Source organism: Streptomyces sp. NPDC029139, from assembly GCF_055564335.1.
The window spans coordinates 204,416-262,086 of the sequence record NZ_JBVHWN010000005.1 but is presented as its reverse complement, the minus strand read 5'-3'; the positions used below and the strand labels follow the sequence as shown (position 1 = coordinate 262,086).

The 57,671-nt window shown below is 71.7% G+C and carries 44 protein-coding genes and 1 pseudogene; 28 read left to right on the top strand and 17 right to left on the bottom strand.

Annotated elements, in window-relative coordinates; translation table 11 throughout:
* Window positions 1-431 precede the first annotated feature (431 nt).
* From ACZ4VW_RS15100 to ACZ4VW_RS15090, 3 genes are all read left to right on the top strand, one after another.
* Window positions 432-2,114: a thiamine pyrophosphate-binding protein gene (locus tag ACZ4VW_RS15100; RefSeq protein ID WP_467962257.1), complete on the top strand. Its 1,683-nt coding sequence runs from the start codon at window positions 432-434 to the stop codon at window positions 2,112-2,114.
* Window positions 2,115-2,358: 244 nt separating this feature from the next.
* Window positions 2,359-6,093: an ABC transporter ATP-binding protein gene (locus tag ACZ4VW_RS15095; protein WP_467962255.1), complete on the top strand. Its 3,735-nt coding sequence runs from the start codon at window positions 2,359-2,361 to the stop codon at window positions 6,091-6,093.
* Between the two features lie 49 nt (window positions 6,094-6,142).
* On the top strand, window positions 6,143-6,514 hold the full coding sequence (locus ACZ4VW_RS15090; protein ID WP_467962253.1) for a hypothetical protein: 372 nt from the start codon (window positions 6,143-6,145) through the stop codon (window positions 6,512-6,514).
* 51 nt (window positions 6,515-6,565) lie between these two features.
* On the opposite strand, the gene ACZ4VW_RS15085 is transcribed toward ACZ4VW_RS15090, so the two are convergent.
* Window positions 6,566-9,214 carry a DUF6185 family protein gene (locus tag ACZ4VW_RS15085; protein WP_467962251.1) on the bottom strand — a complete coding sequence of 883 codons (2,649 nt, stop codon included), beginning with the start codon at window positions 9,212-9,214 and terminating at the stop codon, window positions 6,566-6,568.
* Window positions 9,215-9,300: 86 nt separating this feature from the next.
* Between ACZ4VW_RS15085 and ACZ4VW_RS15080 the strand changes: the two genes are divergently transcribed.
* A complete protein-coding gene (locus ACZ4VW_RS15080; RefSeq protein ID WP_467962249.1) occupies window positions 9,301-9,726 on the top strand; it encodes a hypothetical protein in 426 nt (141 codons plus the stop codon).
* 162 nt (window positions 9,727-9,888) lie between these two features.
* Window positions 9,889-11,343 carry an aminopeptidase gene (locus tag ACZ4VW_RS15075; protein ID WP_467962247.1) on the top strand — a complete coding sequence of 485 codons (1,455 nt, stop codon included), beginning with the start codon at window positions 9,889-9,891 and terminating at the stop codon, window positions 11,341-11,343.
* Between the two features lie 72 nt (window positions 11,344-11,415).
* On the opposite strand, the gene ACZ4VW_RS15070 is transcribed toward ACZ4VW_RS15075, so the two are convergent.
* A complete protein-coding gene (locus tag ACZ4VW_RS15070; RefSeq protein WP_467962245.1) occupies window positions 11,416-13,251 on the bottom strand; it encodes a glycoside hydrolase family 3 protein in 1,836 nt (611 codons plus the stop codon).
* A 188-nt stretch (window positions 13,252-13,439) separates the two neighbouring features.
* Complete coding sequence (locus tag ACZ4VW_RS15065; protein ID WP_467962243.1) at window positions 13,440-14,354, bottom strand: LysR family transcriptional regulator; 915 nt, start codon at window positions 14,352-14,354, stop codon at window positions 13,440-13,442.
* A 96-nt stretch (window positions 14,355-14,450) separates the two neighbouring features.
* On the opposite strand from ACZ4VW_RS15065, the gene ACZ4VW_RS15060 reads away from it, so the two are divergent.
* Both ACZ4VW_RS15060 and ACZ4VW_RS15055 read left to right on the top strand, forming a co-directional pair.
* Window positions 14,451-15,446 (top strand): EamA family transporter, encoded by a 996-nt coding sequence (locus tag ACZ4VW_RS15060; protein WP_467962241.1) that lies wholly within the window; start codon window positions 14,451-14,453, stop codon window positions 15,444-15,446.
* Window positions 15,447-15,457: 11 nt separating this feature from the next.
* Window positions 15,458-15,670 (top strand): annotated as a pseudogene (locus ACZ4VW_RS15055) (AAA family ATPase); the annotation flags it as partial.
* Window positions 15,671-16,028: 358 nt separating this feature from the next.
* Here the strand turns inward: ACZ4VW_RS15055 and ACZ4VW_RS15050 are convergent.
* On the bottom strand, window positions 16,029-17,075 hold the full coding sequence (locus ACZ4VW_RS15050) for a LacI family DNA-binding transcriptional regulator (RefSeq protein ID WP_467962240.1): 1,047 nt from the start codon (window positions 17,073-17,075) through the stop codon (window positions 16,029-16,031).
* Window positions 17,076-17,195: 120 nt separating this feature from the next.
* On the opposite strand from ACZ4VW_RS15050, the gene ACZ4VW_RS15045 reads away from it, so the two are divergent.
* Genes ACZ4VW_RS15045 through ACZ4VW_RS15035 form a run of 3 tightly spaced genes read left to right on the top strand, consistent with a single transcriptional unit; the run spans window position 17,196 to window position 20,319 of the window.
* Window positions 17,196-18,347 carry a Gfo/Idh/MocA family protein gene (locus ACZ4VW_RS15045; protein ID WP_467962238.1) on the top strand — a complete coding sequence of 384 codons (1,152 nt, stop codon included), beginning with the start codon at window positions 17,196-17,198 and terminating at the stop codon, window positions 18,345-18,347.
* Complete coding sequence (locus tag ACZ4VW_RS15040) at window positions 18,344-19,495, top strand: dihydrodipicolinate synthase family protein (RefSeq protein WP_467962236.1); 1,152 nt, start codon at window positions 18,344-18,346, stop codon at window positions 19,493-19,495. Before ACZ4VW_RS15045 ends, ACZ4VW_RS15040 begins: the two co-directional genes overlap by 4 nt.
* Before the next feature lie 35 nt (window positions 19,496-19,530).
* Window positions 19,531-20,319 (top strand): sugar phosphate isomerase/epimerase family protein, encoded by a 789-nt coding sequence (locus ACZ4VW_RS15035; protein WP_467962527.1) that lies wholly within the window; start codon window positions 19,531-19,533, stop codon window positions 20,317-20,319.
* Window positions 20,320-20,337: 18 nt separating this feature from the next.
* On the opposite strand, the gene ACZ4VW_RS15030 is transcribed toward ACZ4VW_RS15035, so the two are convergent.
* The 4 genes from ACZ4VW_RS15030 to ACZ4VW_RS15015 are packed head-to-tail and all read right to left on the bottom strand — an operon-like array spanning window position 20,338 to window position 23,510.
* Window positions 20,338-20,751 carry a DUF4279 domain-containing protein gene (locus ACZ4VW_RS15030; RefSeq protein WP_467962234.1) on the bottom strand — a complete coding sequence of 138 codons (414 nt, stop codon included), beginning with the start codon at window positions 20,749-20,751 and terminating at the stop codon, window positions 20,338-20,340.
* A gap of 5 nt (window positions 20,752-20,756) precedes the next feature.
* Window positions 20,757-21,143, bottom strand: a complete 387-nt coding sequence (locus tag ACZ4VW_RS15025; protein WP_467962232.1) for a DUF4279 domain-containing protein — start codon at window positions 21,141-21,143, stop codon at window positions 20,757-20,759.
* 58 nt (window positions 21,144-21,201) lie between these two features.
* The gene (locus ACZ4VW_RS15020; protein ID WP_467962230.1) at window positions 21,202-22,863 is read right to left on the bottom strand and encodes a putative T7SS-secreted protein; all 1,662 of its coding nucleotides are present in this window, start codon (window positions 22,861-22,863) and stop codon (window positions 21,202-21,204) included.
* A complete protein-coding gene (locus ACZ4VW_RS15015; protein WP_467962229.1) occupies window positions 22,863-23,510 on the bottom strand; it encodes a hypothetical protein in 648 nt (215 codons plus the stop codon). Before ACZ4VW_RS15015 ends, ACZ4VW_RS15020 begins: the two co-directional genes overlap by 1 nt.
* Window positions 23,511-23,969: 459 nt before the next feature.
* On the opposite strand from ACZ4VW_RS15015, the gene recD2 reads away from it, so the two are divergent.
* Window positions 23,970-26,225 carry an SF1B family DNA helicase RecD2 gene (gene recD2, locus ACZ4VW_RS15010; RefSeq protein ID WP_467962228.1) on the top strand — a complete coding sequence of 752 codons (2,256 nt, stop codon included), beginning with the start codon at window positions 23,970-23,972 and terminating at the stop codon, window positions 26,223-26,225.
* A 179-nt stretch (window positions 26,226-26,404) separates the two neighbouring features.
* Window positions 26,405-27,694, top strand: a complete 1,290-nt coding sequence (locus ACZ4VW_RS15005; protein WP_467962226.1) for a citrate synthase — start codon at window positions 26,405-26,407, stop codon at window positions 27,692-27,694.
* Between the two features lie 430 nt (window positions 27,695-28,124).
* On the opposite strand, the gene ACZ4VW_RS15000 is transcribed toward ACZ4VW_RS15005, so the two are convergent.
* Both ACZ4VW_RS15000 and ACZ4VW_RS14995 read right to left on the bottom strand, forming a co-directional pair.
* Window positions 28,125-30,383, bottom strand: coding sequence for a heavy metal translocating P-type ATPase (locus ACZ4VW_RS15000; RefSeq protein WP_467962224.1), 2,259 nt, complete (start codon window positions 30,381-30,383; stop codon window positions 28,125-28,127).
* A gap of 79 nt (window positions 30,384-30,462) precedes the next feature.
* Window positions 30,463-30,696 carry a heavy-metal-associated domain-containing protein gene (locus ACZ4VW_RS14995; RefSeq protein WP_467962222.1) on the bottom strand — a complete coding sequence of 78 codons (234 nt, stop codon included), beginning with the start codon at window positions 30,694-30,696 and terminating at the stop codon, window positions 30,463-30,465.
* Between the two features lie 125 nt (window positions 30,697-30,821).
* Here ACZ4VW_RS14995 and ACZ4VW_RS14990 point away from each other — a divergent pair, with 125 nt between their 5' ends.
* On the top strand, window positions 30,822-32,036 hold the full coding sequence (locus ACZ4VW_RS14990) for a cation:proton antiporter (RefSeq protein ID WP_467962220.1): 1,215 nt from the start codon (window positions 30,822-30,824) through the stop codon (window positions 32,034-32,036).
* 81 nt (window positions 32,037-32,117) lie between these two features.
* Here ACZ4VW_RS14990 and ACZ4VW_RS14985 read toward each other — a convergent pair whose 3' ends face one another.
* Window positions 32,118-32,753, bottom strand: coding sequence for a TetR/AcrR family transcriptional regulator (locus tag ACZ4VW_RS14985; protein ID WP_467962218.1), 636 nt, complete (start codon window positions 32,751-32,753; stop codon window positions 32,118-32,120).
* Window positions 32,754-32,916: 163 nt separating this feature from the next.
* Between ACZ4VW_RS14985 and ACZ4VW_RS14980 the strand changes: the two genes are divergently transcribed.
* Window positions 32,917-35,244 (top strand): MMPL family transporter, encoded by a 2,328-nt coding sequence (locus tag ACZ4VW_RS14980; protein ID WP_467962216.1) that lies wholly within the window; start codon window positions 32,917-32,919, stop codon window positions 35,242-35,244.
* Window positions 35,245-35,338: 94 nt separating this feature from the next.
* Here ACZ4VW_RS14980 and ACZ4VW_RS14975 read toward each other — a convergent pair whose 3' ends face one another.
* Entirely contained in the window at window positions 35,339-35,536 is a 198-nt protein-coding gene (locus ACZ4VW_RS14975; protein ID WP_467962214.1) for a helix-turn-helix transcriptional regulator, read from the bottom strand.
* 256 nt (window positions 35,537-35,792) lie between these two features.
* A complete protein-coding gene (locus tag ACZ4VW_RS14970) occupies window positions 35,793-36,701 on the bottom strand; it encodes a sugar phosphate isomerase/epimerase family protein (RefSeq protein ID WP_467962213.1) in 909 nt (302 codons plus the stop codon).
* Between the two features lie 138 nt (window positions 36,702-36,839).
* Between ACZ4VW_RS14970 and iolC the strand changes: the two genes are divergently transcribed.
* From iolC to ACZ4VW_RS14940, 6 genes are all read left to right on the top strand, one after another.
* Window positions 36,840-37,835, top strand: a complete 996-nt coding sequence (iolC, locus tag ACZ4VW_RS14965; RefSeq protein ID WP_467962211.1) for a 5-dehydro-2-deoxygluconokinase — start codon at window positions 36,840-36,842, stop codon at window positions 37,833-37,835.
* 380 nt (window positions 37,836-38,215) lie between these two features.
* Window positions 38,216-39,160 carry a Cgl0159 family (beta/alpha)8-fold protein gene (locus ACZ4VW_RS14960; protein ID WP_467962209.1) on the top strand — a complete coding sequence of 315 codons (945 nt, stop codon included), beginning with the start codon at window positions 38,216-38,218 and terminating at the stop codon, window positions 39,158-39,160.
* Complete coding sequence (gene iolB, locus ACZ4VW_RS14955) at window positions 39,157-39,963, top strand: 5-deoxy-glucuronate isomerase (RefSeq protein ID WP_467962207.1); 807 nt, start codon at window positions 39,157-39,159, stop codon at window positions 39,961-39,963. The genes ACZ4VW_RS14960 and iolB overlap by 4 nt, the downstream gene beginning before the upstream one ends.
* A complete protein-coding gene (gene iolD / locus ACZ4VW_RS14950) occupies window positions 39,954-41,816 on the top strand; it encodes a 3D-(3,5/4)-trihydroxycyclohexane-1,2-dione acylhydrolase (decyclizing) (protein ID WP_467962525.1) in 1,863 nt (620 codons plus the stop codon). The genes iolB and iolD overlap by 10 nt, the downstream gene beginning before the upstream one ends.
* A gap of 14 nt (window positions 41,817-41,830) precedes the next feature.
* The gene (mmsA, locus tag ACZ4VW_RS14945) at window positions 41,831-43,342 is read left to right on the top strand and encodes a CoA-acylating methylmalonate-semialdehyde dehydrogenase (protein WP_467962205.1); all 1,512 of its coding nucleotides are present in this window, start codon (window positions 41,831-41,833) and stop codon (window positions 43,340-43,342) included.
* Window positions 43,343-43,395: 53 nt separating this feature from the next.
* Entirely contained in the window at window positions 43,396-43,992 is a 597-nt protein-coding gene (locus ACZ4VW_RS14940) for a DUF4291 domain-containing protein (protein WP_467962203.1), read from the top strand.
* Here ACZ4VW_RS14940 and ACZ4VW_RS14935 read toward each other — a convergent pair.
* The gene (locus ACZ4VW_RS14935; protein WP_467962201.1) at window positions 43,989-45,167 is read right to left on the bottom strand and encodes a S8 family peptidase; all 1,179 of its coding nucleotides are present in this window, start codon (window positions 45,165-45,167) and stop codon (window positions 43,989-43,991) included. The genes ACZ4VW_RS14940 and ACZ4VW_RS14935 overlap by 4 nt on opposite strands.
* A 114-nt stretch (window positions 45,168-45,281) precedes the next feature.
* A complete protein-coding gene (locus ACZ4VW_RS14930) occupies window positions 45,282-45,719 on the bottom strand; it encodes a GNAT family N-acetyltransferase (protein WP_467962199.1) in 438 nt (145 codons plus the stop codon).
* 201 nt (window positions 45,720-45,920) lie between these two features.
* On the opposite strand from ACZ4VW_RS14930, the gene ACZ4VW_RS14925 reads away from it, so the two are divergent.
* Both ACZ4VW_RS14925 and ACZ4VW_RS14920 read left to right on the top strand, forming a co-directional pair.
* Complete coding sequence (locus tag ACZ4VW_RS14925) at window positions 45,921-48,557, top strand: alpha/beta fold hydrolase (RefSeq protein ID WP_467962197.1); 2,637 nt, start codon at window positions 45,921-45,923, stop codon at window positions 48,555-48,557.
* A complete protein-coding gene (locus ACZ4VW_RS14920; protein ID WP_467962195.1) occupies window positions 48,554-49,420 on the top strand; it encodes an ABC transporter permease in 867 nt (288 codons plus the stop codon). Before ACZ4VW_RS14925 ends, ACZ4VW_RS14920 begins: the two co-directional genes overlap by 4 nt.
* A gap of 14 nt (window positions 49,421-49,434) precedes the next feature.
* Here the strand turns inward: ACZ4VW_RS14920 and ACZ4VW_RS14915 are convergent, their stop codons facing one another.
* A complete protein-coding gene (locus ACZ4VW_RS14915) occupies window positions 49,435-50,145 on the bottom strand; it encodes a helix-turn-helix transcriptional regulator (RefSeq protein WP_467962193.1) in 711 nt (236 codons plus the stop codon).
* A 216-nt stretch (window positions 50,146-50,361) separates the two neighbouring features.
* On the opposite strand from ACZ4VW_RS14915, the gene ACZ4VW_RS14910 reads away from it, so the two are divergent.
* Both ACZ4VW_RS14910 and ACZ4VW_RS14905 read left to right on the top strand, forming a co-directional pair.
* The gene (locus ACZ4VW_RS14910) at window positions 50,362-51,930 is read left to right on the top strand and encodes a vWA domain-containing protein (protein WP_467962191.1); all 1,569 of its coding nucleotides are present in this window, start codon (window positions 50,362-50,364) and stop codon (window positions 51,928-51,930) included.
* 47 nt (window positions 51,931-51,977) lie between these two features.
* Window positions 51,978-52,445, top strand: coding sequence for an anthrone oxygenase family protein (locus tag ACZ4VW_RS14905; protein WP_467962189.1), 468 nt, complete (start codon window positions 51,978-51,980; stop codon window positions 52,443-52,445).
* A gap of 201 nt (window positions 52,446-52,646) precedes the next feature.
* Here the strand turns inward: ACZ4VW_RS14905 and ACZ4VW_RS14900 are convergent, their stop codons facing one another.
* On the bottom strand, window positions 52,647-53,609 hold the full coding sequence (locus ACZ4VW_RS14900) for a ScbA/BarX family gamma-butyrolactone biosynthesis protein (protein ID WP_467962187.1): 963 nt from the start codon (window positions 53,607-53,609) through the stop codon (window positions 52,647-52,649).
* A 362-nt stretch (window positions 53,610-53,971) separates the two neighbouring features.
* On the opposite strand from ACZ4VW_RS14900, the gene ACZ4VW_RS14895 reads away from it, so the two are divergent.
* The 4 genes from ACZ4VW_RS14895 (at window position 53,972) to ACZ4VW_RS14880 (ending at window position 57,498) form a co-directional block, all read left to right on the top strand.
* Complete coding sequence (locus ACZ4VW_RS14895; protein ID WP_467962185.1) at window positions 53,972-54,664, top strand: HAD family hydrolase; 693 nt, start codon at window positions 53,972-53,974, stop codon at window positions 54,662-54,664.
* 57 nt (window positions 54,665-54,721) lie between these two features.
* Window positions 54,722-55,492: a glucose 1-dehydrogenase gene (locus ACZ4VW_RS14890; protein ID WP_467962183.1), complete on the top strand. Its 771-nt coding sequence runs from the start codon at window positions 54,722-54,724 to the stop codon at window positions 55,490-55,492.
* A gap of 158 nt (window positions 55,493-55,650) precedes the next feature.
* Window positions 55,651-56,301: a ScbR family autoregulator-binding transcription factor gene (locus tag ACZ4VW_RS14885; RefSeq protein ID WP_467962181.1), complete on the top strand. Its 651-nt coding sequence runs from the start codon at window positions 55,651-55,653 to the stop codon at window positions 56,299-56,301.
* A 333-nt stretch (window positions 56,302-56,634) separates the two neighbouring features.
* Window positions 56,635-57,498 carry an AfsR/SARP family transcriptional regulator gene (locus ACZ4VW_RS14880; protein WP_467962179.1) on the top strand — a complete coding sequence of 288 codons (864 nt, stop codon included), beginning with the start codon at window positions 56,635-56,637 and terminating at the stop codon, window positions 57,496-57,498.
* The last annotated feature ends 173 nt before the right edge of the window (window positions 57,499-57,671 follow it).

Below are 57,671 nucleotides of genomic sequence, written 5' to 3'. Positions count from 1 at the left end.
CGGCCCTGGGGGCCGCGCCGACGCGGCCGCGCGCGCCGCACGGCGAACGCCACGCGTCGGCGGGCGACCGCGCCGACGGCCCGGCCCCGCAGGACCGGCCACCGTGGGCCCGCACCGACGCGGGCTGCGCACCATGCGGGGCCGGCGGACCGGGGCCGGCGGACCGGGGCCGGCGGACCGGCACCGGCGGACCGGCCCCAGCGGGCCCGCGGCGCCGACGCGGCCGCGCGCGTCGCGCGCCGAGCGCCACCGCCGCCCGGCGGGCCCGCGCCCACGGGCGGCGCGCGCTGCACGGCGAGCGCCACCGCACCGCCCAGCCGCAGGGCGGGGCGGGGCGGCTGCCACCTGGCGTCCGGGCCGGAGCGCCGGGTGGGGCACCATGTGGCTGCCGGGCCGTACCGACAGAACACGCCACTCGCGAGGGGATCCCCATGACCCACGACCACGACCTCGTGCTCCGGCCCACCGCCGCGCAGACGGCCGCCGCGCTCAACCCGCCCGCCGGGCGGACCGGCGGCGACCTCGTCGTCGAGACCCTCTCCGGCCTCGGCGCGACGACCGTCTTCGGGCTCCCCGGCCAGCACGCCCTGGGCATGTTCGACGCCCTGCGCCGCTCCTCCCTGCGGTACGTCGGGCTGCGCGTCGAGAACAACGCCGGCTTCGCCGCCGACGCGTACGGCCGGACGACCGGCGAGGCGGCCCCGCTGCTGCTCTCCACCGGTCCCGGCGCGCTGATGTCCCTCGCCGCGCTCCAGGAGGCCGCCGCCGCGTCCGCTCCCGTCCTCGCGATCGGCAGCCAGGTCCCGGTGGCCGGGCTCGGCGGCGGGCGACACGGCTATCTGCACGAGCTGCGCGACCAGCAGGCGTCCTTCCGGGACATCGTGAAGTCGGTTCACACCGTCCGTACGCAGTCCCAGATCCCGTCCGCCCTCGCCGCGGCCTGGGAGTCGGCGCTGACCGCCCCGCACGGGCCGGTGTGGGTGGAGATCCCGCAGGACGTGCTGCTCGCCGAGACGTCGCTGCCGGTCGTCACGGCGATGGACGCGACGCCCGAGGAGGTCGTCCCGCGCCCCGAGCTGACGGCGGTGGCGGCGCATCTCCTCGCGAACGCCGAGCGGCCCGCGATCATCGCGGGCGGTGGGGTCGTGCGCTCCGACGCGTCCGGCAAGCTGCGCGCGCTCGCCGAGCGGATCCAGGCGCCGGTCGTGACCACCTTCGGCGGCAAGGGCGCCTTCCCCTGGGAACACCCGCTCTCGCTCCAGTCCTGGCTGGAGGACCGCCACACCACCGACTTCCTGGAGGACGCGGACGTCCTGCTCGTCGTCGGCTCCGGCCTCGGCGAGCTGTCCTCGAACTACCACACCTTCACCCCGCGCGGCCGGGTGATCCAGATCGAGGCCGACGCCGGAAAGCTGGAGTCCAACCACCCGGCGCTCGGCATCCACGCGGACGCCCGCCTGGCGCTGTCCGCGCTGCTGGAGACCGTGGCGGTACGGGAGGACCCGACGGCCCCGGAGCGGGTCGCGGCGGTCCTGACGAAGGTCCGCGAGCGGATCGCGGCCCAGGACCTCGGCCTGGAGCAGCGGATCGTGGCCTCGGTCCGTGAGGCGCTGCCGGACGACTCGCCCAGCTTCTGGGACATGACGATCCTGGCGTACTGGGCCTGGTCGGCCTTCGACCCTCGGCAGCCCAACACCATGCACTCCGCCCAGGGCGCCGGCGGCCTCGGCTACGGCTTCCCCGCCGCCCTCGGCGCGGCGGCGGCCGACCCGACCCGGCCGGTCCTCGCGGTGTCCGGCGACGGCGGCGCGATGTACTCGATCGCGGAGCTGGCGACGGCCCGGCAGTACGGCTCCGACGTCACCTGGCTCATCGTGGACGACGGCGGCTACGGCATCCTGCGCGAGTACATGACGGACGCCTTCGGCGAGTCCACGGCCACCGAACTCGCCCGCCCGGACTTCGTCGCCCTGGCGGAATCCTTCGGCGTCCCGGCCACCCTCACCACCCCGGACGCCCTGACGGCCGACCTCAGGAAGGCGCTGTCGACCCCCGGCCCGTCCGTGGTGGTCCTCCCGGCACTGCTCCGCATGTTCGAACCGACGCACCTGTGACCGGTCCGGGCCGGGACCACCGGTCCGGACCCGGGACCACTACCAGTCGGGCCCCGGGACCACCACCGGTCCGGACCCGGGACCACCACCGGTCCGGTCCCAGGACCACCGGTGCCGCCCAGGACCACCGTCCGGTCCTAGGACCAAGGACCGGACCTGTGTCCGACTTCGTCACGGCGGGATGAAAACCCACCTCAGCCGCGTTGGTGCCTTCCGGTAGAGCGGGACGAACGGGAGGCACCACGTGGCGGCGGCGGGGCAGAAACAGCAGGGCTGGGCGCGCAGGCTCGCCGGGTACGCGTGGCGGTACAAGAAGAACGTCGTGCTCGCGCTCGGATCCTCCCTGGCCGGAATGGCCGTCCTCGCGCTCGTACCGCTCATCACCAAGGTGATCATCGACGACGTCATCGGTGCGAAGACCCGGTCCCTCTCCGTCTGGACCGGCCTCCTGCTCGCCGCCGCCGTCGTCGTCTACGTCCTCACGTACATCCGCCGCTACTACGGCGGACGCCTCGCCCTCGACGTCCAGCACGACCTCCGTACCGAGATGTACGGCACCATCACCCGGCTCGACGGCCGACGGCAGGACGAGCTGTCCACCGGGCAGGTCGTCGGACGGGCGACGAGCGACCTCCAGCTCATCCAGGGCCTTCTCTTCATGCTCCCGATGACGATCGGGAACATCCTGCTCTTCCTGATCTCCCTGGCCGTCATGGCCTGGCTCTCCCTCCCGCTCACCCTCGTAGCCCTCGCCGTCGCCCCCGCCCTCTGGTTCATCGCCAAGCGCAGCCGCACCCGCCTCCACCCCGCCACCTGGTACGCCCAGGCGCAGGCCGGCGTGGTCGCCGGGGTCGTCGACGGGTCCGTGACCGGCGTCCGGGTCGTCAAGGGTTTCGGGCAGGAGGACCAGGAGACCGGCAAGATCCGGGACGCCAGCCGCAAGCTCTTCGCGGGCCGGCTGCGCACGATCCGGCTGAACTCGCGCTACACCCCCGCCCTCCAGGCCGTTCCCGCCCTCGGCCAGGTCGCCGTCCTCGCCCTCGGCGGCTGGCTCGCCACCCGCGGCCAGATCACGCTCGGCACGTTCGTCGCCTTCTCCGCCTACCTCGCCTCCCTCGTCGGCCCGGTCCGGATGCTCGCCATGGTCCTCACCGTCGGCCAGCAGGCCCGCGCCGGTGTCGACCGCGTCCTGGAGCTCATCGACACCGAGCCCGCGATCAAGGACGGGACGAAGGAGCTTCCGGCCGACGCCGAGGCCACCGTCGAGTTCGACGACGTGGGCTTCGCGTACGAGGGCGCCTCCGGCACGAGACGCCCGGTCCTCGACGGCTTCTCCCTGGAGATCCGCTCCGGCGAGACCGTCGCCGTCGTCGGCGCCTCCGGCTCCGGCAAGTCCACCGTCTCGCTCCTGCTGCCGCGCTTCTACGACGTCAGCCACGGCGCCGTCCTCGTCGGCGGCCACGACGTCCGCGAGCTGACCCTCGACTCCCTGCGCGCCGCCATCGGACTCGTCCCCGAGGACAGCTTCCTCTTCTCCGACACCGTCCGCGCCAACATCGCGTACGGCCATCCGGAAGCGACCCAGGAGCAGATCGAGACCGCCGCGCGCGCCGCCCAGGCGGACCGTTTCATCGCCGAGCTGCCCGAGGGTTACGACACCAAGGTCGGCGAGCACGGCCTCACCCTCTCCGGCGGCCAGCGCCAGCGGATCGCCCTCGCCCGCGCGATCCTCACCGACCCCCGGCTGCTCCTCCTCGACGACGCCACCTCCGCCGTCGACGCGCGCGTGGAGCACGAGATCCACGAGGCCCTCGCCTCCGTGATGGCCGGGCGCACCACCCTCCTCATCGCCCACCGCCGCTCCACCCTCAACCTCGCCGACCGGATCGCCGTCCTCGACGACGGCCGGCTCTCCGACATCGGCACGCACGAGGAGCTGCAGGAGCGCTCCGCCCTCTACCGGCAGCTCCTGACGGACCCCGACGAACTCGGCGGCGTCTCGCCCGGCCACCCCGTGGCCACCGCCGCCGACGAGGCGTCCGAGGACCGCGTCCTGCGGGCCGAACTGGACGCCGAGTTCGACGCCGAGCGCGGCATCACCCCCACCCTGTGGGTACGGGAGGAGACCGCCGAGGAGTCCCAGGCGCCGGGAGCCACCCCCGAACTGCTCGCCGCCGTCGAGGCGCTCCCGCCCGCCACCGACACCCCGGATGTCGACGAGGCGCAGGCCGTCACCCCCGAGGAGTCGTACGGGCTGCGCCGGCTGCTGCGCGGCTTCGGCCTCCCGCTGCTCGTCAGCCTCGGCCTCGTCGCCGTCGACGCGGGAATGGGCCTGCTCCTGCCCGTACTGATCCGGCACGGCATCGACGAGGGCGTCAACCAGCTCGCCATCGGCGCCGTCTGGGCCGCATCCGCCCTCGCCCTGCTGACCGTGCTCGTGCAGTGGGTCGCGCAGACCGCCGAGATCCGGATGACCGGCCGCACCGGCGAGCGGGTCCTCTACGCGCTCCGGCTGAAGATCTTCGCCCAGCTCCAGCGGCTGGGCCTCGACTACTACGAGCGCGAGCTGACCGGCCGGATCATGACCCGGATGACGACGGACGTGGACGCCCTGTCCACCTTCCTCCAGACGGGTCTCGTCACCGCGTTCGTCTCCGTCGTGACCTTCTTCGGCATCATGGTCGCGCTGCTCGTGCTCGACCTCCAGCTCGCCCTGGTCGTCTTCGCGACCCTGCCGGTCCTCGCCGTCGCCACGTACTTCTTCCGCCGCTCCAGCGTGAAGGCGTACGAACTGGCACGGGAGCGGATCAGCGTCGTCAACGCCGACCTCCAGGAGTCCGTCGCCGGACTCCGGATCGTGCAGGCATTCCGCCGCGAGCGCTCGGGAGCCGCCCGGTTCGCGGCCCGCAGCGACGAGTACCGCGAGGCCCGCGTCCGCGGCCAGTGGCTGATCTCGATCTACTTCCCCTTCGTCACGATGCTGTCGTCCCTGGCCGCCGCGGCCGTGCTGATCGTCGGCGCGCAGCGCGTCGAGGCGGGCACGCTGACCACCGGCGCGCTCGTGGCGTACCTCCTCTACATCGACCTCTTCTTCGCGCCCGTGCAGCAGCTCTCGCAGGTCTTCGACGGCTACCAGCAGGCCGCCGTCTCGCTGAAGCGGATGCAGGAGCTCCTTCAGGAGCCGACATCGACCGTCGCCGCCGACAAACCCCTGGACGTGCCGTCGCTGCGCGGAGACATCGCCTTCGAGAACGTCTCCTTCGCCTACAACTCCGAGGAGGCCGCCCTCAGCGGGGTCGATCTGCGCATCCCCGCCGGGCAGACCGTCGCCTTCGTCGGGGAGACGGGCGCCGGGAAGTCCACGTTGGTCAAGCTGGTCGCCCGGTTCTACGACCCGACGAGCGGCCGGGTCGTGGTGGACGGCACGGACCTGCGGGACCTGGACCTCACCGCCTACCGCCACCGGCTCGGGGTCGTGCCCCAGGAGGCGTACCTGTTCGCCGGGACGGTCCGTGACGCCATCGCGTACGGCCGGCCCGAGGCGACCGACGCCGAGGTCGAGGCGGCGGCCCGCGCGGTCGGCGCCCACGACATGATCGCGACCCTGGACGGCGGCTACCTCCACGAGGTCGCGGAGCGCGGACGCAACCTCTCGGCGGGCCAGCGGCAGCTGATCGCGCTGGCCCGCGCCGAGCTCGTCGATCCGGACATCCTGCTCCTCGACGAGGCCACGGCCGCCCTGGACCTGGCCACCGAGGCCCAGGTCAACCAGGCCACCGACCGCCTGGCCGGCCGCCGCACCACCCTGGTCGTCGCCCACCGCCTCACCACCGCAGCCGGGGCGGACCGCGTGATCCTCATGGCGCACGGCCGCGTCGCCGAGGACGGCACCCACGACGAACTGCTCGCGCGGGGCGGGATGTACGCGGAGCTGTGGCGGACGTTCATCGGTGAGGAGGAACCGGCGACGGCGGTCTGAGTACGACAGCGGATTCCGCCGTCCGCAGGGCCCGTGTTGAATCGGCGCCATGAGCAACGAGCACCCCGCCCGGGCCCGCGCCGCGGCCACCGACGCCTCCGTACTCCGGAACCCGGCGGCCTACCGGCTGCGCACCCGCGCCCTGTGGTGGGGCCTGGCCCTGGTGCCCGCGACCGTCGTGGTCGTGTTCCTGAGCCTGACCACGACCGAGGGCTCCCGCTGCGTTCTCGAAGGGGACTGCGGAACCGCCCCCGGCTGGCTCTACCTCGTCTCCCTCGCGGTCGCGGCCGGCGCCTGGATCCACACCCTCACCACCCCGGACGGCCCCGGCCCCGCACCGTCCCGCAAGGCCGCGTTCTGGACGATGATCGGCGCCGAGTGTGTGTTCCTGCTGCTCGTCGCCTCCTACTTCAGCGGCTAGCAGGTGCCTTGCGGATCTTCCGGGCTCGCGGTCCGATCCACAAGTCACGGCCTAGTGGCCCGAGTTGCTGCCTCCAGGAACGGGCGTGCCGTTCGGGCCCTGGTGGTCGATGAGGACCACCGGCGGATTACCGCCGAGTTGTTGCCAGATAGTCACCAGCGCCACCACCTGTGCGACGAACAGGGCGACCTGCGCCGACGCGGTGCGCATCTGGTAGAGCGACAGCAGAAGTCCCATTCTGGTGGGCCAGTAATGCCGTTCTTGCCGGAAGGTGTCGATGTCCATCAGCATGCCGGTCGTCGTCAGGACGAGCGTCATCAGCGCCGCGTGGAGCGCGGTCGTGCCGATCGGCTGGCCCACCACCACGCTGGCCAGCAGGTCCACCAGCCAGGGCAGGGCGTAGACGAGCGCCAGGCTGAAGCCGCGGCCCGGGCCGCGGCGCAGGGGCAGCACCCGCCACAGCGCCCCGAGCGTGAACCCGGCCCCCGCCCAGATCACCGCCTGGCTCACCAGATACGTCAGCATGCCCACGAAGCCGAACTGATAACTGAACGTGTCCACCCACAGGGTGCCCCGGACTGCGTCGGCCCAGAAGAGCACTCCCGTGGCAGGCAGTCCTACCAGCGAGGCGATGGCCGCCGCCCGGCACGCGTTGGCCCACCAGCTCGCCCGCGGTCCCCAGGCCAGCGCCAGCTCCACCGGACCGACCGTGTGCGGAAGGGGGACGCGGGCGTGCGGATGCCCGGGGTTCGGCGGGGTCCAGCGGTGCAGCCGGTCCAGCTTCCGCTCGATGGCCGCCCGCTCTCCCTCCGTCTGCCCCTGCTCGAGCCGGCGCAGCTCGGCGTGCAGCTCGCGGTGCTGGCGCGCCATGTGCATCAGTCGGGTCCTGTGCCGCTCCCCGACGACACGGTGGAGCGGAACACCGGGGAGGAGCTCGCGGGAGAGCACGGAGTACTTCCGGCCCAGCCCGAGCAGCGCGGTCATCGGAAACCAGAGGACGACGAGCGACAGCAGGGGCACCGGCACCCCGCCGTACAGACCCAAGACGGGCGCCACCGCCACCACGAAGAGAAGCTTGAGCAGCAGCGGGTCGTGTGGACGCAGCCCCTCGCCGGTGTGCCCGGGCGCACCCTGCCGTGCCCGGGCGAGGGCGACGAGGGCGAGAGAGGTCACCCACCACCAGATCGTGCCGCTCGCCCAGTCGGCGAAGTTGGAGGCGAACCACCGCTGGTCGTTGAAGATGGTGGCCGACCGGAACAGCGCGTAATCATTGCCCTGGCCGTGGTCGGTGAGCCACGACACCCGGTCCCACCAGTGCGCCGCGGCCCACAGGCTGCCCGCGGGAACGGTGCAGGAGACAAGGGTGATGCCGGCGAGGACGGCGGGGGAGAAGCGACCGCTGAGGGCGGCGCCACCCGGGGAGGAGGCCCGCCACACCCGCAGGCAGCTGCTCACCAGCCCCACGAGCCAGACGAACACCAGGGCGGCACAGCCGAGGGCGAACCAGTACAGCCCGCCCGCCGCGTCGTAGGTCTCGACCTCCTCGGGGTGGTCGATCCAGTACAGGACCATGGCCGGTGGCAGCCCGAAGTGGGTGGGCGTGAAGGCCAGGAAGCCGACGTATCCGAGCGCCACCGCCACGGCGGCGAGGGCGATCCGGCCGGGCCGGCCGAGGACGCACAGCAGCCCGCCCAGGAGCGCCGTCACGGCCAGATGGACCGCCTGCCGGTGGTCCGCGTACAGGTAGCCGCCCGGCAACTCCTCCAGGTAGTACAGGACATGATCGTCCAAGGCGTGGACCAGGGTGATCGTGAACCAGGTCCAGGCCACCGCGCGGAGGTTCCGACGGGCTGCCTCCTCCTCGGGCGTGGGCAGCGCCCAGGGCGGTTGGTGCCGGAGCCGTCGGACCAGCACCAGGGTCGTCACGAAGACGACGACGTCCCAGGAGAGCCAGGCCAGGATGTCGGCCCGGTCCCACGGCTGGGTCGCCCAGCGTGCGGCGTTCGCTTTCGTGGCGGGCGGTTGCAGCTCCAGGTGGAGACGGGACGGGGGGCCCGGGGTCGCCGCCGTCCCGTTCCAGGTCAGTACGGTCGAGGACCCCGCCGTCGGCGCGGGAATCACGGAACGCGCGGGCCGGCCCCCGAGGTCGATCCGCACCCTGCTCCACGCGGAGCGGGTCAGCGAGTCGGGGGACTTGAGCTCCAGGTGCCAGGTGCGGTTGCCCGCGTCGATGTGCCAGGGCCCGACGTGCCGTTCTCCCTTCGCGGAGACCCAGGTGACGGCCTGCTGTTCCACCGTGACCCATGTCTTGTCGGCTGTGACCCGGGGCTGTTTGTACTGCCACTCCGTGTCGCGGTACTGCGTCGGCTCCTCGGAGGAGCGCAGCAGACAGCGCATGGCCGTCCGGTAGTCCTCGGTGTCCCTGTTCAGGATCAGTGCGGACGACCACATCCAGCCGTGCGGCACCTTGATCACGAGCACGCTCGTCACCTTGGTCGAGTACTGCCCGTCGTGCGCGATCTGGACCGAGGCGGTGACCTGGGCCCGGCTCAGCGTCCGCTTGACGCAGACGTTGTCGGGTGGCTCCTCCGCGGCGTGCGCGGTCCCGAACGATGCGAGACTCCCCGCCAGAACGAGCAGGATGACGAGCGAACGGATCGCCCCGGCGAACGTACCGCGTGATGCCCCTGAACAGCCCACCTGAGAACCCCCGCCCCCTCGGCCCGAGCGGGAAAGCGTATCGAATGACAGCAACCGAATCCGCTCCCCGTGCGTCGTACGCATGTATGGACGGAGTTGAGGGAGGGGTGCGTGTGTTCGGTGGGGTGCGGGCTGCTCGGCGGTCCCTCGCGTATCTGCTCGCCCTCGTGCTCGGCGTCGGCGTCCTGACGCTCGCCGGGCCCGGAACGGCGTCGGCCGACGCCGCCTCGCTCTGCAGCGGCCGCCCCAGCAAGACCATCACCTTCGCCACCGGCGAGCTGCGCCTCTACCGCAGCCGTCAGTACGTCTGCGCCCTCACCGTCGCCAAGGTCCCCGGGCCGCGCCGCGCCATGTCCGTCGCCCTCCAGCCGCGCGGCGGGCGGCCCGCCGTCGACAGCGGGCGCTTCACCCGCCAGGCCGGGCCCGTCACCGTGCACGCCCTCAACCGCTGTGTCCGCGCCACCGGTACCGTCGCCGGCCGGAGCGGATCGACGGGCTGGGTCCTGTGCTGACACGGGGCCGGACCGCACGGAACCGCATGCGATCCGCACGAACCCCCACCGAACCCGCGCCGAAACCTGTGGCCTTGTGAAGGTAAGGGCCAACTGGGTCTGGCGGCACCCACGTTGCCCCCGCTAGGTTCGCGACACCGTTGTGAATCAAGGGGAGGGTCAATGCGTAAGTCGCTGAGATGGCTGGCGTCGCTCACGGTGCTCATAGGCACCGTCGGTGCGACCGGTGCGGCTACCGCCGCGGAGCCGGCCACCGGCACCTTCGGCGGTACGGCCGCCGAGGCGTCCGCCACCGCGGACATCAAGGACCGCATCCTGGCGATCCCCGGGATGAGCCTCATCGAGGAGAAGCCGTACGCCGGCTACCGCTACTTCGTGCTCGACTACGTCCAGCCGATCGACCACCGCCGCCCGTGGAAGGGCACGTTCAAGCAGCGGATCTCCGTCCTCCACAAGGACACCGACCGCCCGACCGTCTTCCACACCAGCGGCTACTCGCTGAGCACCACGCCCAGCCGCCGCGAGCCCACCCGGATCATCGACGGCAACCAGGTCTCCATGGAGTACCGGTTCTTCACGCCGTCCCGGCCCCAGCCCGCCGACTGGTCCAAGCTGGACATCTGGCAGGCCGCGAGCGACCAGCACCGCATCTTCACCGCCCTGAAGAAGATCTACGGGCAGAAGTGGCTCTCCACCGGTGCCTCCAAGGGCGGTATGACGGCCACGTACTACGAGCGCTTCTACCCGCGTGACATGGACGGCGTCGTCGCGTACGTCGCGCCCAACGACGTGGTGAACAAGGAGGACTCCGCGTACGACAGGTTCTTCGAGACCGTCGGGACCAAGGAGTGCCGCGACCGCCTCAACGCGATGCAGCGCGAGGCGCTCGTCCGCCGCGAGCCGCTCCAGAAGAAGTACAAGGAGTGGGCCGAGACCGAGGGCGCCACCTTCAACACCGTCGGCTCCCTCGACAAGGCGTACGAGGCCGTCGTCCTCGACTTCGTCTGGGGCTTCTGGCAGTACTCGAACGAGTCCGACTGCGCCTCGATCCCGGACGCCGGCACGGCGAGCGACGACACGGTCTACGAGACCATCGACGCCATCTCCGGCTGGTCCTTCTACACCGACCAGGGCCTCGAGCCGTACACCCCGTACTACTACCAGGCGGCGACCCAGCTCGGCTCGCCCAGCATCAAGCTGCCGCACCTGGACGGCCTGACCCGCTACGGCTACCAGCCCGCGCGGGACTTCGTGCCGCGCGAGATCCCGACGACGTTCCAGCCGTGGGTCATGCGCGACGTCGACAACTGGGTCCGCAGGAACGCGCACCAGATGCTGTTCGTGTACGGCGCCAACGACCCGTGGGGAGCGGAGCCCTTCCGTCTCGGCAAGGGCGTCCGGGACAGCTACGTGTACACGGCCCCCGGCGCCAACCACGGTGCCAATGTCGCCGGTCTCGTCGAGGACGAGCGCGCCAAGGCCACGGCGCGCATCCTCGCCTGGGCCGGGGTCGACGCCCCGACGGCCGCCGCCGCGCAGCCGCTGGCCCGCTTCGACGCCCGTCTGGACAAGGCGGTCGACGAGGAGCTGACCCGGGAGCACGGCGTACGTCCGTAGGCCCGAGCGCCCTCGGGCCGTGGATGTGGACCCCCCGATCTCCTCGTGCGGAGCATCGGGGGGTCCGCGTCCTCAGGGACGTTCCGCGTAGGACAGGCCGTGGCCGACCGGGTACAGCACCCGCGCCGGATCGTCCGCCCGTTGGACGGGCACGGGCAGGCGCCCCCGCGGCCGGGCGTGGCCCGCGATCACCCGGACCGCGGCCCGCAGTTCGACATCGGTCCAGGAGTACGCGGCGACGGTCGCCCGCTGCCCGGTGAGCCGGGCGATGTCGTACGGGTTGCGGATCGCGACCGTCACGACCGGCACACCGGTGGCGACGAGCCTAGAGACCAGCGTGCGCTGCGGGCTGGTCGCCGAGACGTTGTACGTGCCCACGACGACGACGTCCTTGCCGGCCGCCGCGGCCACCGCCTCGTCGATCTTCGCCGCGGTCGGGGTGATTCCCGTGGACAGCGCCGTGGCGGCGAAGCCCAGTTCGGTGAAGGCCGTCGCGAGAGTGGTGGTCGGGGGCCCGGTGGTGCCGGAGGGCGAGGCCGGGTCGGCGCCGACGACCAGCACCTTGCCGTGGCTGAGCCGGCTGATCGGCAGGAACCCTCCCTCGTTGAGGAGCAGGGTCGTGGTTCCCTCGGCGATCCGGTCGGCCTGGGCGAGGTGATCGGCGCTGCCGACCGTACGGTCCACTCCGGCGGCCGTGACGAACGGCTTGTGGAACAGCCCCAGCCGGGCCTTGAGGCGCAGAATCCGCAGGATCGATTCGTCAAGCCGGGCCTCGGTCAGCTCGCCGGTCCTGACGGCCTGGAGGACCGCGTTCCAGGCGATGTCCAGCTTCGGCGGGTTGAGCAGCTGGTCGACACCGGCCTTCAGCGCGAGGACCGGCACACGCTCGTCGCCGTACTTCGTCCGGACCCCCTCCATGCCGAGCGAGTCCGTCACGACCACGCCGTCGTAACCGAGTTCCTCACGCAGGATGCCGGTCAGGATCGGGCGGGAGAGGGTCGCCGGGTCGCCGCTCGGATCGAGCGCGGGCACGACGATGTGCGCGGTCATGATCGAGTCGATGCCGGCGGCGATCGCGGACCGGAACGGCGGGGCGTCCAGCTCCTCCCACTGCTCTCGGGTGTGTGTGATGGTCGGCAGGCCGTAGTGGCTGTCGACGGCGGTGTCGCCGTGCCCCGGGAAGTGCTTTGCGGTCGCCGCGACCCCGGCCCGCTGATAGCCCCTGACCTGGGCCGCGACCAGATCGGCGACGGCCTGCGGGTCGGAGCCGAACGAACGGACCCCGATGACCGGGTTGGCGGGGTTGACGTTGACGTCCGCGACCGGCGCGTAGTTCTGCCGTATGCCGACGGCGGCCAGCTCGGCGCCCGCGATCCGCGCGGCCCGACGGGCGTCGGAGTGCGAGCCTCCCGCGCCGAGCGCCATGGCACCGGGCAGCAGGGTGGCCGGTTCGCCGACCCGGCAGACGATGCCGTGCTCCTGGTCGGTGGAGATCAGCAGGGGGACGGGCGTGGGCTGGGCCAGGCCCGCACGCTGGATGCCGTTGGAGAGCTCGGCGATCTGGCGCGGGTCGCGGGTGTTGTGCGCCCAGCTGAAGTAGATGACGCCGCCGACGTGGTACTTCTCGACGAGTTCGGCGGCGGTGCGGACGCCGATCTCCTGGAGGTTGGCGTCGATGTCGGCCTGGTCGGGGGCGGTGGCGGAGTGGCCGTAGACCCGCATGACGAAGAGCTGGCCGACCTTCTCCTCCAGCGACATGCGGGAGATGAGCCGCTGGAGCTTGCGGTCGTCGGACCCGGACCCGGACTCGGCGTGGGCGAGGGGGGCGGTCACACCGGTGACGGCGGCGGCCGCGGCGGCGGCGGTGACGGTGAGGAGGGTGCGTCTGGAGGTGGCGCGGTGGTGCACTGATGCTCCTTCCGGCCGTGCAAGGTTGAAGGAAACTTCCAAGGAGTCACGGATAGCCCGAAAGTAACTGCCAGGTCAAGGACCCGCGCAGGAATCGGTCGTTCGGGTCGGTCGTGTGCTCGGTGGAACCTCGTGGGGCGCCTGGGCGGGCCGCCCGGCCGGGTGAAGGGCCTGGACGGGTCCGTCGCTCAGGTCGCCGAGGACGCGACCCGGGGCCACAGCTCCTGGAGCGTGCGGACCGTCTCCCTGATCGCGGGGCGCCGGGCCGCGCCCGTACGCCACAGGGCGTGCAGGCGGCGCATCGGCATCGGGTCCAGCCGGACCGGGGTCACCTCGGGCGGCAGCGCCCCCCGGCCCAGGCGCGGCACCATCGCGATCCCGAGCCCCGCGGCGACCAGCGCGACCTGCGTGTGGTTCTCCTCCGCCTGGTGGACGACGTGCGGCTCGTACCCGGTGGCCCGCAGCGTCTGGAGCAGCCAGTCGTGGCACACCGTCCCCGGCGGCTGCGTGATCCACCGCTCGTCCGCCAGCTCCTCCCGCCGTACCGTCTCCCGCGCCGCCAGGCGGTGGTCCCGGGGGACGAGGACGTCGCACAGGTCGTCGCCGATCACCGCCTGTTCCACCCCCGGCGGAGTCGGCAGCGGCGCGATGTCCCAGTCGTGGGCCACGGCGAGGTCGATCACACCCCGGGCGACGAGGTCGATCGAGACATGCGGGTCCACCTCCGTCAGCCGGGCGTCGAGCGCGGGGTGACGGGCCGCCAGCTCGGCGAGCGCGCCGGGCATCAGGCCACGCGCGGCGCTAGCGAAGCAGCCGATCGCCAGGCGCCCCGCGGGCAGCCCCCGCCGCTCTTCGAGCCGTACCTCCGCCTCCTCCACGATCGACAGCAACTTCTCCGCCGTGGCCGCCAGTTGGTGCGCCTCGTCGGTGAGCCGCACCCCGCGCCCCTGACGTTCGAGGAGGGTGGTGCGGGTCTCCCGTTCCAGTTTCGCGATCTGCTGGGAGACGGCGGACGGGGTGTAGCCGAGGGCGGCTGCCGCGGCGCCCACGGTTCCGTGCACGGCGACGGCGTGGAGGGCGCGCAGGCGTCCGAGATCCAGCACGGTGGCCCCTTCCGGGCTCGATGAAGCGTTGCTTCATCCAACCATGAAGAAGATTTCGCTGGTGCTACACGGTTCCGGGCGGTGATGCTGCCTCCCATGCGCCCCGCACACATCACCCTGGCCGCGCTCGTCGCCGCCGTCTGGGGAGTCAACTTCGTCGTCATCGAGATCGGCCTCGACCACTTCCCGCCGCTGCTCTTCTCCGCCCTGCGCTTCCTCGCCGCCGCACTGCCCGCCGTCTTCCTCGTCGGCCGTCCCAAGGTCGCGTGGAAGTGGATCCTGGGCGTCGGACTCGTGCTGGGCGTGGTCAAGTTCAGCCTGCTGTTCACCGGCATGGACCTGGGCGCCCCCGCCGGGCTCTCCTCCCTGATCCTGCAGGTACAAGCGGTCTTCACGGCCCTCTTCGCCTTCGTCGCGCTCGGCGAACGGCCCGGCGGGCTGAAGATCGCGGGCATGGCGGTCGCGCTCGCCGGCATCGGCGTCGCGGCCGTCGACGAGGGCGCCTCCGGTCCGCTCGCCGGCTTCGCGCTGTGCATCGCGGCGGCGGCCTGCTGGGGCGTCTCCAACGTGCTCACCCGCAAGGCGTCCCCGCCCGACGCCCTCAACTTCATGGTCTGGGTCAGCACCGTGCCGATCCTGCCGCTGCTGGCCCTCTCCCTCCTCCTGGAAGGGCCCGAGCGCGACCTCGAGGCGCTGCGCGGACTCGACTGGACCGGCGTGGGCGTCATCGTCTACGTCGCGTGGGTCACCACCGTCTTCGGCTTCGGCGCCTGGGGCTGGCTCCTGCGCCGCTACCCGGCCTCCTCGGTGGCCCCCTTCTCCCTCCTGGTCCCGGTATTCGGGATGTCCTCGGCCGCCCTCTTCCTCGGCGAGGGCATCAGCGGCCTGCGCTGGTGCGCGGCGGCTCTGTTGGTCGGGGGCGTGGCGCTGACCTCGCTCGCGCCGGCGAGGAGCGCGGGCGGCGGGACGCCGGCCGGGCGGCCCGGCGGCGCGGGGGAGGCGGAGGAGCGGGAATCCCCGGTGCCCGGCGGCGTGGGGGAGGCGGAGGGGCGGGAATCCCCGGTGCCCGGCGGCGCGGGGCGGGCGCGTTAGGGTCCGGTGTCCTGGATCTCGTACCCGTCGATCGCGAACCGGCGCCCGGAGCGGTGCTGTTGAGCGGCATCCCCGACGGTGGGAAGTCGACCGTGGCGGCCGGCCTCGCCGCCCGGTTCGCGAGGTCCGCGCACATCGAGGTCGACGAGTTGCGGGAGCTCATCGTCGGTGGGGGCCGCCGGCCGACGACGGAGCACGACCCGGAGGCCGACCGGCAGATCTTCCAGGCGGTCACCGCGGTCACCGCGGTCACCGCGGTCCTGAAGGCGACGGGCGTGAAAGCCCACGCGCGCGTGGCGTAGCGGCAGCCGGGCTCGGCCACCCCCGCGGGCCAGGGGTCCGGCCTCCGGCGCGGGCGGGCAGCCCGCAGGCCGCACGAACGGCCGGGAGCCACGCGCGCGTGGCGTCGGCGAGGCCTGTCCGGTCACCGGCGAGCGCTGGACGCCGGATCCCGCCGGACCCTCCGGCCCTGCTGACCCCCCACCCGGGCGCCGGCAGGCGCGCGCCGCTCTCCGCGCGCGCCGCTCTCCGCGCGCGCCGCTCTCCGCGCCGGCGCCGGTCACCCGCGAAGGGCCTGCACCCTCACTCCCGTGGGGGTGCTGTCGAGTCGCGGACCAGCAGTTCCGCCGGGATCGTCGCCAGGCCACCCGGAGGGGCCTCCTCCGTGCCCATCGCGAGCCGCCCCGCCCGCGCGCCCGCCTCCTGGAGCGGCAGTCGTACGGTCGTCAGGGCGGGGACCGCGTCGACCGAGAACGGCAGGTCGTCGAAGCCCGCCACCGACACGTCCTCCGGGATGCGCAGCCCCCGGTCCCGGAGCGCCGCGCACGCGCCCAGCGCGACCGTGTCGTTCGCCGCCACCACCGCCGTCAACGACGGCTCGCGGTCCAGGAGTTCGAGCGTCGCGTCGTAGCCGGAGCCCCGGTCGTACGAGCCGTGGACGGTGGGCCCCTCCGGGACCCCCGCCGCGGCCAGCGCCTCCCGGTGGCCCTCCAGCCGGTGCCGGGTCGTCGTCCGGTCCGCCGGCCCCGCCGCGTAACCGATCCGCCGGTGCCCGAGCGCCAGCAGGTGCTCGGTGAGCCGCCGCGCCCCCGCCCTGTTGTCGAAGGTCAGCGCCGCCACGCTCGCGTCCCCCGCCACCGGCGGCCGCCCGCACAGCACGACCCGCGTGCCCGCGTCCGTCAGCCGTGACAGCTTCGCCGCCACCGCCGCCATGTGCTCCGGGTCCTCCAGCGAGCCGCCGGTGAGGATGACGGCGGCGGCGCGCTGGCGCTGCAGGAGCGTGAGGTACGTGAGTTCGCGCTCGGGGGAGCCGCCGGTGTTGCAGACGACGGCCAGCTTCTCGCCGCCCGCCCGCCCCGACGCGCCTTCCCCGATGGCGGTCTGCGCCGCACCGGCCATGATCCCGAAGAAGGGGTCGGCGATGTCGTTGACCAGGATGCCGACCAGGTCGGACGTGGCGGCGGCGAGTGAGCTCGCCGGCCCGTTCAGGACGTAGTCCAGCTCGTCCACCGCCCGCAGCACCCGCTCCCGGGTCGAGGCGGCGACGGGGTAGTTGCCGTTCAGGACGCGGGAGACGGTGGCGGGGGACACCCGGGCACGCGCGGCCACATCCGCCAGCGTGACGGTCATCGCGTACCTCCGAGGAGAGTCGGGGAGAGTCGGCCGGACCCCTTGTCCGACGCGTTGTCGGCAGGCTAGCGTCTCTCGTCGTAGAAAGCGCTTTCTTTCCCGTGAGTGTGGAGGACCTTCGTGACACGCAGGACAGTCCGTATCGCCATGAACGGCGTCACCGGACGTATGGGCTACCGCCAGCACCTCGTCCGCTCGATCCTCGCCCTGCGCGAGCAGGGCGGCCTCGACCTCGGGAACGGCGAGACCCTCTGGCCCGAGCCCGTCCTCGTCGGCCGCCGCGAGCACGCCTTGCGCGCGCTCGCCGAGCGCCATGGCCTCACCGAGTGGTCCACCGACCTCGACGCCGTCCTCGCCGACGACTCGGTGGAGATCTACTTCGACGCCCAGGTCACCTCCGCCCGCGCCGAGGCGATCCGCAAGGCCGTCGACGCCGGCAAGCACATCTACACCGAGAAGCCGACGGCGGGAGACCTGGAGGGCGCCCTGGACCTCGCCCGGCTGGCGGCCGAGAAGGGCGTCAAGCACGGCGTCGTCCAGGACAAGATCTTCCTGCCGGGTCTGCTCAAGCTGAAGCGCCTCATCGACGGCGGCTTCTTCGGCCAGATCCTCTCCGTGCGCGGGGAGTTCGGCTACTGGGTCTTCGAGGGCGACTGGCAGGACGCCCAGCGCCCCAGCTGGAACTACCGCGCCGAGGACGGCGGCGGCATCGTCGTCGACATGTTCCCGCACTGGGAGTACGTGCTCCACGAGCTCTTCGGCCGGGTCACGAGCGTCACCGCGCACGTCGCCACGCACATCCCGCAGCGCTGGGACGAACAGGGCAAGCCGTACGCCGCGACGGCCGACGACGCCGCGTACGGCATCTTCCAGCTGGAGGGCGGAGCGGTCGCCCAGATCAACTCGTCCTGGGCCGTGCGCGTCAACCGCGACGAGCTCGTCGAGTTCCAGGTCGACGGCACCCACGGCTCGGCCGTCGCCGGCCTCCGCAACTGCCGTGTCCAGCACCGCTCGGCCACCCCCAAGCCGGTCTGGAACCCGGACATCCCGGCGACCGAACCCTTCCGAGAGCAGTGGCAGGAGGTTCCGGACAACGCCGTGTTCGACAACGGTTTCAAGGCCCAGTGGGAGCTCTTCCTGAAGCACGTCGTGCTCGACGAGCCGTACCAGTGGGACCTGCTGGCGGGCGCGCGCGGCGTGCAGCTCGCCGAGCTCGGCCTGAGGTCGTCGGCCGAGGGCCGCCGCCTTGAGGTCCCGGAGATCACGCTGTGATCCGGCTCCCCGACGGCTCCGGCGGCGTACGCGAGTACCGCCCGCGCCCGGCACGGACCCCGGCCCCCGGGGGCGGCGCCCTGACCTCCCGTACGGTCTTCTCCGCCGCCCATGTCGTCGCCGACCCGTACGCCGACACCACTCCCGACTCGCCGGCCGCCGTCGACTGGGACGCCACCCTCGCCTTCCGCCGCCACCTGTGGGCGCAGGGCCTGGGGGTCGCGGAGGCCATGGACACCGCGCAGCGTGGGATGGGCCTGGACTGGGCGGGGGCGGCCGAGCTGATCCGCCGTTCGGCGGCCGAGGCGAAGGCCGTCGGCGGCCGGATCGCCTGTGGCGTCGGCACCGACCAGCTCGCGGGCCCCGCCGATCTGGCGACGGTCCGCGCGGCGTACGAGGAACAGCTCGCCCTCGTCGAGGAGACCGGCTCCCAGGCCATCCTCATGGCGTCCCGCGCCCTCGCGGCCGTCGCCGGGGGGCCCGAGGACTATCTCGACACCTACGCCCACCTCCTGCGGCAGTCGTCCGAGCCGGTGATCCTGCACTGGCTGGGCCCGATGTTCGACCCGGCGCTGGAGGGCTACTGGGGCTCCACGGACCTGGACGTGGCCACCTCCGTCTTCCTCGACGTGATCGCGGCCCACCCGGACAAGGTCGACGGCATCAAGGTCTCCCTCCTCGACGCCCAGCGCGAGATCGACCTGCGGCGCCGCCTTCCCGAGGGCGTCCGCTGCTACACGGGCGACGACTTCCACTACCCGGAGCTGATCGCGGGGGACGAGCAGGGCTTCAGCCACGCGCTGCTCGGCATCTTCGACCCGCTGGGCCCGCTGGCCGCGGAGGCCGTCAGGATCCTGGACACCGGTGACGTCAAGGGGTTCCGCGAGCTGCTCGATCCGACCGTGGAGCTCTCCCGTCACCTCTTCCAGGCCCCGACGCGCTTCTACAAGACGGGCGTCGTCCTCCTCGCCTGGCTGGCCGGCCACCAGGATCACTTCACGATGGTCGGCGGCCTCCAGTCGGCGCGCTCGCTGCCGCACCTGGCGCGGGCGTACGAACTGGCGGACGGTCTCGGCCTGTTCCCCGACCCGGAACGGGCGGAGTCCCGGATGGTGTCCCTGCTGACGGTCCACGGAGTGGAACAGTGACTCTCGAATCTCTCTCCCGCTTCAGCATCAACCAGATGACGGTGAAGCAGCTCTCGTTGCCGGAACTGGTGGAGCAGTGCGTACGGCTCTCCGTCCCGGGCGTGGGCCTGTGGCGCGAACCGGTCGCGGAGTACGGGCTGGAGGCCACGGCCAAGCTCGTACGCGACGCGGGCGTGACGGTCACGTCCCTGTGCCGGGGCGGCTTCTTCACGACGGACTCCTGGCTGGCCTCCAACCGCGCCGCGATCGACGAGGCGGCGACCCTGGGCACGGACACGCTGGTCCTGGTCTCGGGCGGCCTGGCGCCGGGCAGCCGCGACCTGGCGGCGGCCCGCGCCCGGATCGCCGACGCGATCGCCGAACTCGCCCCGTACGCGGGGGAGCGGGGCGTCCGCCTGGCGATCGAACCCCTCCACCCGATGTACGCGGCGGACCGCTGCGCGGTCTCCACCCTGGACCAGGCCCTGGAGATCGCGGAACGCTTCCCGTCCTCGCAGGTGGGAGTGGTCGTCGACACGTACCACATCTGGTGGGACGACCGGGCCCCGGCGGCGGTGGCCCGGGCGGGCGCGGCGGACCGCATCCACGCCTTCCAGCTGGCCGACTGGACCACCCCTCTGCCGGCCGGAGTCCTCAACGGGCGGGGTCAGTTGGGCGACGGCGCGATCGACCTCCGGGCCTGGTGCGACCTCGTGGCCGGGGCCGGGTACACGGGCCCGATCGAGGTGGAGCTGTTCAACGACGAGCTGTGGGCACGGGACGGCGTCGAGGTGTTCGAGGAGACGGTGGGGAGGTTCTCGGACCACGTCGGCCGGCTCGGCTGAGCCGCGGGGCCTGGCGCCTCAGTCGAGCCAGTCCAGGGGGTCCTCCGCACCGGTGTTGCCCTCCAGAAGCGTCGTGAAGGAGACCGGCAGCCCGAGTGAGGCGAGCCGGTCGGCGGACTCGGCCGAGAGCGTCAGCTCCTCGTTCGCCCGCACCGTTCCCGCGATCGAGACCTGGGCGAAGCAGCCGGCGGTGGTCAGCGCCCCGATCCGGTCGAGCAGCGGCCCGACCTGAGCGGTCAGCGCCGCGATCTGATCGCTCAGGTCGTCCGAGAACCGCTCGTCGAGGGTGTACGCCCACCAGCCCGGTCCGTGGTGGACGGAGGCGCCGGTCTGCCGCTCCGCGGCCGGGGCGAGCCCGAGGGAGCGGTCGACGGCCGAGGGGTCCAGGCCGCTCCCGGTCAGGGCCAGGGAGGTGGTGATCGAGGTCCACACAGGAGTCACCGTTCGCTCGTGCTGGGGGCGAGGGACAGGGGAACACCGAGGCGGGCCACTCGGCGCATCTGCTCGGGGGTGAGGGCGATCTGCGAGTCGTTGTCCACGTATCCCCTGATGGTGAGGGTCACGGAGAGGCCGTTCGCCAGGAGGCCGCGCACATCCTCGGCATGCGGTTCGACCGCCGTCAGGACGGTGTCGAGCTGTTCCGGGAACACCCGTGTGGAGCGCTCGTCGCACTGGAGTCGCCATTCTCCGTCGACGTCTCCCGGAGGTCCCCACCGGCTGGGCCCGGGTGGCCGGGTCCCCGTCGGTTCGATGGTCAGCTTCTTGCTGACCTCGTCCGGGTCGAGTTCGGGCCCCCTGACGACAAGAGACACATCGGTCAGCACCCAGGCCGCGCCTTGTTGATGATTCGCATTCACCGTTCGGTCCGTTCCAGTTCCATCATCACTTGTATTCGCGACAGGCAGCCCAGTGCACGTTTCCCATGTTCTCCTTCATGAGTGCCTCGAGTGACGTACGCTGCGCTACTGTCTTTGAATTCTCATACACGGTGAAGCCGCCGCCCCCGCTGCCCTCCGGAGGGGCCAACGTGTAATTCGGTATGCGATCGCCCTCTTTGAACGTCTCGTACCACCCTCCGCTCGGATAGGAACCGCCTTCCACCGCGACTCCGCTGAGGCCTGGGAGTTTCTCGCCGTCCGGGATGTAGAAGGTTACTGTGGTTCCTTTGGGCACGACCACCTCTCCCGCGTTCCGTTCAAGGTATCCGTGTCCGGCCAGCACCGTCTCGCCGTCCGCGCGACCGCCGACCAGGACCCGGTCGGCGTAATAACGACCGTCGTCGTCGGACCATTTCCGGTCCTGGATGACTTCCGGTCTGCTGTCCATGACGGCCTTTTTGATGTCTTCGGGGGAGGGTATTTCACCGCCCGACCCGCGGCTCGTCAGGCCGTCCAGCCCGGTATGGCCCGTTCCCTTCCCGAAGTCCGGGCGCAGGCCCGCCCGGAGGCCACCGCGTATGACGCCGGCGCCCTTGGTTCCGAGAGCTTCCGGGAGCAGGCGGCCGAGGAATTCCGTCGGGTCGCCCTTCGCGGCGTCCCAGGCGTTCTTCAGTGCCCGGTCCGGGTTGGCCACCGTGGACACCAGGCCGGCGAGCGTCGTGTTGACGCCCTTGTAGTAATCCGCCGGGTGGGTCAGGTTGTACGGGTCCGTCGGGTTGACCGAGCGGACGAAGTTGAGCAGACCTGCGGTGCCCTTGATGACGCCGCCGCCGAAATGGGCCAGTTCGATGCCCTGGCCGAGGCCGTAGTCCATCAGCTCGTACTTGGCCCGCTCGCGGCCCGTCGGCTCCTTGGGTGCGTGTGCCAGCGCGGCGCGCACCGCGGCCTTGGCGGTCTCACCGGCCTCGTTCCGCGCCTTCCGGGCGTCGTTCAGGAATTCCCGCGCGCGTTGCCGCTTGGCCTTGCCCGGATCGGAGAAGTCCCCGGGATGAGGCAGCGGACTGTCCCCGTTGCGCGCCGCGTTGTAGGCGTCGACCTTCTTGTTGTACGTGTCGACCGCGGCCTTGGAGTCGTTGTCGCCCTCCTTGTACATCGCGATCGCCTCACGCGCCTTGCCCTGCGCGCTCACGATCGCCTGGGAATACGCCTCCATCGCCTTGGCCGCGTTCTCCATCGCGTCCGACGCGTGCAGCCAGTCGGTCGGCAGGGTCTGGAAATTCTCCCGGAAGGAGTTGGCCGCCTCGCCCTTCCAGTGATCGGCGTCCAGCTTCTTCATCCCACCGCCGACCAGATCGAACGCGCGTTGGAAGTCCCGAAGGTTCTTCACCGTCTCGGCGATCTTCTCCGGCCTGCCGTGGATGAGCTCGTTCGCCTCCTCGGTCTGCCCGAGCTGCTGCTCCCCGACCTCCGCGCCGAGGGAGGAGGCGGTCTCGTCACCCCAGTCCTCGACCCCTTCGGCAAGAGCGTCGTATCCGTAGTGCCGCAGGCCCTCGCCCGCTTTGTCGGTCGCGTAGTCGACGCCCTCACCGACGAGCTCCTTGCCCTTGTCGATGCCGTCGCCGATCTTGTCGATCCCCTTGTCGACCAGACCGCCCCAGTCCACCATCAGCGGTTCTCCCCCCACCGTGGCTGCTCGGCCTGATCGATGGTCTGCTGGTCGGGATCGAGCATGTCCTTGAGCTGCTCGTCCATCGCGTCACGCAGCTTCGGATCCAGCACGCCCGAGCGCTCCATGGAGTCGAGCATCGAGTCCTCGACGTCGTACGCGGTGTTCTTCCAGGTCTGCTTCACCTCGCCGTGGGCCTCGGTGAACGACTCCGGGCTGTAGTCCGCGTTGTCCCACATGTGCTGGTCGCGGATCGTGTCCCAGCGCATCTGCTTGACCTCGTCCTCGGACAGATGCGGGTTCCCGTTGAGCGAGTTCACCCCGATCTTGAACGAGTCCTTGATGTACTGCTCCTGCTCCGCGAACGAGCCCGCCGACAGGCCGACCCCCTGCGCGAAAGCGTTTCCCCGCAGCGTCAGAGCGCGTACGCCCCACTCCCACCGGTTGCAGAAGGTCTCGAACTCCGACGTCAGACCGCCGTGCCCCAACTCCAGCCCTGACAGGGCGAGATCGGAGAAGCCGCGACCCGTCGACGCCTCTCCGATCATGCCGAGCTCCTTCAGCTCGGTGTGCGCCAGATCGATACCGTTCGCGATCTCCACGAGCGCCCACGTCGGCGCCGCGAGCATCGGTTCCTCGCCGCTCATCACAACCCCCCGAGATCCACTGCCACCGCATCGGACACGATGCCCCTGACCGGCGGGAACAACACGCCGTCCGCACTGCCCGCGTCCAGTGCCACGCCGGCCGGGCCGGCCGGCTTCGGCACGTCGGAGAACGCGCAGGGCCACCGCACACGGCCGTGATCGGCCGTCCACAGGCTGCCCTGCCGGCCGAGGGCTACGAGTACGGCAGCGCGCCGGGATTTGTCGAGCAAGTGTGCAAACCGCTCCCGCCCGCGTGCCCCGTCGTCGGCCTGGCAGGGAGCGGCCGGCTCGGCCAACTCCGCCGGTCGGCAGACCTGCTGAGGCCTCGGTATGTCATCCCCGTTGTCAGTCACCGGCGGAATGCTGCCACGTGTGCGTTCCCGCGAGCAACGAAAGGCGTTGTCCACAGCCCTGGCACATCCTCCACCCGATGTCCGAGGTCTTCGCTACCGTCGGGCCATGTCCAACCAGGGTCAGGCACAGGCACCGGCTCAAGTACCCGTACAGGCGCCGCGCCTGGCAGTCGTCGAAGGGGTGCTCGAGCGGATCACGTATGCCAACGAGGAGACCGGTTACACGGTGGCCCGCGTCGACACCGGTCGGGGCGCCGGGGACCTGCTCACCGTCGTCGGCTCGTTGCTCGGCGCCCAGCCCGGTGAGTCGCTGCGTCTGGAAGGGCGTTGGGGCTCCCATCCGCAGTACGGCAAGCAGTTCACGGTCGAGAACTACACGACCGTCCTGCCCGCCACCATCCAGGGAATACGCCGTTACCTCGGCTCCGGCCTCATCAAGGGCATCGGCCCCAGGATCGCCGAGCGGATCGTCGAGCACTTCGGCACCGACACCCTCGACGTCATCGAGCGCGAGCCGAGGCGGCTCATCGAGGTCCCGGGGCTCGGACCCAAGCGGACGAAGCTGATCGGGGCCGCCTGGGAGGAGCAGAAGGCGATCAAGGAGGTGATGGTCTTCCTCCAGGGTGTCGGCGTCTCCACCTCCATCGCCGTGCGCATCTACAAGAAGTACGGCGACGCCTCGATCTCCGTCGTGAAGAACCAGCCCTACCGGCTGGCCGCCGACGTCTGGGGCATCGGCTTCCTCACCGCCGACCGGATCGCCCAGGCCGTCGGCATTCCGCACGACAGCCCCGACCGGGTCAAGGCGGGCCTGCAGTACGCCCTGTCGCGGTCCACCGACCAGGGGCACTGCTTCCTGCCCGAGGAGCAGCTGATCGGCGACGCCGTCAAGCTGCTCCAGGTCGACACCGGCCTGGTCATCGAGTGCCTCGCCGAGCTGGCGGCGGATCCGGAAGGGGTCGTACGGGAGTCGGTGCCGGGCCCCGAAGGGCAGCCGGTCACGGCCGTGTACCTGGTGCCGTTCCACCGTGCCGAGCTCTCCCTGGCCGGGCAGACGAGGCGCCTGCTGCACGCGCCCGAGGACCGGATGGCGGGCTTCCAGGACGTCGCCTGGGACAAGGCCCTGGCCTGGCTCGCCGAGCGCACCGGGGCCTCCCTGGCGCCCGAGCAGGAGGAGGCCGTGCGGCTCGCCCTGACCCGTAAGGTCGCCGTGCTGACCGGTGGGCCGGGGTGCGGGAAGTCGTTCACGGTCCGCTCGATCGTGGAGCTGGCCAGGGCCAAGCGCGCCAAGGTCGTCCTGGCCGCTCCCACCGGCCGCGCCGCCAAGCGCCTCGCCGAGCTGACCGGCGCCGAGGCGTCGACCGTCCACCGGCTGCTCGAGCTCAAGCCGGGGGGCGATGCGGCCTACGACCGGGACCGCCCGCTCGACGCGGATCTCGTCGTGGTGGACGAGGCGTCCATGCTCGATCTGCTCCTCGCCAACAAGCTGGTCAAGGCGGTGGCACCCGGTGCACACCTGCTGCTCGTCGGGGACGTGGACCAGCTGCCGTCGGTCGGCGCGGGCGAGGTGCTCGGCGACCTGCTCGCTCCCGGCAGCCCGGTGCCGGCCGTGCGGCTGACCCGGATCTTCCGCCAGGCGCAGCAGTCCGGGGTGGTCACCAACGCCCACCGCATCAACGCCGGGCTGCCGCCCGTCACCACCGGCCTTCCGGACTTCTTCCTCTTCGTGGAGGAGGAGACCGAGGACGCCGCCCGGGTCGCCGTCGAGGTCGCGGCACGCCGGATTCCCGCCAAGTTCGGCCTCGACCCGCGCCGGGACGTGCAGGTTCTGGCACCCATGCACCGGGGTCCCGCGGGCGCCGGCGCGCTCAACGGGCTGCTCCAGCAGGCCGTCACCCCGGCCCGCCCCGATCTGCCCGAGAAGCGGTTCGGCGGCCGGGTCTTCCGCGTCGGCGACAAGGTCACCCAGATCCGCAACAACTACGAGAAAGGGGCCAACGGAGTCTTCAACGGCACTGTCGGCGTCGTGACCTCCCTCGACACCGTCGAGCAGCGGCTGACCGTGCGGACCGACGAGGACGAGGAGGTGCCGTACGACTTCGACGAACTGGACGAGCTGGCCCATGCCTACGCCGTCACGATCCACCGCTCGCAGGGCAGCGAGTACCCGGCGGTCGTGATCCCCGTCACCACCAGCGCCTGGATGATGCTCCAGCGGAACCTGCTCTACACGGCCGTCACCCGGGCGAAGAAGCTGGTCGTCCTGGTCGGTTCGCGCAGGGCGATCGGTCAGGCCGTCCGTACGGTTTCCGCAGGCAGACGCTTCACCGCGCTGGCCCACCGGCTGTCGGCAGTCGTGTGAAAGACCACCCCCGACTTCCCCAAGCGGGGCGAAGGGGGCAAGATGAGCAGGTTGGCGGCACTGAGTGCCGCCAAATGGCCCAATGGTCGACCCCGAGTGCACTCTCCTGAGCCAAATGGGGGATGGTAGAGACAGTCAGGGCACCTCGAAGAAGAGGCACTACGTCGGTGAGGGATGACGTGAGCGACAACTCTGTAGTACTGCGGTACGCGGACGGTGAATACACCTACCCGGTGGTCGAGAGCACCGTCGGCGACAAGGGCTTCGACATCGGGAAGCTCCGAGCCCAGACCGGTCTGGTCACCCTGGACAGCGGATACGGCAACACCGCCGCCTATAAATCGGCCATCACCTACCTGGATGGCGAGCAGGGAATTCTGCGGTACCGCGGCTACCCCATCGAGCAGCTGGCGGAGCGCTCCACGTTCCTCGAGGTGGCGTACCTGCTGATCAACGGGGAGCTCCCGAAGGTCGACGAGCTCGCGTCCTTCAAGAACGAGATCACCCAGCACACGCTGCTGCACGAGGACGTCAAGCGCTTCTTCGACGGCTTCCCGCGGGACGCCCACCCGATGGCGATGCTCTCCTCGGTGGTCTCCGCGCTGTCGACGTTCTACCAGGACAGCCACAACCCGTTCGACGAGACGCAGCGTCACCTGTCGACGATCCGGCTGCTGGCCAAGCTGCCGACGATCGCGGCGTACGCCTACAAGAAGTCGATCGGCCACCCCTTCGTCTACCCGCGCAACGACCTCGGGTACGTCGAGAACTTCCTGCGCATGACCTTCTCGGTCCCGGCCCAGGAGTACGAGCTGGACCCGGTCGTGGTCTCCGCGCTCGAGAAGCTGCTGATCCTGCACGCGGACCACGAGCAGAACTGTTCGACGTCCACGGTCCGTCTGGTGGGTTCGAGCCAGGCGAACATGTTCGCGTCGATCTCCGCCGGCATCTCGGCCCTGTGGGGCCCCCTGCACGGCGGCGCCAACCAGTCGGTCCTGGAGATGCTCGAGGGCATCCGGGCCAACGGCGGCGATGTCGATTCCTTCATCAACAAGGTGAAGAACAAGGAGGACGGCGTCCGCCTGATGGGCTTCGGCCACCGGGTGTACAAGTCCTTCGACCCGCGCGCCAAGATCATCAAGGCCGCGGCGCACGATGTGCTCTCCGCCCTCGGCAAGTCCGACGAGCTGCTGGACATCGCGCTCAAGCTGGAGGAGCACGCGCTCTCCGACGACTACTTCGTCTCGCGCAACCTCTACCCGAACGTGGACTTCTACACGGGCCTCATCTACCGCGCGATGGGCTTCCCGACCGAGATGTTCACCGTGCTCTTCGCGCTCGGCCGCCTTCCCGGCTGGATCGCCCAGTGGCACGAGATGATCAAGGAGCCGGGTTCCCGCATCGGCCGCCCGCGCCAGATCTACACGGGCGAGGTCCTGCGCGACTTCGTCCCGGTCGAGGGCCGCTGACGCCCACCGGGCACCGCCCACGGCGCGCCGGCCGGACTTCACGGCGCGCGCCGGGCGAGTCCCACGGCGCGCGCTGAACGAAAAGCGCCCCGCCGCCGATCCCCCCACGGGTCGGCGAGCGGGGCGCTTTCCATATCCCCGGTGCGGATTCCCCCCACGGGATCCGGGCCGGGCGTCTGCCGGGTTCAGCAGAAGCTCTGCGGGTCTGCGCGGTCTGCCGGGGTACGTACGGGAGGGCCGCTCAAAGCTCCCCGGTGCACGTGCCCCGGCCAACGCTTGCCTGGGACGTCCCCCAAGACATCCCATGAACGTCCCCCAAGACGTTCTTGGCATCGCCCACTTAGACTCGCGAACGGCCCGAATGGTTACCCCTAAATATCTGTGATCTAGGTCTCTTTGTGAAGGTCCTGTGCGTCACGTGTAGGTGAATTCACGTGAACCTCCGAAGTCGCAGGCTGTTTGTCACGACAAATACGGACGAAAGTGCCATGGCCAAACCCGCGATCATCGGGTTGAGCAGCCCGAGCGCAGCCAGCGGCAGCGCGGCGCAGTTGTAGCCGAAGGCCCAGCCGAGGTTCCCCTTGATCGTCGCCAGGGTCCGGCGGGAGAGCCGGATCGCGTCCGCCGCCACCCGAAGGTCGCCCCGGACCAGCGTCAGATCGCTCGCCTCGATGGCCGCGTCCGTGCCCGTGCCCATGGCCAGGCCCAGGTCCGCCGTGGCGAGCGCGGCCGCGTCGTTCACGCCGTCGCCCACCATCGCGACCGTACGGCCCTGCGCCTGGAGGCGCCGGACCGTCGCGACCTTCTCCTCCGGCAGGACCTCGGCGAAGACCAGGTCCGCGTCGATGCCCACCTCGGCCGCGACCGTCTCCGCGACGGCCCGCCCGTCACCGGTGAGCAGGACCGGTGTCAGGCCCAGGGCGCGCAGCCGGGCGACGGCCTCCGCGCTGGTCCCCTTGACCGCGTCGGCGACCGTGAGCGCTCCTCGGGCCCGGCCGTCCCAGGCGACCTGGACGGCGCCGGGCTCCGGCACGCCCGGCACCTCGACGCCCTCGGCCGCCAGCAGCGCCGCGCGGCCGACCAGGACCCGGTGGCCGTCGACCGTGCCGCGCACCCCGAGGCCGGGCACGTTCTCGAAGGACTCCGGCACCGGGAGTTCGCCCAGGGACAGTCCCAGGCGCTCCGCCGCGCCCGCCGCGACCGCCCGTGCGACCGGGTGCTCCGAGGCGTGTTCCAGGGCGCCCGCGAGGCGCAGCAGCTCGCTCTCGTCCTCGCCCTCGTACGCGTACGCCTTCTGGAGCGCCATCCGGCCGGTCGTGACGGTCCCCGTCTTGTCGAGGACCACCGTGTCGACGCGGCGGGTGGACTCGAGGACCTCCGGGCCCTTGATCAGGATGCCCAGCTGTGCGCCCCGGCCGGTGCCGACCATGAGCGCCGTCGGGGTCGCGAGACCCAGGGCGCACGGGCAGGCGATGATCAGGACCGCGACGGCGGCGGTGAACGCGGCCGTGGCGTCCTCGGCCACGAACAACCAGGTCAGCAGGGTGCCGAGCGCGATGAGGAGCACGACCGGCACGAAGACGGCGGAGACCCTGTCGGCGAGGCGTTGCACCTCGGCCTTCCCGTTCTGGGCGTCCTCGACCAGCTTCGCCATCCGGGCCAGTCGGGTGTCCGCGCCGACCCGGGTCGCCTCGACGACCAGCCGGCCGGAGACGTTCACGCATCCCCCGCTCACCGGGTCTCCGGGCGTGACGTCGACCGGGACGGACTCGCCGGTGAGCAGGGACGCGTCGACGGCGGAGGCGCCCTCGGTCACGGCGCCGTCGGTGGCGATCTTCTCCCCGGGGCGTACGACGAACAGGTCACCGATCCGGAGGGCGTCCACCGGGACCCGTACCTCTGTGCCCGAGCGCAGGACGGTCACGTCCTTGGCGCCGAGCGCCATCAGGGCGCGGAGCGCGGCGCCGGCCTTCCTCTTGGCGTGGGCCTCCAGGTAGCGGCCGAGCAGGATGAAGGTGATGACACCGGCCGCGACCTCCAGGTAGATGCTGGAGGCGCCGTCGGCGCGACCGGCGGTCGGGTCGAAGCCGTGGCGCATGCCGGTCATGCCCGCCCGGCCGAAGAACAGGGCCCACAACGACCAGCCGAAGGCGGCCAGCGTGCCGACCGAGACGAGGGTGTCCATGGTCGCGGCGCCGTGCCGCAGGTTGGTCCAGGCGGCGCGGTGGAACGGCAGCCCTCCCCAGACGACGACCGGGGCGGCCAGTGTGAGGGAGAGCCACTGCCAGTTGTCGAACTGGAGGGCCGGGACCATGGCGAGCAGGACGACGGGTGCGGAGAGGACGGCGGAGACGGTGAGCCGCTGACGGAGCGAGGCGAGCTCCGGATCCGCCTGCGGCGCCCCCGGTCCGGGGTCCGCGGCCTGGTGTTCCGGGACGGGAGCCGGCTCGGGTGCCGGCGGCGGGGGCTCCTCGGCCGTGTACCCCGTCCTGACGACCGTCGCGATCAGATCGGCGACCCCGACGTCGGGCAGGTGCTCGATCCGCGCCTTCTCCGTCGCGTAGTTGACGGTCGCCGTGACGCCGTCCATGCGGTTGAGCTTCTTCTCGACGCGTGCCGCGCAGGAGGCGCAGGTCATCCCGCCGATGGTCAGCTCGGTGGTGAGGGCGGAGGCGGGGCTGGAGGTCATGTGCGTTCCAAGCGGGAGCAGGGCCGTACCGTCGTAACGGTACGGCCCTGCCGGGTTATGCCGGGGAACGGCTCGGGCCTCAGGCGCGGCCGACGAGCTCGTAGCCGGCCTCGTCGACGGCGGCGCGGACGGCCTCCTCGTCGAGCGGGGCCCCGGAGACCACGGTGACCTGACCCGTGGCGGCCACGGCCTTGACGGAGGAGACTCCGGCGATCTCGGAGATCTCGCTGGAGACCGCGCCCTCGCAGTGGCCGCAGGTCATCCCCTTGACCTGGTAGACGGTGGTGCGTTCGGTCTTCGTCTCGGCGGTCATGACGGTCTCCTCTTCGAGGACGGTGCTGGTTCAGGTTCGTACTGAAACACAGGCTATACCCCCTGGGGGTATAAATCCACTCCGCCTGACCGTCATCCGGCAGGGTCTCATGGTAGATACCCGATATGTCGTATTCGGGGACCACACTGATCCTGATCATGACGATCGCCGTTCTGGCGCCGCTGCTGGCCTACGGGGCGGCGCGCCGGCTACCCGTACCGCTCGTGATCTTCGAGATCCTGCTCGGCATCCTGATCGGCCCGGATGGGCTCGGCTGGGCCCATGTGGACGCGCTGATCGACGGCCTCTCGGAGCTCGGCCTCGCGATGCTGATCTTCCTGGCGGGGTACGAGATCGAGTTCGGCAAGGTCCGCGGCGACACCCTCAAGCGCTCGGTGGGAGCCTGGCTGATCGCCCTGGCGCTCGGTCTGGGGATCGGGGCGCTGCTGGGCGGCGGACTCCACAAGGGCGTCTTCATCGGTGTGGCCCTGACCAGTACCGCCCTCGGCACCGTCCTGCCGGTGCTGCGGGACGCGGGCCATCTGCACGGCAGGTTCGGCTCGGTGGTGATGGCCTTCGGGGCGGTGGGGGAGTTCGGGCCGATCATCGCCATGGCGCTGCTCCTGAGCGGACGCAATCCGGCCGAGTCGACGGCCCTGCTCGCGGCCTTCGCGGCCCTGACGGCGGCGGCGGTCTACTGGGCGCTGCGCCCGAGGCCGCCGTGGTTCTCGCGGGTCATCGCCAAGACGCTGCACAGCAGCGGCCAGTTCGCGGTCCGCTTCGTCTTCCTGCTGCTCGCCCTGATGCTCGGGGCCTCGCAGGCTCTCGGCCTCGACGTGCTGCTGGGTGCCTTCGCCGCGGGTCTGATCACCCGGCTCGTCCTGACCGGCGCCGCCCCGGAGTCGGGCCCGGCCATCCTGGAGAAGGTCGAGGCGGCCGGCTTCGGCTTCCTGGTGCCCATCTTCTTCGTCGTGACCGGCATCGAGTTCGATCTGGACTCGCTGCTCGGCGGCGGGCGCACGCTGCTGCTCCTGCCGGTCTTCCTGCTGCTGTTCCTGGTGGTGCGTGGCGGACCGGTCTGGTTCCTGGCCCCGGACGACCTGGGACGCAAGGGCCGCGGTGCGCTGGCGCTCCACAGCTCCACGGCCCTGCCGCTCGTTGTCGCGATCACTGCCATCGGCCTCGACGACAAGGCGCTGACGGCCGGTGAGGCGGCGGCGCTGGTGGGGGCCGCGATGGTGTCCGTGCTCGTCTTCCCGCTCCTCGCGCTGAAGATCGGGGCGGGGGTCGGGGAGAGGGCGCGGCCGACGGAGTCGGTCACCGGGTCGGAGCCGTGGTGAGGGAGGAGGGTGTTCAGGGGGAGGAGATTGTTCGGGGGAGGAGGTTGTTCGGGAGGGGGCTGTTCAAGGGGAGAGGGCTGTTCAAGGGGAGGGGGCGGAAGCCTTGTCGACGAGCGGGGCGAGGTAGCGCAGGAGGATCGTCTTCAGTTCGGTGACCGCCGCGTCCCGCTGGGCCCCTTCGGGAGCGGCGAGGATCAGCGTGAGGCCGCCCTTGACGACCTCGAGCGTCATCTCGGCCTTGAGGGCGCGCTCCTGGGGGGTGTGTTCCGGCAGGTAGTGCGTGAACAGGTTCTCGACCGAGGCCAGCAGGGAGGCGTGCAGCGCGTCGTGCTCCTCGGCGATCCGGCCGGGGACGTCGGAGCCGTGCATGAGGGCGAGGAAGACCGGGTTCTGGCAGTTGAACTCGATCATCGGATCGAGTACCGCGTCCAGCAGTTCGGGCAGCGGCAGGGAGAGGTTGGCCGGGGTGAACGCCTGGCCGTGGGCCTCGCGCATCTGGTGCAGCAGGCGGCCGCCGAGCTCGACGGCGATCGCCTCCTTGTTCGGGAAGTACTGGTAGAGCGTGCCCGGGGAGACGCTGGCCTCGCGGGCGATCGCGTTGGTGCTGGTCGCCGTGTATCCGTACGCGCAGAAGACGTTCGCGGCCGCCTGGAGCAGCTGCGTGATGCGGCGCTCGCCGCGGGCCTGGCGGCGGCGCGGCTGCGGTTCTTCGGACATGGCTGTCCCCAGCTTTCTCAACACGTTTGACAAACGCGAGTGGTCGCTCGCATTCTTGAAAAACGCGAGTGATCGCTCGTGTTTGCCAGTCTATGGCAATGGTCGACCCATGCCGCCTGCCGGAGAACGAGCGCATGGATCACGGTGAAGGGGACACCGCGTCATGGCCGAAGTCAAGAATTCAGGGCCCGCCCGGGGCGGGGGGTGGACCCGGTTCGTGACGGCCAGGCCACGCCTCTCCCTGCTGGTCGCCCTCGTGATCACCGCGCTCGCCGTCCTCGCGGGCAGTGGGGTCGCCGACCGGATGGGCAGCGGCGGCTGGGAGGACCCCGACGCCGAATCCACGTACGCGACACGGGTCCTGGAGCGGGAGTTCCCCGCCTCCCAGCCCAATCTGCTCCTCCTCGTCGACGCGGGGGCGGCCGGGGTGGACGACGCCGCCGTCGCCGCCGAGGCGCGGCGGCTGGCGGAGCGGCTGGACGCCGAGCCGGGTGTGAGCGGTGTCGGCTCCTACTGGGGGACCGCGTCACCCGCCCTGCGCTCCGAGGACGGCCGGCAGGCCGTGATCGCCGCCCGCGTCGAAGGCGAGGAGAAGGCGGCGGGCGAAATCCTCCAGAGGATCGCCCCCGAGTACCGCGGCACCCACGGGCCGGTCGAGGTGTCCGTCGGTGGACCGCTGGCCGTACGGCACGAGATGCAGACGGTCATCCAGGAGGATCTGCTGCGCGCCGAACTGATCGCCCTGCCCGTGACGCTCGTCCTGCTCGTCATGGTCTTCGGCAGCGCGGTCGCCGCGCTCCTGCCGCTGGGCATCGGCATCGTGGCCATCCTCGGTACGAACGCGGTGCTGCGCGGCATCACGGAGTTCACCGACGTCTCGGTCTTCGCCCAGAACCTCACCACCGCCCTCGGGCTCGGACTCGCCATCGACTACGCCCTGTTCGTCGTCCGCCGGTTCCGCGAGGAACTGGCCGCCGGCGCCGACGCCAGGACCGCCGTCGGCACCACACTGCGCACGGCGGGACGGACCGTGCTCTTCTCCGCCCTGACCGTGGCCGTCTCGCTCGCCGCGATGCTCGTCTTCCCGCAGTACTTCCTGCGCTCCTTCGCGTACGCGGGCATCGCCGTGGTGCTGCTGGCCGCGGCGGCCGCCCTGATCCTGCTGCCGGCCGCACTCCTGCTGCTCGGCGAGCGGGTCAACGCACTCGATCTGCGGCGCCTGTTGGGGCGGAGGCGGGCGCGGAGGGCGCCGGTCGAAGGGCGCGGGGCCGCTGCGGGTGCCGGCGATGGGGCCGCTGCGGGTGCGGGGGGCGCGTCGCGGGCGGGAGTGGGAGCGGGCTGGGCGCGTACGGCGGCGCTGGTCATGCGCCGGGCCCCCGTCTTCGCGGTGGCCACGACCGCTGGTCTCGTCCTCCTCGGTCTGCCCTTCCTGGGAGTGAACTTCGGCACCGCCGACGACCGGCAGCTGCCGGGCACGGCCGAGTCGCGGGTGGTCCAGGACGAGCTGAGGGACGGCTTCCCCGGCAGCCCCGGCGGCGGGCTCACCGTGCTCGCCGAGGGCCGGGCCACCCCGGCCCAGTACGCCGAGTACCGCGCGCGGATCGAGGCCCTGGACGGGATCGACCGGGTCGACGGGCCGGTCACCTCCGGCGCCGGCGCCCAGGCCCCCGCGTACTTCACCGTCGTACCGGAGGGCGAGGCCGTCGGCGACACCGCCCAGGGAGTCGTGGGCGAACTGCGGTCGCAGGAGGCTCCCTTCGACACCTCGGTGACAGGAGCGGCCGCCGTCCTCGTCGACTCCAAGGACGCCATAGCCGAGCGGCTGCCCTGGGCGGCGGCGATCATCGTCGTGGTCACCCTGCTCCTGGTCTTCCTGCTCACCGGCAGCGTGCTGATACCCCTCCAGGCCGTCGTCCTCAACGCCCTCAGCCTCACCGCGATGTTCGGCGCGGTCGTGTGGGTCTTCCAGGACGGGCACCTGTCCGGGCTGCTCGGCTTCACCCCGACCGGTGACATAGAGACGACGCTCCCGGTGCTGATGTTCTGTGTCGCCTTCGGACTCTCCATGGACTACGGCGTCTTCCTGCTCTCCCGCATCAAGGAGGAGTACGACGCCACCGGCGACCACGAGCACGCGGTGCGGTTCGGACTGCGCCACACGGGCGGGCTGATCACCGCCGCGGCCGTGATCCTCGCCGTCGTGATGGTCGCCATCGGCACCTCCCGGGTGACCAACACCAAGATGCTCGGCCTGGGTGTGGCGCTCGCCGTGCTCATGGACGCGATGGTGGTGCGCAGCCTGCTCGTTCCCGCGGTGATGAAACTGACCGGGCGACTGACCTGGTGGGCACCCGCTCCTCTGCGTCGCTTCCACGACCGGTTCGGCATCAGCGAGGGCGGCGCGCGGTCCCTGCCGGCGGTCGCGGCGGCCCCGCCGGCCGCCGCGGCCGAAGCGGAGGCCGAGCGGGACAAGGAGCCGGTCGGCGGCTGACGTCACTGCCGGGCGGCCGGGCGGGAATCCGTGCGGGCACCCGGAAGTCCGCGCCCCGGATTCGGGCGGGTCCCGGGGGTCCGGACGGGCGATGTCACTCGCGGCGGCTCCGATTGCGCGGCCGGTTGGCCACCCAGGCGCGGATCGTCTCCGCGTACCAGAAGGGCTTGCCCGACTCGACGTGATCGGGCGGGGGCAGGAGACCGTGCTTCCGGTAGGAGCGGACGGTGTCCGGCTGCACCCTGATGTGCGCGGCAATGTCCTTGTACGACCAGAGCTTTCTGTCCGTCATGTGGGGCACCTCCCTGCGCGCCTCGCAGCGGCGGCGGGGGTGCCGTTCGGGGGAGCTGCGGGGCGGGCGCTGGCGATCACTGAGCCTGTGCCCGTTGAACGACGCTCCGTGACGGGAGGAGAGCGGCTGTCGACCGGCTGTGACGGAAAGCCCGCGTAACGGAGATATGTGTGACGAGAGAGGGACGGATGTGACATAAGTGACGCACAATCAGCACAGCGCCGCCCGGGGCGCCTTCGTCGCCTGCCGTATGCGCTCAGGCCCCGCAGGAGCGCAGGAATCGGCGCGTGCGGACCGCGATCGGGTAGGGCTTGTCGGGATCGCACGGGTACATGTCCTGCTCGACGATCGCGAACAGCTCCACGTCCAGGGCCTGAGCCGCCGCCAGGACCGGCTCCAGGGCGGGCACCCCGGAGGGCGGCTCGCACATCACGCCCCGCGCCACGGCCGGACCGAAGGGCACCTCGTCCGCGACCACCCCGGCCAGGATCTCCGGATCGACCTGCTTGAGATGCAGATAGCCGATCCGTTCGCCATAGGTCTCGATCAGCTTGACGCTGTCGCCGCCGCAGTACGCGTAGTGCCCGGTGTCCAGACAGAGCGAGACCAGGTCGGGATCGGTGGCGTCCAGGAAGCGGGCCACGTTCTCCTCGGTGTCGACATGCGTGTCCGCGTGCGGATGGACGACGATCCGCAGGCCGTAGCGCTCCCGCACCTCGCGGCCCAGGCGCTCGGTCAGACCGGTCAGATCACGCCACTGTGCGGCGGTGAGCGTGCGGTCCTCCAGGACCTCACCGGTCTTGTCGTCACGCCAGAAGGACGGGATGACGACCAGGTGCTCCGCCCCCATCGCCTGGGCCAGGGCCGCGTTGTCGGCGACATGCGCCCAGGTCCTGTCCCAGACGGCGGGACCGTGGTGCAGTCCGGTGAAGACCGTCCCGGCCGAGACGCGCAGGCCGCGGCGGCCGGTCTCCTCGGCCAGGATCGCGGGATCGGTGGGCAGATAGCCGTACGGGCCGAGTTCGATCCACGCGTACCCGGCGCCGGCGACCTCGTCGAGGAAGCGCTGCCAGGGGACCTGCCGGGGATCGTCGGCGAACCAGACGCCCCAGGAGTCGGGGGCGGAGCCGATGCGGATACGGGACAGAGGCGACGGCTTCGTCATGAAGGCCACCTTGGACGCGCCCGGAAGGACACGTCAAGACGCTCGTCCGAATGTAAGGACATAGCGTTGACAGGGTTCGGCGCCGACGGATAGACCTGGGGGCGGGGCCGAGGTGTGCCGAGGCGAGAGGTGACGCGTATGGAGCCGGAGCCGTACGAGCTGATCACGATGGGGCGGCTCGGCGTGGACCTGTACCCCCTTCAGATCGGTGTCCCGCTCGCCCGGGTGGAGACCTTCGGGAAGTACCTGGGCGGTTCGCCCGCCAACGTGGCGGTGGCGGCGGCCCGGCTCGGACGGCGGACGGCGCTGGTGAGCCGCACCGGAGCGGACCCCTTCGGCGCGTATCTGCACGAGGAGCTCCGCCGGTTCGGCGTCGACGACCGCTGGGTGATGCCCGTCGAGGAGTACCCCACACCGGTCACCTTCTGCGAGATCTTTCCGCCGGACGACTTCCCGATCCACTTCTACCGCCGGCCCAGGGCCCCCGATCTGGAGATCCACCCGCACGAGCTGGACCTCGCGGCGATCCGGTCCGCGCGGGCCTTCTGGGTGACCGGGACGGGGCTGAGCGTCGAGCCCAGCCGGACCTCGACCCTGGACGCGCTGTGGGAGCGAAGCGAGCGGGCCGGGCCGGGCGGGGACGGCATGACCGTTCTCGACCTGGACTGGCGGCCGGCGCTCTGGCCCGCGCCGGACGAGGCGGGGCCGCTGTACCGGGAGGCCCTGCGCCGGGTGACGGTCGCCGTCGGCAACCTCGACGAGTGCGAGGTCGCGACCGGTGAGCGCGAGCCGTACGCCGCCGCCCGCGCCCTGCTCGCCGCCGGCGTCCGGCTCGCGGTCGTCAAACAGGGTCCCAAGGGCGTCCTCGCGATGACCGCCGACGGCGAGAGCGCGGAGGCGCCTCCGCTGCCCGTGGAGGTCGTCAACGGCCTCGGCGCGGGCGACGCGTTCGGCGGAGCGCTGTGCCACGGGCTGCTGGCGGGCTGGGACCTCGACCGTACGATCCGCTGGGCCAACGCGGCGGGCGCCATTGTGGCCGGCCGCCTCGCCTGTTCCCCGGCGATGCCGTACGCGGACGAGATCGAGCGGGCGCTGGCGACCGGCACCGGCTCGATCCCGGAGCGCACCCCATGACCCCCCGCCCCGCCGACACCTGGCGCACCCGCGCGGCCCACCGCCGGGCAGGCGGCCCGAGAGCCACGGCGCCGCTCCCCACACCGGAGCCGCCCACACAGGAAACCCCCGCTCCGGAACGCCCCGCTGCTCCGGAGCCGCCCGGTCCACCGCCCGCTCCGGAACGCCCCGCTCCGGGGCCGCCCGGTCCACCGCCCGCTCCGGAACGCCCCGCTCCGGGGCCGCCCGGTCCACCACCCGCTGCGGAGTCGCCCGGTCCACCACCCGTTCGCGAGAGCCGCCCGCCGTCCCCCACCCCGGAACGTTCCGCGCCGCCGCCCGACCCGCTGCGTCGCGCCGCGCACCCCGCGCCGCCGAGGCGGTTGCGGCGGCCCGCGGGAGTGCCGGCCGCCAAGGGGTTCGAGCCCGTCGACATCGAGCGGATCGCCGCCCTGCGGGCGCATCGTCCCGAGGCCGTCGCCGAGGCAGCCGCTCGGCGGCGGACACGGGCGCTGTTGCGGGGGAGCGACCGACTGCTGATCGTCGCGGCAGACCATCCGGCCCGTGGAGCGCTGGGCGTCGGAGACCGGCCGTACGCCATGGCCGACCGGGGCGATCTGCTCGGCCGGCTCCGCCTCGCGCTCTCGCGCCCCGGGGTCGACGGCATCCTCGCCTCCGCCGACATCCTCGACGACCTGCTCCTCCTCGGCGCCCTGGACGACCGGCTCGCCGTCGGCTCCATGAACCGCGGCGGGCTCGCCGGCGCGTCCTTCGAACTCGACGACCGGTTCACCGGCCACCGCCCCCAGGACCTCGCCCGGCTCAACTTCGACGCCGGCAAACTGCTCCTGCGGATCGACCCCGACGACCCCGGCTCCCTCTCCACCCTCCACTCCGCCGCCCGCGCCGTCGACGAGATGGCCGGTCTGCGGCTGCCCGTCTTCGTCGAACCCTTCCTCTGTCACCGCGACCGCGAGGGCCGCCTGCACCACGACCTCTCCGCCGAGGCCGTCATCACCTCCCTGGCCGTCGCCTCCGGACTCGGCGGCACCTCCGCCTACACCTGGCTGAAGGTCCCGGTCACCGAGCACCCCGACGACATGGCCCGCGTCATGGAGACCACCACCCTCCCCGCCGTCCTCCTCGGTGGCGACCCCGGCCCCGGCCCCGGCGCCCAGGAGACCGCGTACGAGAAATGGCGCGGCGCGCTGCGCCTGCCCACCGTGCGCGGCCTGATCGTCGGGCGTTCGCTGCTCTATCCCCCCGACGGGGATGTGGCCGGAGCCGTCGATACCGCTGCGGGCCTGCTGCGGGACACGGTAGGAAGGGGTACGCACCTCCCATGAGCTCTCTCCATCTGCCCGCCGGGACCGCGGCCCGAGGGCCGTACGCCCTCCACATCGACCCCGAACGGGCCGGGTGGACGTACTCCGCCCTGCGCGTCCTCGAACTCGCCCCCGGAGACATCCACCTCCTGGACACCGGGGACAGCGAGTGGATCGTGCTTCCGCTCACCGGCGGCTGTACGGTGCACGTCGACGGGCGGGATCTTCAACTCCTGGGCCGCGAAAGCGTGTTCGGCGGAGTGTCCGACTTCGCGTACGTGCCCCGCGACGCCCGGGTCCAGATCGCCTCCGGTGCGGGAGGCCGCTTCGCTTTGGCAGGAGCGAAGTGCGAGCGACGACTCCCCGCTCGCTACGGCCCCGCGCCGGAGGTACCCGTCGAGGCCCGCGGCAGCGGCGACCAGGCCCGCGAGGTGCGGAACTTCGCCGCGGCCGACGTCTTCGAGGCGGACCGGCTGATCGCCGTCGAGGTCATCACTCCGGGCGGGAACTGGTCCTCCTACCCGCCCCACAAGCACGACCGCCACCGCCCGGGCGCCGAGTCGGTGCTGGAGGAGATCTACTACTACGAGATCGCCGACGGCGGGGTCGGCTACCAGCGGATCTCCCCCTCCCGGCCCGGTGGCGCCGACCTGCTCGCCGAGGTCCGCGGCGGCGACGCCGTCCTCGTGCCCGACGGCTGGCACGGCCCGTCCATCGCCCAGCCGTCCCACCCCATGTACTACCTGAACGTGATGGCGGGACCAGGACCGGAACGGGAGTGGAAGATCTGCTTCCATCCCGACCACACGGAGGGATACACGTGACGCGGCTGACCGTGGCCCAGGCGCTGGTGAGGTTCCTCGCCGCGCAGTACACCGAACGCGACGGCGTCCGCCGGCGGCTGATCGCCGCGACCTGGGGCATCTTCGGGCACGGGAACGTCGCCGGGATCGGCCAGGCCCTGGTCGAACACGCCGAGGAGATGCCGTACCACCAGGGGCGAAACGAACAGGCGATGGTCCACGCGGCGGTCGGCTACGCCCGCCAGTCGAACCGCCTTTCCGCACACGCCGTCACCACCTCCATCGGTCCCGGCGCCACCAACCTCGTGACCGGCGCCGCCCTGGCGACCGTCAACCACCTCCCCGTGCTCCTCCTGCCCGGGGACACCTTCGCGACCCGGCCCGCCGACCCCGTGCTCCAGCAGCTCGAAGTGCCGTACGCGGGCGACGTGTCCGTCAACGACTGCCTGCGGCCCGTCTCGCGGTACTTCGACCGGATCACCCGCCCCGAGGCGCTGATCCCCGCCGCGCTCTCCGCCGCACGGGTCCTCACCGACCCCGTCGAGACCGGCGCGGTCACCCTCGCCCTGCCCCAGGACGTGCAGGCGCAGGCGTACGACTGGCCGGAGGAGTTCTTCCGCGAGCGGGTCTGGCGGGTGCGCAGGCCCAGGCCCGACACGGCCGAACTGGACGAGGCCGTACGGGCGATCAGAGCCTCCACCCGCCCCCTGATCGTCGCGGGAGGCGGTGTGAAGTACAGCGGCGCCGAGGCCGCCCTGCGTGCGTTCGCCGAGTCGGCCCACATCCCCGTCGCCTCCACCCAGGCCGGCAAGGGCGCCCTGCCGTACGACCATCCCTGCGACGTCGGGGGCATCGGCCACACCGGCACCGCCACCGCCGACGCGCTCGCCGCGACCAGCGATCTGGTCATCGGCGTCGGCACCCGCTACACCGACTTCACCACGGCGTCCGGCACCCTCTTCCCGGCGGGCGCCCGGTTCGTCAACCTCAACATCGCCGGGTTCGACGCCCACAAGATGGGCGCGCTTCCGCTCGTCGCCGACGCCCGCGAGGGCCTGACCGCGCTGGCCGAGGCGCTCGACGGCTACCGCACGAACAACCTCTCCTGGCTGTTCTCCACGGAGGACTGGCAGCGGCGGACCGACGCCGCCTTCGCCGCACCGGACGAGGACGCCCGGCCCACGCAGACGCAGGTCCTCGGGCTCCTCGACACTCTGGTCGACGACAGCGACATCCTGATCAACGCGGCCGGCTCCCTCCCCGGCGACCTCCACAAGCTCTGGCGGGCCCGCTCCTCCGACCAGTACCACGTCGAATACGGCTACTCCTGCATGGGATACGAGATCCCGGCGGCGATCGGGGTCGCGCTCGCGGCACCCGGGCGCCCGGTCTGGGCGCTCGTCGGAGACGGTACGTATCTGATGAATCCCACCGAGATCGTCACGGCCGTGCAGGAGGGACTGCCCCTGAAGGTGGTCATCCTGCAGAACCACGGGTACGCCTCCATCGGCGGCCTCTCCGAGTCCGTGGGCGCCGAGCGGTACGGCACCGCCTACCGCTTCCGGGCCCCGGACGGCAGCTTCACCGGTGCGCCGCTCCCCGTCGACCTCGCCGCCAACGCGGCCTCCCTCGGCATGCGGGTGCTGATCGCCCGCACCGTACGTGACCTGCGAGAAGCCCTCTCCGCCGCGCGGACGGCGACCGTCCCCACATGTGTCTATGCCGAGACCGAAACGGCAGACACAGTGTCGGGCCCGCCCCCCGCGCAGGCGTGGTGGGATGTGCCTGTGGCCGAGACTTCGACCCGCTCGTCGGCGGTCAAGGCCCGGGAGGAGTACGACCGGCACGTCACCGCCCGACGCCGCCATCTCTGAAGGAGTATTTCGGCATGACGAACACCGAGAAGACTGTCCACCACTGGATCGGTGGCAAGACCGTCGAGGGCACGTCGGGCAACTGGGGCCCGGTCACCGACCCGGCCACCGGTGCCGTGACCACGCGGGTGGCCCTGGCCTCGGTCGAGGAGGTCGACGCGGCCGTCGCCGCGGCGAAGACCGCGTTCGAAACGTGGGGGACGGCGTCGCTCGCCCAGCGCACCACGATCATGTTCAAGTTCCGCGCGCTGCTCGACGCCAACCGCGACGCGATCGCCGAGCTGATCACCGCCGAGCACGGCAAGGTCCACTCGGACGCGCTGGGCGAGGTCGCCCGCGGTCTGGAGATCGTCGACCTGGCCTGCGGCATCACCACGCAGCTCAAGGGCGAGCTGTCGACCCAGGTGTCGAACCGGGTGGACGTGGCCGCGATCCGCCAGCCGGTGGGCGTCGTGGCCGGCATCACGCCGTTCAACTTCCCGGCCATGGTGCCGATGTGGATGTTCCCGCTCGCCCTCGCGTGCGGCAACACCTTCATCCTCAAGCCGAGCGAGAAGGACCCCTCCGCCTCCCTGAAGATCGCCGAGCTGCTCGCCGAGGCGGGTCTGCCGGACGGGGTCTTCAACGTCGTGCACGGCGACAAGGTGGCCGTCGACCGGCTGCTCGAGCACCCGGACGTCTCGGCGATCTCCTTCGTCGGCTCCACGCCGATCGCCCGCCACATCCACACCACGGCCTCCGCCAACGGCAAGCGCGTCCAGGCGCTCGGCGGCGCCAAGAACCACATGCTCGTGCTGCCCGACGCGGACCTGGACGCGGCGGCGGACGCGGCGGTCTCGGCGGCGTACGGCTCGGCCGGCGAGCGCTGCATGGCGATCTCGGCGGTCGTCGCGGTGGGCTCCATCGCGGACGAGCTGGTGGAGAAGATCCGCGAGCGTGCCGAGAAGATCAAGATCGGCCCCGGCAACGACCCGGCCTCCGAGATGGGCCCGCTCATCACGGCCGTCCACCGCGACAAGGTCGCCTCGTACGTGAAGGGCGCGGCAGACGAGGGCTGCGAGGTCGTCCTCGACGGCACCGGCTACACGGTCGAGGGGTACGAGAACGGCCACTGGATCGGTCTGTCGCTCCTGGACCACGTGCCGACCACGGCGAAGGCGTACCAGGACGAGATCTTCGGCCCGGTGCTCTGCGTGCTGCGCACGGAGACCTACGAGGAGGGCGTCGCCCTCATCAACGACTCGCCGTTCGGCAACGGCACCGCGATCTTCACCCGCGACGGCGGCGCGGCCCGCCGCTTCCAGCTGGAGGTCCAGGCGGGCATGGTCGGCGTGAACGTGCCGATCCCGGTGCCGGTGGGCTACCACTCCTTCGGTGGCTGGAAGGACTCGCTCTTCGGCGACCACCACGTCTACGGCAACGACGGCATCCACTTCTACACCCGCGGCAAGGTCGTCACCACCCGCTGGCCCGACCCCTCCGAGACCCCGGCGGGCGTGGATCTGGGCTTCCCGCGCAACCACTGACCCACGGCACAAATCCACTGGCCCCCGGGCGCGCGACGGCGCACCCTGGGGCCATGTCCGTCCCACCGAAGCACCAGATCCGCGCCCTGCACACCGAGTCGACGGTGACCGTCTACCAGGCGTACGACCCGTCCATCGGGCTTCCCGCCGCCCGCGACGGGCGCTTCCCGCCCGCGTGGAAGCGCGACCGGATGACGTGGATCAAGCCCTCGTTCCTGTGGATGATGTACCGCTGCGGCTGGGGCCTGAAGGAGGGGCAGCAGACCGTCCTCGCGGTCGAGATCAGCCGCGAGGGGTTCGAATGGGCGCTGCGAAACGCCTGCCTCTCGCACTACGTGCGCGGCTTCCACGCCGATCAGACGGCGTGGAAACGGGAGTTGCGGCAGGCGCCGGCCCGCGTGCAGTGGGATCCCGAGCGGGACCTACGGCTCGGCGCGCTGCCGCACCGCTCGCTTCAGCTCGGACTCGCCGGGGAGGCGTCCCGGCGTTACGCGGACGAGTGGACCGTCTCCGTCCGCGACGTCACGCCGCTCGCTCACCAGATCCACGCCCTCGTCCGGCACGGGCGCATCGAGGAGGCGCACGGGCTGGTGCCCGAGGAGCGGCCGTACCCGGCGGGCACGGAACTCCTCGGGCACCTGGTGGCCTAGAAGAGCGAGTGGAGCAGCTTGTTCGGGGAGCCCGTGCGCGGGTCCTGGACCTTGCCCGGGGTGGCGTTGTTCACGAGTGCCGTGCTCACCTGGGCCGGGGTCGCCGTCGGGTTCGCCGACAGGTAGAGGGCGGCCACGCCCGCGGTGTGCGGGGTCGCCATCGAGGTGCCCGAGATGGTGTTCGTCGCGGTGTCGTTGTCCTTCCACGCCGAGGTGATGGACACGCCCGGGGCGAAGAGGTCCACGCACGTGCCGTAGTTGGAGAAGGACGCCCGCTTGTCGGCGGAGTCCGTGGCGCCGACCGTGATCGCCTCGGGGACGCGGGCCGGCGAGTAGTTGCAGGCCCTCGCCGGCCAGCCGAGGATGTTGCCGTTGCCCGCGGCGACCGCGTACGTGACACCCGAGGCGATCGAACGCTTCACCGCGTCGTCCAGCGAGGTGTTCGCCCCGCCGCCCAGGCTCATGTTGGCGACGGCCGGCTTGACGGCGTTGGCCGTCACCCAGTCCACGCCGGCGATGACCCCGGCGGTCGTACCGGAGCCGCTGCAGTTCAGGACCCGAACCCCGACCAGCTTCGCGCCCTTGGCGACACCGTACTTCGCGCCGCCGACGGTGCCCGCCACATGCGTGCCGTGGCCCTGGCAGTCCTGGCCGTTCTGGCCGTCGCCGACGGTGTCGGTCCCGACCGTCGCCCGGCCGCCGAACTCGCTGTGCGAGGTGCGGATACCGGTGTCGATGATGTACGCCGTGACGTTCGACGCGGTCGTGGCGTACGTGTACGTGGTCGACAGCGGCAGATTCCGCTGGTCCACCCGGTCGAGGCCCCACGTGGCGCCGGGCTGCGTCTCGGCCATCCGTACGGTCGCGTTCTGCTCGACGTACGCCACCCGCGGGTCGGCGGCCAGCGCCGACGCCTTCGCCCGGGACATCGTGGAGGAGAAGCCCTTGAGAACCGAGCGGTACTCGTGCTGCGGCGTCACTCCGAGATCGGCGGCGCGGGTCGAGCCGTCCTTGAGGACGACGATCCAGCTGTTCTCGACGGCGAGGGAGTCCGGCACGAGGCGGAGGTCTCCGACGGGGGCGCCCTGGGCGGTGGGGGAGACGGCGACCTGCAGTCCGGCGGCGAGCGCGAGGACGGGGACGAGCGCGACGGCGCGGCGGGATATTCGGGTCATGTGGTGGGGCACCTGAACCTTTCGTTGTCCGGGAGTTACCGGCAAGTAAGGGCGGGTTGGTGCGCCACAGAGTCTCGTGTCGGCATGGGTCGTACAAGAGGGCGTCGGGTCCCCTCACCGGTCCTTCACGCCGAACTCCCACGTCAGCATGGCGAACACACCGTCCGCCCCCGCCCCCGCGGCCCGGTACGTCGCGAGCGCCGGCTCGTTGTCCGTGTCCACGCCGACCCACACGTCGTAGCAGCCGCGCTCCCGCGCCTCCGCCACCAACGCCTCCGTCAGCGCCCGCCCGACACCCCGCCGCCGGTACCCCTCGTCCACCGACAGCTCGTACAGACACATCTCCGCCCCCTTGTCGGGATGGAGCATCTCGATCCCGGACACCAGACCCGCCGGGAACCCGGCCTCCGTCCCGTCCTCCGCGTACGCGATCAGCATGAGATGCCCCGGAGCGGCCAGGAACCGCTCCGCCCAGACGGCCCGCGGCGGGTTGTCGTAGAGATGCCCCGCGGCCATCAGCTCGGCCACCGTCGTCGCCCGCCGGATCTCCATGGATCTCCCTCGCTTCGAAGCTCGGCTCGCCCGGACCGGCTCGCTCACCCGCTCACCCGCTCACCCGCTCACCCGCTCGTCCGGAGCCCCGCGCATACCGCGCCTGGTGTACGCGACCGTAGACCGTACGACTCCAGGAGGCCCGCGATTTCCGCCCCCGGGCAGCCGTGCCGCACAGGTCGGCCGCCTAGGCTCGGGGACATGCAGCTCCGACTTCCCCGGTGGGCCGCGGTCACCGCCGCCCTCGCCGTGCTCGCGGGCGCCGGCACCTGGACCGCCGTCGCCACGGACGAACCGCCGCCCGTCCACCGCGCGGACCAGGTGCTCGACATGCCCGGGGCGCGGATCGACACCTCCTACTACACCGCCGGAAGCGACGGCCGACGGCCCGCCGTCCTGCTCGGCCACGGCTTCGGCGGCTCCAAGAACGACGTCCGCGCCCAGGCCGAGCGGCTCGCCCGCGACGGCTACGCCGTCCTGACCTGGTCGGCCCGCGGATTCGGCGCCTCCACCGGACAGATCGGACTCAACGACCCCGACCACGAGGTCAAGGACGTCCAGCGGCTCATCGACTGGCTCGCCCAGCGCCCCGAGGTCCGGCTCGACAAGGACGGCGACCCGCGCGTCGGCGTCACCGGCGTCTCCTACGGCGGCGCGGCCTCGCTGCTCGCGGCCGGGTACGACACGAGGGTCGACGCCATCGCCCCGCAGATCACCTACTGGAACCTCGCCGACGCCCTCTTCCCGAACGGCGTCTTCAAGAAGCTCTGGGCCGGCCTCTTCTTCTCCGCCGGCAACCAGCCCGGGGCGACCGGCCCCTGCGGCCGCTTCACCCCGGAACTCTGCTCCCTCTACCAGCGCGTCGCCGTCTCCGGGCAGCCCGACGCCGAAGCCCGCGCGCTCCTCGAAGCCCGCAGCCCCTCCGCCGTCGGCGAACGGATCAAGGTCCCGGCGCTGATCGTCCAGGGACAGACCGACTCCCTCTTCCCGCTCGCCCACGCCGACGCGATGGCGAAGGCGATCGGGGCCAACGGCGCGCCCGTCGCCGTGGACTGGATCGCGGGCGGCCACGACGGCGGCAACCGCGAGACCGAGCGCGTCGAGGCCCGCATCAGCGACTGGTTCGACCGTCACCTCAAGCAGGACACGGGCGTCGACACCGGGCCCGCGTTCCGCGTGAGCCGCGCCGGGGGAGTCGACTCCACCGACGGGCAGGCACAGCTGCGCGGCGCGAGTTCCGACCGTTACCCGGGGCTCTCCGCGGGCGACATGACCATGGACCTCGGCGGGGCCCCGCAGACCTTCGCCAACCCCGCCGGAGCGAGCCCGCCCGCCATCTCCGCCGTCCCCGGCGTCGGCGGCGGGCTCTCCCGGCTCTCCTCCCTCGGCGTCGGCCTCTCCCTCGACTTCCCCGGCCAGTTCGCCCGCTTCGAGGCCAAGCCCCAGGCCGAGCCCGTACGGGTCACCGGATCCCCGACCGTCCGCGTCAAGGTCACCTCCGACAGCCCGGACGGCTCGGCCGTCCTCTTCGCCAAGGTCTACGACGTCGGCCCCGACGGACGACAGCAGGTGCTGCCCGCCCAGCTCGTCGCCCCCGTACGCGTCGAGGACGCGCGGAAGGGCAGGAGCGTCGAGCTGGCCCTGCCCGCCGTCGACCACGAGGTGGAGGCCGGTCACCGGCTGAGGCTCGTGCTCTCCGCCACCGACCTCGGGTACGCCTCCCCGCCCGCACCGGCCACCTACACCGTCGCCGTGGAGAGCCCGCTGACGGTCCCCACCGCGCCCGCCGTGACCACCCAGGCGGCCGCGACGCCCTGGTGGGTCTGGGGCCTGCCGCTCGCCGGAGTGCTGATCGCCGCCGCGCTGCTCCTCACCGCCCGGCGCCGGACCGCGGCCCCCGCCCCGGACCCGGCACTCGCCGCCGTACCGCTGCAGATCACCGGGCTGACGAAGAAGTACGCCAAGTCCTCCGACCGATATGCCGTACGGGACCTGTCCTTCCGGGTCGAACAGGGACAGGTCCTCGGTCTGCTCGGGCCCAACGGCGCGGGAAAGACCACCACCCTGCGGATGCTCATGGGTCTGATCACTCCCGACGACGGGGAGATCCGGGTCTTCGGCCAGGCCGTCCGGCCGGGCGCCCCGGTCCTTTCCCGGGTCGGCGCCTTCGTGGAGGGCGCGGGCTTCCTGCCCCATCTGTCCGGGCGGGACAACCTGGAGCTGTACTGGAAGGCCACCGGCCGCCCCGCCGAGGACGCGCACATCGAGGAGGCCCTGGAGATCGCCGGCCTCGGTGATGCCCTGGCCCGCGCCGTACGGACGTACTCGCAGGGCATGAGGCAGCGGCTCGCCATCGCCCAGGCCATGCTCGGGCTGCCGGACCTGCTGATCCTCGACGAACCGACCAACGGACTCGACCCGCCACAGATCCGAGAGATGCGGTACGTGATGATCCGGTACGCGGCCGAGGGCCGGACCGTCATCGTCTCCAGCCACCTCCTCTCGGAGGTCGAGCAGTCCTGCACCCACCTCGTGGTCATGGACCGCGGCCGGCTCGTGCAGGCCGGGCCCGTCGGCGAGATCACCGGCGCCGGGGACGCCCTGCTCGTGACGCTCGGGGACGCCGTCTCGGACCCGCTGGTGGACAAGATCGGCGCGCTGCCCGGGGTCGGCCCGGTCGTACGGACCGAGGGCGGGCTGCTCGTCCGCCTCGACGGGACCGACGCGACCGCGCTGATCGGTGAACTCGTGCGCCTGGACGTGCCCCTGACCGGTGTGGGTCCGCACCGGCGCCTGGAGGACGCGTTCCTGACCCTGATCGGAGGAGGATCCGCATGAGCGCGACCGCGGAACTGGTGGAGACCGCACCCGGCTACCGGGCGCGGCACACCCTGCCCCTGCGCGTCGAGGCCGTACGACAGCTCAAGCGGCGCCGCACCCTGGTCATGGGAGCGGTGCTCGCCGCCCTGCCGTTCATCCTGATCATCGCCTTCGCGATCGGCGGGTCTCCCGACGGCAACGAGAGCGGCCGGATCACGCTGATGGACACGGCGACCGCGTCGGCGGCGAACTTCGCCGCGACCTGTCTCTTCGTCTCCGCCGGATTCCTCCTCGTGGTCCCGGTGGCCCTGTTCTGCGGGGACACCGTGGCCTCGGAGGCGAGCTGGTCCTCGCTGCGCTATCTGCTGGCCGCGCCCGTCCCCCGGGCCCGGCTGCTCTGGTCCAAGCTGGCCGTGGCGCTCGGCTTCAGCGCGGCGGCGATGGTGCTGCTGCCCCTGGTGGCGCTCGCCGCGGGCACGGTCGCCTACGGCTGGGGGCCCTTGCAGCTCCCCACGGGCGGTGCCCTGCCCGCCGCCGACACCGTGCCCCGGCTGGCCCTCGCCGTCGCCTTCATCTTCGTCTCCCAACTCGTCACCGCCGGACTGGCGTTCTGGCTCTCCACCCGGACCGACGCCCCGCTGGGCGCCGTCGGCGGGGCGGTCGGCCTGACCATCATCGGCAACGTCCTGGACGCGGTCACGGCGCTGGGCTCCTGGCGTGACTTCCTGCCCGCGCACTGGCAGTTCGCCTGGGCGGACGCGCTCCAGCCGCAGCTGGAGTGGGGCGGGATGGCCAAGGGAGCGGCGGTCTCGGTGACGTACGCGCTGATCCTCTTCGCCCTCGCCTTCCGGGGCTTCGCCCGCAAGGACATCGTGTCGTAACGTCCGGGCCGGCTTCACAGCCATCCCCTTCGAGCCGCTTCCGCGCCCGCGCGGAAGCGGCTCGTCGTGCCCAGGGCGTGCATCAGCTCACCGACCCGGCGGCTGTAGGTCCGGCTGGACATGCCCAGGCGGGCGGCGGCCGTCTCGTCCGTCAGCCCGGAGAGGAGCGCTTCGAGGACCGGGCGGAGCTGGGGAGAGAGCTCGCGCGGTGGGGCGGTGGCACTCGCCAGCTCCTCGCCCGCGTCCCAACTGATGTGGTGGGCGCGGACCAGGGCGTGCACGACGACCGGATCGTGGATCAGCAGCAGCCCGTTGTACAGCAGCTCCAGATCGAGCGGGATCGCCGCCACCGTACGGTCGACGACGATCATCTTGAAGGGGATCGAGTCCGTGAGGCGGGCCCGCCCCGGGCCCCGGACGGCGTCGGCCACCTGGGCCAGGGCATGACGCGGCACGATCCGTCTGACCTCCGGCGCCCGCTCCGTCGCGGCCCGCATGCACGCTCCTGCCAACTCCAGGAACGGCTCGGGGATCGCACGGCCGACCGAGGCGGCCGGGTCGTCGAACGTCAGCAACTCGTGCCGCGTGGATGCGGCCAGTCCGGCCAGCACCGCGCTGATCCGCCGCATCCCGCGGACGGGGCGGCCCGGGGGCCGCTGCGCCTCGGGCGCGGCCCGGTTCATCGCCGATCGCGCGAGCATCACGGAGCCCGCAGTCTCTGCCACCGCTGACCACCCCCGCCCGATCGGTGTGCCACTCCATGTACGCATGCGACTGCACACGGTGACAACCCCTGTTGAGAAGGATGGCGAGTCCATGCCACGCGTGTCGGCCCCGGCCGCCGTTGCCGCATCGAGACGCTTCCGCAACTTCTTCGTCTGCTCCTTTCGGCCTTCCAGAACGTCACATTCACACGAGTACGACATCGAGGGGGAGATGACATGAAGCGTGGACACAGGGCCCGGATCGCCGCCGGCATCCTGGCCGCCGGGCTGGTCCTGACCGGATGCGGGGCCGGGGGCGGCGTCGACCGGGCATCGGATAACCGCGGCAGGGGTGACCGCGCGCCGGCCGTCCCCGACGCCCGCCAGGACGGCACCCGCCAGGACGGCAACCGCCAGGACGGTGCCGACGAGGGTGAGCAGCGGTCCCGGCCGCCCGCGGCCGACTGGCTCTCCACCTTCGCCCTGGACGTGGACACCGCCTCGTACGGCTACGCCCGCCGCACCCTGGCCGAGGGCCGGCTGCCCGACCCGACCTCCGTACGGCCCGAGGAGTTCGTCAACAGCTTCCGGCCGGACTACCCGCGGCCCGAGGGCGACGGGTTCAGCGTGACGATCGACGGGGCGCGGACCGGGGACGACGGCTGGTCGCTCGTCCGGGTCGGGCTCGCCACCGCCGCCGCGGAGCGCACGGGCGAACGTCCGCCGGCCGCCCTCACCTTCGTCGTCGACATCTCCGGTTCGATGGCCGAGACCGGCCGGCTCGACCTGGTCAAGGAGTCCCTCGGCCTCCTCACCGACGCGCTGCGCGACGACGACTCCGTCGCCCTGGTCACCTTCAGCGACGAGGCCGAGACCAGGCTTCCCATGACGAAGATCAAGGGGCAGCGCGAGCGGATCCACCGCATCGTCGACGAGCTCGCGACGACCTCCTCCACCAACGTCGAGGCCGGCGTGCGCACCGGCTACGACGTCGCCGTCGAGGGACGCCGGAAGGGAGCCACGAACCGGGTCGTCCTGCTCTCCGACGCCCTCGCCAACACCGGTGACACCGACGCCCGGTCGATTCTCGACCGGATCGACGCGGAGCGCAGGAAGTACGGCATCACCCTCTTCGGCGTCGGCGTCGGAAGCGACTACGGCGACGCGTTCATGGAGCAGCTCGCCGACAAGGGCGACGGGCACACCACGTACGTCTCCACCACCGAGCAGGCCCGCAAGGTCTTCGTCGAGCAGCTTCCCACCCACATCGAGCTGCGCGCCCGCGACGCCAAGGCGCAGGTCGCCTTCGACCCCAGGACCGTCGAGAAGTTCCGGCTGATCGGCTACGAGAACCGGGAGGTCGCCGACGAGGACTTCCGCGACGACCGGGTCGACGGCGGCGAGGTGGGGGCGGGGCACACCGTCACCGCGCTCTACGCGGTGAAGACCCGGCCCGGACGCACCGGGCAGCTGGCCACCGCCACGGTGCGCTGGCTCGACCCCAAGAGCCGCGCCCCGCACGAGAACACCGGCCGCGTCGGTACGGAAGCCCTGACCTCCTCGCTCTGGGGCCCGGGCCACGACAGCCTGCAACTGACGGCCGTCACCGCCTACTTCGCCGACCGGCTGCGGGGCGGTGACCTGCCGGGCGCGCCCGGCCTCCCGGAGCTCGCGGAGCGCTCCGGGGCGATCGCGGAGCGCTCGGGTTCGAAGGTCGTCCGGGAGCTGACCGAGGCGATCCGGCAGGCGGACAAGCTGCTGCCCCGGGCCGGCGGCGCGGAATCGGGCGATCCGTACGCCGGCTGATCCACAACCGCTGCGGGGTGGCCGTGGATCCCGTCATGATGGGCCCCATGGCCACCCTGCTGCTCGCCCTCGCCGTCGGTTCCACCGGCCTCTACGCCGGGTTCATGCTGATCTTCTTGACCGGGATCATGCCCGCCCTGGCCCGGCTCGGGGACGCGGAGTTCGTCGGTGCCATGCGGCGGATCAACGAGTACGTGCCCAGGCCGGTGTTCCTGATCGTCTTCCTGGGGGTCGCGGCCTTCCCGCTCGCCGCGTTCCTCGTGCCGGCCGACGGCCGGTCCGACACCCAGAAGTGGCTGGTCCTGGCCGGTCTGGTGTGCGCCGTGCTCAATCACCTGGTCACGATGGGCGGCAACGTCCCGCTGAACAACGCGCTGGCCGCATCGGAGCGGACGGAGGAGGCGCCGTCCGCCGTCAGGGCGGCCTTCGAGCGGCGCTGGAACGGCTTCCACGCGGTCCGTACGGCGCTGATCACCGCCGCGTTCGGACTGTTGATCGCCGCGACCCTGAATTGACCGGCGCGCCCCTGAACTCCCCGGCGCCGCACCGGCCGTCCCCGCACCGGTCGACCTCGAACCGGTCGACCTCGAACCGGTCGATCTCGAACCGGTTGTTCTCGAACCGGCCGTCCGCGCACCGGCCGTCCCTGAACCGACCAGCCCAGCCCTGCACCGGCCGGCGCTGAGCCGATCCTGCCTCGACCGGTCCGGGCGGGGCTACAGGATCAGTTCCGCGACCGTCGTGATCGCGGAGAACAGGATCTCGTCGTCCTGCCGGCCGGTCACCCGGATCAGCCGCTCCGGGCTCCCCGGGTAGTCCACGGCCGGTTCCGTCTCGATCCAGCAGGGGCTCCCGAACTCGGCGTACTGGTGGAAGGTGGAGTCCATCGCCACCGGCAGCACCGGCCGGCCCCCGGGCGAGAGGGTGTGCACGGCCTGACGGGCCGCCTCCAGCAGGACCATGCCGGGTATGTGGTCACCGGGGTGGTCGAAGAGCACGGGGTGGCGGGTGTCGACGCGCAGCTGCCAGCGGTCGGCGCGCCCGGTCGGGCCGAGCACGACGTCGAACGCGCTGTGCCGGCCGACGGACGCCGGCTCCACGGGGGCGGTGAGCCGCTCCTGGGCGGTCGCGGCCGCGGCCTCGGCGAGGCGGTCGGCGCGCAGCCGGCGGTAGACCTCGGGGCTGGTGCAGGTGTAGCGGGCGTTGCCGGTGGCGAGCGCCCGGCCGTTCTCGGTGATCACGACCTCGTAGCTCAGGCCGGCCAGTCGGCCGCCGCGGCGGCGGATGTCGGTGCAGGTGACGTCGAGGCGCAGGTCGGCGGGTGCCCCGCCGACGGCCAGCAGGGCGGGCCGCACGCGGTAGTTGAGCTCCCACATCAGGAACTGGTGGCCCAGCGGGACGTCGAAGCCCGCGTGGGCGAGCAGCGCACCCACCTGACGGATCGTTTCGGCGGCCAGCATCGGGTCGTAGTGCGAACCGCCGACCGGGCCGAAGAACGAGTGTCCGCGCGGCCACTGGGCCCGGAGCGTGAAGTGGGCCTCGTCCGTACGGGACCAATCGGCGGTCAGGAAGACTTCGGCGAGCGCGGCCCGGTGCACGTACTCACGGGGGGCCGTCGTGGTGAGCCCGCCGAGGGCCTTGGTGTCCGCGATGTCGGTCGGAGCGGGCGTGTGCAGCATGAGATCCCTCTACTAGGGGCCTACCAAGGAGATTCGGGCAACCAGCTCCGCGGAAGTTACGAACTCATCGGTCGGTTTCGCAAGGTCCCCGAGGAGGTTCTGTCAGGTCGGTCGGGCGGCGAGGAAGGCGGCCCTGGAGTCTGCCCGCACCGAACGACGCCTGTCAGAACGGCAGATGTCCGACTCATGAGACCCTAGGGTTCACGAGTGGGGTGGCTTCGGGTATCTTCCAGCTGCCGGAAATCTGTACCGCCAGGTTTGTTTCTCGGGCATCCGAGACGCCGGTTCGGGTGATCGCGTCACGATTGAGCGATTCGATCCGATATGCCCGGCTCACCGATCGGCTGTCCCTTGGAGACTCCGTGGAACACCTGCGCCAGATAGCCTTCGCCGCCGTCAACATCGACGGGGTCCTGCTGAACGACACGTTCAGCCCGGTCATCCACCGGTTCATCACCAGCCGGGGCGGCCACTACGACGCCGAGGTGGAACGGGAGATCTTCTCCCAGACCCAGCTCACCGCGGCCAAGGCTCTCGGTGCCGCGGCCGGACTGTCCTGGAGCCCCGAGGACGTGCTGGCGGCCTACTTCGAGGAGCGCGCCGCCTACCTGACCGAGCATCCGCTGCGACTGCTCGACGGCGCCGTGGAACTGCTGCTGCGGCTGCGCGGCCTGGGGCTGAGGACGGTCTGCTACGGCGGACTCGACGCGTCCCACTTCGAGCTGCACCTGCGGGAGCAGGCGCACCTCTTCGACGCCCCCGGCTACGTGTGCACCAACGACTTCCGCCCCGGCGTCCGTGAGCTGACGCGTGACCTCGGGCTCCGGCCGGACCAGATCCTGTTCATCGACGACGTCGCCCGCGTCGGGGAGGCCGCCAAGGAGCTCGGCGTGCCCTTCATCGGACACCCCGGCGACTTCGCGCACGGGTTCCAGGGCGAGCTGATGCGCCGGGCGGGGGTGCGGCATGTGGTGGGGTCGCTCGACGAGATCGACGAGTCCCTGCTGCGGGCCCTCGACGACGAGGCCGCCGCCGGTACGGTCTGGAACCGCTGAGGCCGTGGTGGCGTACCAGGTGTCACACATCCGACTGCCGAGGGAGACGACCGTTCCATGACTGCCGACCACCGCCTGCTGCCCCGCAAGGTCGCCCTGATCACCGGAGCGAGCAGCGGAATCGGGGCGGCCGCCGCCCGGGTCTTCGCCCGGGAGGGTGCCCGCGTGGTGCTGGCCGCCCGCCGCGAGGAGCGGCTCAAGGTCCTGGTGGCCGAGCTGCGCGAACAGGGCGCCGAGGCCGAGTACGTGGTGGCGGACATGACCCGCCGTGCGGACACCCGGGCCGCCGTGGCGCACGCGGTCGAGACGTACGGACGGCTCGACGTGGCCTTCAACAACGCCGGCTGGGGCGCCGCCCGCGAGCCCCTGCACGAGATGGACGACGAGCTCTACGACCGGATCCTGGACGTCAATCTGCGCGGGGTCTGGAACTGCCTGCGGGACGAGATCGCCGCCATGCTGACCACCGGCGGCGGCGCGATCGTGAACACCAGCAGCGTCGGCGGACTGCTCGCCACCCCGGTCGCGGCGCCCTATGTCGCCGCCAAGCACGCCGTGGTCGGGCTGACCAGGGCCGCCGCCGCCGAGTACGCGGCCCAGGGAATCCGGGTCAACTCGGTGGCGCCGGGGACGACCCGTACCGAAGTGGTCACCGAGTGGTTCGCCGCCGTGCCCGGGACCGAGGAGGCGCTGCACGCCTCCACTCCGCAGCCGCGGACCGCCGAGCCCGAGGAGATCGCCGAGGCGGCGGCCTGGCTGTGCAGCGACCGATCGTCGTTCGTCACCGGTGCGATCATGCCGGTGGACGGCGGCTTCACGATGGTGTGAGCCGGGTGCCGTACTGCCGAACGGCCTGCGTGCGATGCCTTGTGTCCTCTGCACGTATCTGGCCATACTTGCTGTTTTCGACCGTGAAGTGCGCGCAGGCACGGAGCGAGCGCGAGCGCCCTGTGGGGCACCGGGCTATGAGAGGGACGTGACCCCCAATGGCGAAGCAGGATCGCGCGATTCGGACGCGCCAGGCGATCTTGGAAGCGGCTGCCACCGTCTTCGACGAGCGTGGTTACGAGGCCGCGAAACTCACCGACATCCTCCAGCTGGCCCAGGTGACCAAGGGCGCGCTCTACTTCCACTTCGACTCCAAGGAAGACCTGGCGCACGCGGTCATCGACGCGCAGGTCTCGGCCGCGCCGATGCCCATGCCGCAGGTCTCCAAGATGCAGGAGTTCGTCGACATCGGCATGGTGTTCGCGCACCGGCTGACCCATGACGGACTGCTGCGCGGCAGCGTCCGGCTCACCCTCGACCAGGGCGGCCACGAGCTCAACCGCAGCGGACCGTACCGGGAGTGGACCGATCTCAACCTGCGGGTGCTCGAAGAGGCCAAGGAGCGCGGCGAGCTGCTGCCGCACGCCGACCCGGAGGAGGTGGCGCCGCTCGTGGTGGGCGCCTACGCCGGGCTGAACCTCATGACACAGGCCCTCGGCAGCAACCGGACGGACATGGACCGGTGGGCCTCGGCGCTCTACCGCCATGTGCTGCCCAGCATCGCCGTGCCCGCCGTGCTGGCGATGCTCGACATGGAGCCCGGCCGGGGCGCCCGCGCCCTGAGAGCCGCGGAGGCGGCCGCCGGCTGACGGGCGTCGCTCCCCCCGGCTTCCTGGCGGCGCCTGGCCGACTCCAAAACCATACCGGTCTGCCGGTTTTTGAGGCCGACATGAGGCGGCCATCTCGCCGTCGCCTGCCGGAGACCTTCGAAAGCGTACCCGTGAGTCCAGATCCTGGACCCGTGGGTGCGCTTCGCTGCGCACTTTGCGGATTCTTGATGTCGGCGAATCGCCTTCAATGGGACAAAATGCCGCGATCGCGGAGTGGTAATTTCCATACCCCACGGTTTCTTATTGACATGCCTGCGGGTCTCTTTTCTAATCGTCCAGGGCCAAGCCGTTCACCGAGACTGAGGGGGCAAAGTGGACGTCCGGATCCTGGGGGGACTGTCGGTGCGGGAGAACGGGGTGTCGATCACTCCGACCGCCGCCGCGCCGCGCCAACTGCTGGCGCTGCTCGCCGCCAACGCGGATCAGGTCGTGCCGGTGACCGTCCTCATGGAGGAGCTGTGGCCGTCCGGGCCGCCACGCGGCGCCAGGGTCGAACTCCAGTCCCACATCGTCGATCTGCGGGCGCTCATCACCACGGCCCTGCGCACGACCGCCCCGACGGCACCCGGGTCCGCCTGGCTGGAGCGCCACACCGCCGAGGCCGTCCTCGTCTCGCTCCCCGGCGGCTACCGGCTCGACACCGGCGGCGGCTCCAACGACGCCTGGCAGTTCGAGCGCGCCGCGGGCGCGGGCTACCGGGCCATGGAAGCCGGTGATCTGCAGCGCGCGGCACGCCGGCTCTCCGACGCCCTCGCCCTGTGGCGCGGGGAACCGTACGCGGGGGTCGCGGCCGGTCCGCACCTGCGCATGGAGATCGAGCGCCTGGAAGCCTCCCGGCTGAGCGCCCTCGACCAGTGGGTCGAGGCCCAGCTGAGGCTCGGCCGGCACTTCGAGATGATCTCCGACCTCTCCGAACTCGTCGCCCAGTACCGCACCAACGAGCCGCTGCACGGCCAGTTCATGGTCGCCCTGCTGCGCTGCGGTCGGCAGGACGAGGCCCTGGAGGTCTACCAGCGGCTCCGCAACGGCCTCAAGAAGGAGAAGGGCATGGAGCCCTCCGCGCGGCTGCGCAGGCTCCAGCGCTCGATCCTGACCGTACGGGACGTGGCCCGGCCGGCGTTCGGCCGCCAGACGTCCACGCTGCCCCGACTCGTACCCGCCGGATCGCTCGGTTGAGGGGCAGCGCGGCGGCAGGCACGCCGGGCAGGGAGAACGAAGAGGAGGGGGGGGGGGGGGGAAAGAAACCCCCCCCCCCCCCCCCCCCCCCCCCCCCCCCCCCCCCCCACCCACCACCCCCCCCCCCCCCACCCCCCCCCCCCCCCACACCACCCCCACCCTGCCCAAACACA

What these genes read in the sequence shown, in the direction of transcription:
- ACZ4VW_RS14995 (WP_467962222.1), bottom strand. Translation starts at nt 30,696, where the DNA reads ATGACCGCCGAGACGAAGACCGAACGCACCACCGTCTACCAGGTCAAG.
- ACZ4VW_RS14885 (WP_467962181.1), top strand. Translation starts at nt 55,651, where the DNA reads ATGGCGAAGCAGGATCGCGCGATTCGGACGCGCCAGGCGATCTTGGAA.
- ACZ4VW_RS14940 (WP_467962203.1), top strand. Translation starts at nt 43,396, where the DNA reads ATGTCCGTCCCACCGAAGCACCAGATCCGCGCCCTGCACACCGAGTCG.
- ACZ4VW_RS15080 (WP_467962249.1), top strand. Translation starts at nt 9,301, where the DNA reads ATGGACGGAGTTGAGGGAGGGGTGCGTGTGTTCGGTGGGGTGCGGGCT.
- ACZ4VW_RS14900 (WP_467962187.1), bottom strand. Translation starts at nt 53,609, where the DNA reads ATGCTGCACACGCCCGCTCCGACCGACATCGCGGACACCAAGGCCCTC.
- ACZ4VW_RS14970 (WP_467962213.1), bottom strand. Translation starts at nt 36,701, where the DNA reads ATGACGAAGCCGTCGCCTCTGTCCCGTATCCGCATCGGCTCCGCCCCC.
- ACZ4VW_RS14890 (WP_467962183.1), top strand. Translation starts at nt 54,722, where the DNA reads ATGACTGCCGACCACCGCCTGCTGCCCCGCAAGGTCGCCCTGATCACC.
- iolC (WP_467962211.1), top strand. Translation starts at nt 36,840, where the DNA reads ATGGAGCCGGAGCCGTACGAGCTGATCACGATGGGGCGGCTCGGCGTG.
- ACZ4VW_RS15050 (WP_467962240.1), bottom strand. Translation starts at nt 17,075, where the DNA reads ATGACCGTCACGCTGGCGGATGTGGCCGCGCGTGCCCGGGTGTCCCCC.
- ACZ4VW_RS15090 (WP_467962253.1), top strand. Translation starts at nt 6,143, where the DNA reads ATGAGCAACGAGCACCCCGCCCGGGCCCGCGCCGCGGCCACCGACGCC.
- ACZ4VW_RS14920 (WP_467962195.1), top strand. Translation starts at nt 48,554, where the DNA reads ATGAGCGCGACCGCGGAACTGGTGGAGACCGCACCCGGCTACCGGGCG.
- ACZ4VW_RS14980 (WP_467962216.1), top strand. Translation starts at nt 32,917, where the DNA reads ATGGCCGAAGTCAAGAATTCAGGGCCCGCCCGGGGCGGGGGGTGGACC.
- ACZ4VW_RS14925 (WP_467962197.1), top strand. Translation starts at nt 45,921, where the DNA reads ATGCAGCTCCGACTTCCCCGGTGGGCCGCGGTCACCGCCGCCCTCGCC.
- ACZ4VW_RS15075 (WP_467962247.1), top strand. Translation starts at nt 9,889, where the DNA reads ATGCGTAAGTCGCTGAGATGGCTGGCGTCGCTCACGGTGCTCATAGGC.
- ACZ4VW_RS15100 (WP_467962257.1), top strand. Translation starts at nt 432, where the DNA reads ATGACCCACGACCACGACCTCGTGCTCCGGCCCACCGCCGCGCAGACG.
- ACZ4VW_RS14935 (WP_467962201.1), bottom strand. Translation starts at nt 45,167, where the DNA reads ATGACCCGAATATCCCGCCGCGCCGTCGCGCTCGTCCCCGTCCTCGCG.
- ACZ4VW_RS15000 (WP_467962224.1), bottom strand. Translation starts at nt 30,383, where the DNA reads ATGACCTCCAGCCCCGCCTCCGCCCTCACCACCGAGCTGACCATCGGC.
- ACZ4VW_RS15020 (WP_467962230.1), bottom strand. Translation starts at nt 22,863, where the DNA reads ATGGTGGACTGGGGCGGTCTGGTCGACAAGGGGATCGACAAGATCGGC.
- recD2 (WP_467962228.1), top strand. Translation starts at nt 23,970, where the DNA reads ATGTCCAACCAGGGTCAGGCACAGGCACCGGCTCAAGTACCCGTACAG.
- ACZ4VW_RS14910 (WP_467962191.1), top strand. Translation starts at nt 50,362, where the DNA reads ATGAAGCGTGGACACAGGGCCCGGATCGCCGCCGGCATCCTGGCCGCC.
- ACZ4VW_RS15015 (WP_467962229.1), bottom strand. Translation starts at nt 23,510, where the DNA reads ATGAGCGGCGAGGAACCGATGCTCGCGGCGCCGACGTGGGCGCTCGTG.
- ACZ4VW_RS14990 (WP_467962220.1), top strand. Translation starts at nt 30,822, where the DNA reads ATGTCGTATTCGGGGACCACACTGATCCTGATCATGACGATCGCCGTT.
- ACZ4VW_RS15060 (WP_467962241.1), top strand. Translation starts at nt 14,451, where the DNA reads ATGCGCCCCGCACACATCACCCTGGCCGCGCTCGTCGCCGCCGTCTGG.
- ACZ4VW_RS15035 (WP_467962527.1), top strand. Translation starts at nt 19,531, where the DNA reads ATGACGGTGAAGCAGCTCTCGTTGCCGGAACTGGTGGAGCAGTGCGTA.
- ACZ4VW_RS14975 (WP_467962214.1), bottom strand. Translation starts at nt 35,536, where the DNA reads ATGACGGACAGAAAGCTCTGGTCGTACAAGGACATTGCCGCGCACATC.
- iolB (WP_467962207.1), top strand. Translation starts at nt 39,157, where the DNA reads ATGAGCTCTCTCCATCTGCCCGCCGGGACCGCGGCCCGAGGGCCGTAC.
- ACZ4VW_RS14985 (WP_467962218.1), bottom strand. Translation starts at nt 32,753, where the DNA reads ATGTCCGAAGAACCGCAGCCGCGCCGCCGCCAGGCCCGCGGCGAGCGC.
- ACZ4VW_RS14930 (WP_467962199.1), bottom strand. Translation starts at nt 45,719, where the DNA reads ATGGAGATCCGGCGGGCGACGACGGTGGCCGAGCTGATGGCCGCGGGG.
- ACZ4VW_RS14905 (WP_467962189.1), top strand. Translation starts at nt 51,978, where the DNA reads ATGGCCACCCTGCTGCTCGCCCTCGCCGTCGGTTCCACCGGCCTCTAC.
- mmsA (WP_467962205.1), top strand. Translation starts at nt 41,831, where the DNA reads ATGACGAACACCGAGAAGACTGTCCACCACTGGATCGGTGGCAAGACC.